The sequence below is a fragment of the Thiothrix nivea DSM 5205 genome (assembly GCF_000260135.1).
GTDB classification, from domain to species: Bacteria; Pseudomonadota; Gammaproteobacteria; order Thiotrichales; family Thiotrichaceae; genus Thiothrix; species Thiothrix nivea.
Genome location: NZ_JH651384.1, coordinates 2,515,596 through 2,573,266 on the forward strand (window position 1 = coordinate 2,515,596; position 57,671 = coordinate 2,573,266).

Below are 57,671 nucleotides of genomic sequence, written 5' to 3' on the forward strand. Positions count from 1 at the left end.
GTTTCTTTACGGATTACCAACCGCAGGCATCACTGCTGCACGGCGATTTGTGGGGCGGCAATATGGCGTATACGAGTGATGGCAAGCCGGTCATTTTCGACCCGGCAGTGTATTACGGTGACCGCGAGGCTGATCTGGCGATGACGGAATTGTTTGGCGGGTTTGGGGGGGATTTCTATTCCGCCTACCAAACAAGTTGGCTGTTGGACAAAGGTTATTCTGTGCGCAAGACGCTGTATAACCTTTATCACATACTCAACCACTTCAACTTGTTTGGTGGTGGGTATGGGATGCAAGCGGCTCGGATGACGGAAAAGTTACTGGCGGAGGTTTGCGGTGGGGTGTGAAGAAGGCGGATACAGAGGTTTGCCCCTACTTGCGCCAGAACGCAGGCGTCAGGATCACCAGCATGGTAAACAACTCCAGCCGCCCCATCAGCATGGTTAGACACAACCACCATTTGGAGAAATCATCCATAGTGGCGAAACTGGCGGCAACTTCCCCCAGCCCTGGCCCCAGGTTGTTGAGGGTAGCAGCAACGGCGGAAAAGGACGTGATCTGGTCATGCCCGCGCGCCATCAGTACCAGCATGAACATGACAAACACCGCAATATACACCGAGAAAAACCCCCACACGGCTTCCACCACGTTTTCCGGCAACGGGTGGCGGTTGATCTTGATGCTGATACGTGCATTGGGGTGGATCAGGCGGCTGACTTCGCGCATCCCCTGTTTCACCAAGAGCAGGAAACGGATCACCTTCATCCCGCCCGCCGTCGACCCCGCGCAGCCGCCAACAAAGCTGGCGAACAGCAACAATACCGGCAGGAATCCTGGCCACTGACTGTAACCGGTCGTGGTGAAACCTGTGGTAGTGCCGATCGACACCACATGGAACAGCGAATGCCGCAAAGCCTCCCCGATTTCGGGGTGGGTTTCGGTATGGAACAGGTACAGCGTGCTGACCACGGACAGTCCAAGCATCAGGCTGATGTAGGTGCGGAATTCGGAATCCCGCCAGTAACCCAAGATATTGATGCTGCGCCAAGCGATGAAATGCAGGGCGAAATTGATCCCTGACAATAACATGAACACGATGGCGACTGCCTCGATAGCGCTGCTGTCGAATGCCCCCAGGCTGGAATCGTGGGTGGAAAACCCGCCAATTGCCACTGTGGTAAAGCTGTGCGAAACGGCATCAAACCAGTCCATCCCCGCCAGCCGGTACGCCAGCGTGCACAACAGCGTCAGCGCCAGATAGATATACCACAGCAGCTTGGCCGTTTCGGTGATGCGCGGCGTCAGTTTGGCATCTTTCATCGGCCCCGGCGTTTCCGCCCGGTACAACTGCATTCCCCCCACCCCCAGCATCGGCAGGATCGCCACCGCCAGCACGATAATGCCCATGCCGCCCAGCCATTGCAGCTCCTGGCGGTAAAACAGGATGGAGCGTGGCAAGCTATCCAGCCCGATGATCACGGTTGCCCCGGTAGTGGTCAGCCCGGAAACGGACTCGAACACCGCATCCGTCACCGAAATTTCCACCGAATCCGACAGGATGAAAGGCACAGCACCGGAAATGCCCAGTACCGTCCAGAACAGCACCACGATCAGGAAGCCATCCCGCGAGCGCAACTCACCCCGTTCGCGCCGCACCGGCAGCCACATGAACAGGCCGCTGAGCAGCACCAGTGCAAAGCCTTCCCAGAAAGGTGCCAGAACCGGGTCGCCCATTACCCAGCCGACCAGGATCGGCGGCAGCATGGTCAGGCTGAACGTCATCAGTAGTAACCCGAGAATCCGTTGTATGACTTTGTACTGCATCCTCTCCCAACAATAATTCGCTAGCGCCGCCAGAATGCCGGGGTCAGCAACACCAGCACCGTAAACAGTTCCAGCCGCCCCATCAGCATGGCCAGTGACAGCCACCATTTGGAAAAATCATCCAGCCCGGCAAAGTTGGAAGCCACATCCCCCAACCCTACCCCCATGTTGTTCAGGGTGGCCGCCACTGCCGAAAATGCCGTCACCTGATCCTCGCCATCCGCAATCACGCCCAGCATAAAGACCGTGAATACCGCGATGTACATGGCGAAAAAACCCCACACGGATTTTACCACCTTTTCCGGCACCGGTTCGCCGTTGATTTTGACATGCATCTGCGCCGATGGATGTGACAGCAGGTTGACTTCACGGATGCCCTGTTTCATCAGCAACAACATCCGGATCACCTTGATGCCACCGCCGGTGGAACCCGCGCACCCCCCCACGAAACTGGTCAGGATCAGCAATACCGGCAGGAAATTCGGCCATACCGAATGGTCACTGATCAGCAAGCCAGTTGAGGTCATGACAGACGTCACATGGAACAGGGCGTACCGGAACGCATCTGCTGGGCTTTCCGTTGTATTAAATTCCGCCAGCAGGAACGTGGTCACCAGCGTCAGCAGGATAATGATCAGGGTATACGCGCGGAATTCAGAATCCTGCCAGTAAATTTTCACATCCATGCTGCGCCAGGCGATGAAGTGCAAGCTGAAATTCATCCCCGCCGCGAACATGAATATGATCGTGATGTAGTCAATGGCGCTATTGTCGAAGTAGGCGATACTGGCGTCATGGGTGGAAAACCCCCCGGTCGAGAGCGCTGAAAAGCTGTGGCAGACCGCATCAAACCAACTCATCCCCACCACCCGGTAAGCCAGCAGGCACAGCAGGGTCAGCGCCAGATACACATACCACAGCAACTTGGCGGTTTCGGTAATGCGCGGGGTCAGTTTGGCATCCTTGATCGGCCCTGGCGTTTCCGCCCGGTACAGCTGCATTCCCCCCACCCCCAGCATCGGCAGGATGGCGACTGCCAGCACGATGATGCCCATGCCGCCCAGCCAGTGCAGTTCCATGCGGTAGAAATTGATCGAGCGCGGTAACCCATCTATCCCGGTGATGACGGTCGCGCCGGTGGTGGTGAAGCCGGAAACGGTTTCAAAAAAGGCATCGGCGGCGGAAAAATGCAGCGAATCCGACAGCATGAACGGCACTGCCCCAGCAGCACTGAGGCCAAACCAGAACAGAACTGCCACCAGAAAGCCATCGCGCAAGCGCAATTCGCCATGCTGGTGACGTACTGGCAACCATAGCAATACGCCGCTGGTGAGAATCAGGAAAAAACCATCCCAGAAATTGGACAGCTCCGGGTCGCCCATCAGCCAACCGACCAGGATGGGGGGCAGCAGGGTCAGGCTGAATACCATCAGCAACAATCCCAGGATGCGCTGGATGATCTTGAGTTGCATGGGCAGGTTTTACCCTTAGAAGTAATGGATACCGACCTGGAACAGTTTTTCAACCGCAGGCACGTAACGTTTGTCAGTCACGAACATGATGATGTGGTCGTTGGCTTCCAGCACGATGTCGTCTGTGGCTATCAGCACGTCCTCCTTGCGCACCACCGCCCCGATGGTGGCACCTGGCGGCAGCTTGATTTCGTCCAGCCGCCTGCCCACAACCCGCGAGGTTTTGTAGTCGCCGTGGGCAATCACTTCCAGGGCTTCGGCGGAACCCCGGCGCAGCGCGTGCACTGCCACGATGTCACCACGGCGGATGTGGGTCAGCAGCGCACCGATGGTGACCTGTTGCGGGGAAATGGCGAGGTCGATGCTGCTTTCCACCAGATCCACGTAGCTGGGGCGGTTGATCAGGCACATCACCCGCTTCGCCCCCAGCCGTTTGGCCAGCATGGAAGAGAGGATATTGGCTTCGTCATCGTTGGTGATGGCAATGAACACATCGGTGTTTTCGATGTTTTCCTCAATCAGTAGGTTTTCGTCGGCGGCGTCACCTTCCAATACGATGGTTTTGTCAAGACGTTCGGCCAGCTTGGCGGCACGGTCGTTGTTTTTTTCGATGATCTTGACCTGATAGCGGGACTCTTCCAGCTGGCGTGCCAGCCGGTTGCCGATATTGCCGCCACCGGCCAGGATGATGCGCTTGTAAGGCTTGTCGAGCTTGCGTAACTCGCTGATGATGGCGCGGATATGTTTGGGGCTGGCGATCAGGAAAATTTCATCATTGGCTTCCACCACGGTGTCGCCGTTGGGGATGAGCGGCTTACCCTTGCGGAACAATGCAGCAACCCGCGCCTGCAAGCCGGGCATGTGCTCGTGCATGTCGCTGAGCGGATGCCCAACCAGCGGGCCGTCATGCAGTGCCTTGACCCCGACCATTTGCACCTTGCCACCGGCAAAATTCAGTACCTGCAACGCGCCGGGGTGGGAAATGAGGCGGAAAATGTGTTCCGTCACCAGTTGTTCCGGGCTGATCAGCACGTCGATGGGGACAGCGTCCGGGGCAAACAGTTCCCTGCGGTCGAGGTAGTGGGAAGAGCGGATGCGGGCAATTTTGGTGGGGGTGCGGTACAGGGTGTGCGCTACCTGGCAGGCGACCATGTTGATTTCGTCGCTGTTGGTGACGGCAACCAGCATGTCGGCGTCTTCGATTCCGGCGCGTTCCAGCACACGCGGGTAGGATGCCTGGCCGGTTTCGACCCGCACATCCAGTTTTTCGCGCAAATCCCGCAGGGCGGCGGCGTTGGTGTCGACAATGGTGACATCATTGTCTTCGTTTGCCAGCGCGGCAGCAACGGAATGGCCGACTTGCCCGGCCCCGAGGATCAGGATTTTCATGGCGAGCGTTTAGCGTCCGTATTTTTTCGGGTCAACGTTGAGGGAACGCATCTTGCGGTACAGATGGGTGCGTTCCATCTGCACTTGGTCGGCCAGTTTGCTGACATTGCCATCGACTTGCTTGAGCTGGTAGATGAGGTAATCGTGCTCAAACTGTTCGCGCGCTTGCCGCAGTGGCAGGTCGAACAGGCTTTCGGGGATGTGGCCGATTTCCTGCGAAAAGACCGGAATGCGTGTGCCCACGGCTTCTTCCGCCTCATCCAGCGACACTTCAGTGTCAGCACCCAGGATCAGCAAGCGTTGCACCAGATTGCGCAGTTCGCGGATGTTACCCGGCCAGCTATGGTTGCGCAGGAAGTTTTGCGCCGCCAGCGAAATGTGCCGGTAGGGCAGGCCATCCTGCGCGGTCAGCAGGTCAACGTAATGGTTGAGCAGTTCCGGCACGTCTTCCGGGTGTTCGCGCAGGGGCGGGATCATCAGCGGCACAACGTTCAGCAGGTAGTAGAGTTCCTCGTTGAACTTGCCGCCCTTGATGTCATCCTGCAAGTCGTGGGAAGAGGCGGCCATTAGGGTCATGTCGAGTTCCACCCATTCGCGCCCGCCCATGCGCATGAAACGGTTTTCCTTGAGCGCATTCAGCAGGCGGGTTTGGGTATGGTTATCCAGTTCGAAAATTTCCGCCAGGAACAGCACGCCGCCATTGGCTTCGTCCAGTAGGCCGTAATGGATTTTGCTGTCGTCTTCCCTGCCAAACAGCAGGTTGTCGAGCGCATGGGAAGCCGCACGGCTGGACGACAGGGCCGCACGCACGAAAGGCCGGTTTTTGCGGTTGCCGAGGGAATGGATATAGCGGGCGAACATTTCCTTGCCCGCGCCGGGCTCACCGTACAGCAACACGCGCGTGTCGTGTTGGGCGATACGGCGTGCCTGTTCGCGCAGGCGTTGCATGGCCTGGCTACCGCCGACGGGTTCCAGTGAACCGGACATTTGCTTGCGCAGGCCACGGTTTTCCTTTTCCAGCTGGTTGGAGCGCAGTGCGTTGCTGACCGTCAGCAGCATCTTTGCCATCGACAGCGGCTTTTCAATGAAATCGTAAGCGCCCAGCTTGGTGGCTTCGACTGCGGTTTCGATAGTGCCGTGCCCTGACATCATGATGACCGGGCAGCACAGGGTATCGTTTTCACGCCATTCCTTGAGTAGGGAAATGCCATCCTGTCCTGGCATCCAGATGTCGAGCAGGATCAGGTCAGGCTTGCGGCTGCGGTGCAGTTCGCGGGCTTTGGCGGCGTTTTCGGCGGTAACGACCTTGTAGCCTTCGTCTTCCAGGATTTCGCTGACGAGTTGGCGGATATCCGGCTCGTCGTCCACTACCATGATGTATTGTGCTGTCATACTCCCTGCTCCTGTTAACTCACTGGCAACTTCACGCTGATTATAGCGCCTCCTCCATCCAGATTGCGCGCTGTCAGATGGCCGCCGTGTTCTTCCACGATTTTTTTTACGATTGCCAGCCCCAGGCCGGTTCCCTTGTGTTTGCTGGTGACGTATGGCTCGAACAGGCGTGGCAACAGTTCGGGCGGGATGCCGGGGCCGTTGTCCTTTACGTTCAGGAGGGCTTGCCTGACATCCGGGTGGAATTGGGTGCTAAGGATGACGGTAGCGTTGCTGACATGGTTTTCTTCCAGGGCTTCCAGCGCGTTTTTGATCAGGTTGACCAGTAACTGGCGGATGCGGTGAATGTCCAGTTGCAAGGGGGGAAGCTGCCCGTCCAGTTGCACCTCCAGATGCATTTGGCCTTCGTTGACGCGGTAAAGGTCAGCCACTTCCTGCACCAATGCGTTCAGGTCAACCCGTTGCAGATGCAGGTTGGGGGCGCGGGCGTATTCGCTGAAAGCATTCACCATGCCCTTGAGGTTGTCGACCTGCTGGATAATGGTGTTGGTCATGCGTTTGAGGAAACTGGCTGATTCCTCGTTGAGTTCGCCCGACAGTTTGCGGGTCAGGCGTTCGGCGGAAAGCTGGATCGGCGTCAGCGGGTTCTTGATCTCGTGCGCCAAACGGCGGGCAACTTCCCCCCAAGCGGCATCGTGTTCAGCCTGGATCAGGTCGGTGACATCATCAAACACCAGCACGGAGCCTTGCCGGGAGGATGAGGCGGCAGGCAACGCCGCGCCCCGGCAAACCAGGATCAGCTTGCCCTCATCCGTGCTCAGGGTAATTTCGGATTGCCAGTCAGTTGAGCCAGTGGTGTCTTGCAACTGGCTCTGGGCAATGTCCAGAAACGGTTGCAGTTGCGGTACGGCGGCGCTCAGTTCCGGCAGGGTCTTGCCGGCATGTTCCAGCAGCGGCTGGCGCAGGATGTTGCTGGCGGCGGAATTGACCCGACGGATGACACCGTTTTCATCCAGTGTAATGACGCCGGAGGTCAGGTGTTCCAACACCACATGCAGGTAATCGTGTTCCTGCTGCAACTGGCGGCGTGCCTGTTCGCGTTCGGCGCGGGCGTCGGAGAGGCGTTTGGTCATGGTGTTGAAGGAGCGCGCCAGCAGGCTGAAGTCATCGCGTTCGGAAACCGGGATTTTCTTGTCCAGATCCCCGGCGGCTACTGCCAGTGTGCCTTCCACCAGGGTGCGCACCGGTCGGGTCAGGCGGCGCGAAAACACAAATGCCGCCCACAGTGAAAACAGCGCGGTCATGACCATAATGACCAGGATCGTCAACCGGAAGGCATTCTTGACCGCATCACGCTGGAATTCCAGGCTGCCGTATTCGCGCTGGGCGTTTTCCACACTTTCGGTCAGGCTCTTTTCCAGCTCGGCAACCGGGAATAAAGCGGTGAGGACGCCACTGTACTGATTCTGTTCACCGTAGTGGAGGCTGACCGCCACCCGCGATGACAGCTTTTCCGGCCCGTCTGTTTCCAGCTTGTAATAGTAACTGCGGGTTTGCAGCGCCCGTAACATGCTGCGGTCAGGCAGGCGCGGGATCAGGGTTTTGGTATCGGTCAGCGCCTGAGCGACCAGCCGCTGGGAGCTGTCGATCAGCAACACTTCGCTGGCGCCGGACGACAGGAAGTGTTCCAGCAGCAGGGCGATGTCGTAACTTTCCGCCCCCTGGATATTGCGTTTGAGCTGTTCCAGCGCAGCCAGGTGTTCCTGCCGACGGATGCTGAGCGCCAACTGGCTGAGGTGCAGGGCATCATCCAGCGCCTGGCCGACTTCCACCGCGAACCAGCGGTCGATGCGCGTGCCGATCAGGTTGATGGAAAACAGGGAGACGAACAATACCGGCAACAAGGTCAGGCCGAGAAAGCCGGTCATCAGCCGCAGGGTGAAACGCGAGCCAGCCTGACGGGTGCGCCACTGGTTGAAGATGCGGAACAGGTTAAACAGGATGATGACGCTCAGCAGTACCAGCAGCACGGCGCTGGGGTAGAGCGGCCAGTCGCCATAGCGGTCAGCCTTTTCCGGGCTGAGGGTGATAAGGTTGAGGAGCGACAGCGATACCAGCAGCAGGAAAAATACCACTACCACTGGCAGCCATTGCCAAAGGCGTTTTTTCAGGGTATCGGCCACAACACTCCATCACTGTGCAGTGAATAGCGGTCAGTAAACATTTCCTGCAACTTGAGGGGCAGTTTCAGGGATTTGGCGCTCAGTTTCGCAGTGACAAAAATGGACGCATCGTTATGGTAGGCCGTTTCCGGTAGTTTCGGCAAACGGTAATCCGTCAGGGTTCCCAGTTGTTCCAGCGCAGCGGGCAGATTAGGAAGGTTCCAGTTTTCGCCGGTATCCTTCCTCACCACCTGATACTGCTTGCTCAAGGGCTGGTATTGCAGCTCGCTGCGTACCGTCACCAGTTGCTTTTGGCTATTCCACCACCAGGTGTTGTGCCACTCAAGGGTGAAGCGGATTTCGTTTTCCAGCGTCAGGCCATTGAGCAGGCCCTCGCGCAGGTAATCGGTCAACTGGTAGTCCAGTTTGAGGTTGTTCACCAACGCTTTGGACGGGTTGAGGTTGCGGATGGAAAATTCACTGAAACGGATGCCATTATCCGCTGCCACCGCTTGCCCCAGCAGACAGACCAGCCCCACCAATAATGAAAAGGAATATGCCCGGAAAATTTTTGCTGTTATCACTGTTGGTTAGTCCTACACCACTTTGTGCAGTAATGCGTAATAGAAGCCGTCCATGCCTTGTTCACCGGGCAGGATTTGCCGCCCAATGGCCAGTGTATGCCCCCACCCGGCCTCAATCGGCAGGTGTCTGGCATCGGCTTGTTTGCCCAAAAAGGTTTCCACCTGACGGATATTTTCCTCCGGCAGGATCGAGCACGTTACATACAACAGTTTCCCCCCCGGGCGCAAGCTTGGCCATAAATTATTCAGCAAATGTGCCTGTTCCTGTTGCAAGGCTGCGATGTCGCTATCCCGCCGCAACACCTTGATGTCAGGGTGTCGGCGGATAACGCCGGTGGCTGAACAGGGGGCGTCCAGCAGGATTCGGTCAAATGGCTGGCCGTCCCACCATGCCGTGAGTTCACCGGCATCAGCGGCGACCACCCTGGCTTGCAAATGCAGGCGGGAAAGGTTTTCCGTCACCCGGCGCAGGCGTGTTTCGCTGCTGTCGATGGCGGTGAGGTGTAAATCCGTCGTGGTTTCCAGTAAATGGCTAGTTTTACCGCCGGGGGCGGCGCAGGCGTCGAGCACATGCATTCCTGGCTGGCAATCCAGCAAGCCTGCGGCCAGTTGCGCGGCGGCGTCCTGCACGGAAACTGTGCCTTCGTGGAAGCCGGGTAGTTGCTCGACGCCGACCGGGGTTTGCAGGTTCAGGGCACTGGCCACCGTCTCCACCGTCTCGGCGGCGATACCGGCGGCGCGTAGTATTTGCCAGTAGGTTGCGGTGCTTTGTTGGCGCTGGTTGACGCGCAGGGTCATGGGTGGGTGGGCATTGCTGGCGGCGAGGATGTTTTCCCACGCATCCGGCCATGCTTGGCGGATACGCGCCAGCAGCCAGTCGGGGAAGGCATGGCAAGCGACGGGTTGCGTATCCACCTGCGCCAGTATGCTTGCCTGACGGCGGATAAAGCCGCGCAGGACACCGTTGACCAGCCCGCCTGCCCAGGCTTTTTTTAGCTTTTTTGCGGCTGCAACGGTTTCATTGACAGCGGCGTGATCAGGGGTACGTTGGTAAAGCAGTTGGTAGAGGCCGATGCGTAACAGGCATTCCACATCCTTGTCGGCTTTTTTCAGCGGCTTGGTCAGCAGGATGGCGAGAATGGCGCTGAGACGTTCGTGCCAGCGCAATGCGCCGAAACACAGGTCGCGTAGCAGTGCCTGATCCTGGCTGCTGAGGCTGGTGGCGGTGTAGTTTTGCAATACCTCGGTGAGGGACTCGCCGTCGTAGATGACCCGTTGCAGGCAGCGGGCGGCAGTGGCGCGGGTGCTCAAGGGGCGTTACCCCCCGACCCTTCCCCTGCAAGGGGGGAGGGGAGAAAAGAGACGCCCAACAGGGAGCGGCCATTGAGGAATTGTTCGGCGCTGAGGCGTTTGCCGCCGGGCAGTTGCAGGCTGAGGATACGCACAACGCCATCGCCAGTGGCAATGTCGATGCCTTCCCGGCTTTCGGCAATCACCGTGCCGGGGGATGAAGAAACCCCTCCCGGTCTTTCCTTATCAAGGGAGGAGCCGGGCCGGACTCCGCCTTCTTGTCCCTCCCCTGAAAAGGGGAGGTTAGGAGGGGTTTCTTTTACGCACGAAGCAAACAACCGCAATGGCTTCCCATCGTACAGCGTGTAAGCCGTCGGCCAAGCGTCAAACGCGCGGATGGTGCGGTCAAGCACTGATGCCGGTTGTGTCCAGTCGATTTCAGCCTCCGCCTTGTTGAGCTTGTGGGCGTAATTGGCCAGCGCGTCATCCTGCGGCTCGGGTTGCAGCTTGCCAGCGCACAGCAAGTCCAGCGTGTGCAACAGCGCTTCCGCGCCCATCGCCGCCAGTTTGTCGTGGATGCTTTGCCCGCCATCCTGCGCGGTGATCGGGCACACGGCTTTGTAGAGCATGTCGCCGGTATCCAACCCCGCCGCCATCTGCATGATGGTCACACCGGTATCGCGGTCACCTGTCTGGATGGCGCGCTGGATTGGGGCAGCCCCACGCCAGCGCGGCAGCAGCGAGCCGTGGATGTTGAGGCAACCATAACGTGGGATGTCCAATACCGCCTGCGGCAGGATCAGGCCGTAAGCGGCGACAATCATCACGTCGGGGGCGTAAGCGCGTAGTTTGTCCTGTTCCTCGGCGGGTTTCAGCGATAAGGGTTGTTCGACGGGAATGCCCGCTTCCACCGCGACCTGCTTGACCGGGCCGAACGACAGCTTGCGCCCGCGCCCGGATGGCCGGTCAGGTTGGCAGTATACCGCCACCACCTGATGGTGGGAGGCCAGCAGGGCTTGCAGGGCAGGGACGGCAAAATCAGGCGTACCGGCATAAACAATTTTCAACGCTGGTGCGGGTTCTGCGCTGGAATTCATGCCGTTGCTGCCCGCGTGGCGCGTTTGGCATGTTCCTTTTCCCATTTCTGCACCACTTTGCGGGCGCGTTGCTGTTTGAGAGTGGAAAGGTAATCGACGAACAGCTTGCCTTCCAGGTGATCCATTTCATGCTGGATGCAAATGGCCAGCAACCCGTCGGCGTCGCGTTCGAACACGTTGCCGTCACGGTCAAGGGCGCGCACCCGGATGCGTTCGGCGCGGGTGACCTTTTCGTAGAAATCGGGTACGGAGAGGCAGCCTTCCTCATGCTCGATGCTGCCTTCCTTGCTGAGGATTTCCGGGTTAATCAGGCACAGTGGCTCGGTTTTGTCCTCGGAAACGTCAATGGTGATGATGCGCTGGTGGACATTAACCTGGGTAGCAGCCAAGCCGATGCCTTTGTTGGCGTACATGGTTGCAAACATGTCTTCCACAATCTGGCGGGTAGCGGTGTTGACTTCGCCTACCGGGGCGGCTTTTTTGCGTAAACGCGGGTCTGGGTGATGTAAAATCTCAAGCTGTGCCATTGTAAATACCGAAAATCTAAAAGTTCTGAATGCTTTGCAGGCTATCGTTTATTATACCCCGTACATCCAACACATAAGAATCACAAGGATACCATGATGCGGCATTCTTCCATTGTTTTCATGAAAACCCTATGCCTTGGCCTGGCGTCTGCGGTTGCCCTGAGTGCTTGTGGCACACCAGTAAAGCCCAACCCGCAGCCTGTCAGCAACCATTATGACAATTACTATGGGCAGCCTTCCACGCAATCAAGGGATGTCTTTGATTATGGTGGGGTGGTGGTCAACCCGTCGGCTCCGCGTACCTATGTGGTGAAAAAAGGCGATACCCTGTGGGGCATCGCCCGCAAATTCCTTAATACCCCGTGGTACTGGCCGGAGGTTTGGGACAAGAACCAAAGCATACGCAACCCGCACCGGATTTTCCCCGGCGATGTGCTGACGCTGGATTATGCGCAAGGGGGGGGCAACAAGCTGATGCCGCGCATCCGTATCGACCGGCGCGGAGAGGGCGACCCGATTGCTTCCCTGACGCCTTACCTGATCTGGCCACGGGTGCTGGATGAAGCCACCATCAAGAATTCGCCTTACATCCTGGCATCACAGGATGACCACGCGCTGATCACCGAAGGCGAAACCATTTACGTGAACAACCTGCGTAATTCACAGCCTGGAACGCGCTGCGCCATCTTCCACCCCAACAAACCACTGCATGACACCCGTACCGGGCAGTTGCTGGGCTACGAAGTCACCTATGGCGGTTATAGCCGGGTGGAACGCATCGGCAATCCGGCCACCGCCACGGTGCTGGACGCCAAGCGGGAAATCCGCAAGGGCGACCGCTTGCTGTTGCCAGTGGATGAAACCGCCAACCTGAGCGGCAAGGTGTTCCATGCGCCCAGCTTCAAGGTGCGCGGTGACATCATTTCGCTGTTTGATGCGGAATACATCAGCGGCAACCACATGATTGCCGCCATTAACAAAGGGCGGCGTGACCGCATTGAGGTCGGCCATACCCTCGGTGTCTACACGCAAGGCAAGTATGTGGTGGATACGGTGGAATCCTGCAACAGCAAGACTGGCGCGGTGTGCAGCCAGTTACCGCCGGAAAAGGTCGCCAATCTGGTGGTCTACAAGGTAACCGACCGGGTCAGCTATGGCCTGATCATGGATGCTACCCGTGAAGTGAAGGATGGGGATAAAATCGGTAATCCATAATTGCCCGTTTCCACACGCCATGACTATCAACCTATCTGACGAAGAACTGCGCGCCCGCCTGCATTTCTGGCGCGCCAAAGGCATCGGCCCCGGCAGTATGCGCCGTATCGTCGAGCATTTCGGTGGTGCTGCCGCCGCGTTGGCGGTATCTGACAATGCCTTGCTGGAAGCAGGGCTGAAGCGCGAAGGCATTGCCGCCTACCGGGAAACGCCCGCCAATGCCGCCGAGCCTGACTGGCGCTGGCTGGAGGCTGCCGATCAGCATTACATCCTGGTGCCGGAAGACAGCCGTTACCCCAACCTGCTCAAGCGTATCCGTACCGCGCCGCCGCTGCTGTTCGCCCTCGGCAACCCGGAGTTGCTCAACGACCCGCAAATCGCCATGGTCGGCAGCCGCAACCCTACCCAGGGCGGCAAGGAAAACGCGCGTGCTTTCGCCGCCCATTTCGCCGCCAACGGCCTGACCGTCACCAGCGGACTGGCGGTCGGGATCGATGCCCACAGCCATGAAGCCGCGTTGGAAGCGGGTGGCCAAACCATCGCCGTAGTTGGTAATGGCCTTGACATCATCTACCCATTACGTAACCGCAAGCTGGCGGAACGCATCGCCGCGCAGGGCTGTATCGTTTCCGAATTCCCCATCGGCATCCAGGCGCACCCGCAGCATTTCCCGCGCCGTAACCGCATCATCAGTGGCATGAGTTTCGGTGTGCTGATTGTGGAAGCCGCCCTGCAAAGCGGTACACTGGTCACCGCACGCCACGCGATGGAGCAAGGGCGGGAAGTGTTCGCCATCCCCGGTTCCATCCACAACCCGCTGGCGCGTGGCTGCCACCACCTGATCCGCCAGGGAGCCAAGCTGGTGGAAACCGCCAATGACGTGCTGGAAGAAATCGCCCCGCAACTGAATGTCTGGTTGCAGCAGGATAAAGCCGCCACATCCACCCAGGGGCAACTGGCGCTGACCGGCGTTAATGACGTGCAACCCATTGATACCTTTGATCCGGAATATGCGCAAGTGCTTGATGCGCTGGGCTACGAACCGCTACCGATAGACCGGATTATCCTGAATACAGGCTTGACCGCCGAGGAAGTTTCATCCATTCTGCTTATGCTGGAACTTCACGGCCTGGTGGCGGCGTGTGGTGGTGGGCACTACATGCGGCTGGGTTCAGGAAATGGAAACTGATGAAAGAAAACACCCTCGATGTCCTTTTTTACCTGTTCGACAATTACCCGGAAATGGGTGACAACCTGCCGGAGGATCGCGCCTCCATGCACGGTTATTTGCAGGAAGCCGGTTTCCTGAACAGTGAAATTAACCGCGCTTTCGACTGGCTGGAAAGCCTGGGGGATGAAGCCGAGCGGGTCGATGTCACCTACCGTTCTTCCACTATCCGCCTGTTTGCGCCGGAAGAACGCCGTTGGCTGGATGCGGAATCGCAGGGCTACCTGATTTTCCTGGAACAGGCGGGTGTCATCAGCCCGGAAGCCCGTGAGCAGATCCTCGACCGGGTGCTGGAATTGCAGGATAGCGACTTCAATCTCGACCGCCTCAAGTGGGTGGTGCTGATGGTGCTGCTCAACCGCCCTGAAGAAGGCAACAGCTTTTTCTGGGCGGAAGGCTTGAGTGTTGCCGGTGGCGCACCCGTGTTTCACTAAACGGACATTCTCCCCACGCCATGCTTGTGGCATGATAGCGGCCTTGTGTGATCAACCAAAGGCCGCCACCATGACCTCCAAACCCAACTGGTTTACTGAACTGTCTGATTCCGGAACAATTTTTGGTTTGGAACTGACGGATGCGGGCAAAATCCATGAGGAGCAGACCCCGTTCCAGACGCTGGAAATCTACGACACCACCACCTTCGGCAAGCTGATGACGCTGGATGGTTGCACCATGGTCACCACCCGCGACAATTTCGTCTACCATGAAATGATGGCGCACCCGGTGCTGTTCAGCCACCCCGCGCCCAAGCGTGTGTGCATCATCGGTGGGGGCGATTGCGGCACTTTGCGCGAAGTGTTGAAACACCCCGAAGTCGAGTCCGCCATCCAGATCGACATTGACGAGCGCGTTACCCGCGTCAGCGAAATGTTTTTCCCCGAACTGTGCGAATCTAACAACGACCCACGCGCCACCCTGGCGTTTGAAGACGGCATCGCCTGGATCAACCATGCGGAACCCGGTTCCCTCGACATCCTGATCGTTGACAGTACTGACCCGGTAGGGCCGGGGGCGGTGTTGTACAGCGAGGAATTTTTCCGTGGCTGCTGGAATGCGCTGGGTGAAAATGGTTTGCTGGTGCAGCAGAGCGAATCCCCACTGGTTCATGCTGAGAAGATCATCAAGCCGATGCACGACACCATGCGCAAGGCCGGTTTCAGTGACATCCGGTTGCACCAGTTCCAGCAGGTGTGCTACCCGACCGGTTGGTGGAGTTGCACCGTGGCGGCCAAAAGCGGCCAGGTCAACTTTGCGCGGGCGGCGGCAGCGGAACAGCTAGTGTTCCCGACCCGCTATTACAATGCCGAAATTCACAAGGGCAGCGCCGCGCTGCCACAATTCCTGAAAGAATTGCTGGACTGAGCATTCCGAACTTATCCATCGACAGTCGGTCTACTGGAATGCACATACCGGTTCATGCATGTATGACCGGTATGTCGCCTGACTCAATAAAATTCCAGGGGACACCATCATGAAACCATTATTGACCACTGTATTACTGGCTGCCAGCCTGGGCGGCTGCGCCCTGCCGCCCACTAGCGGCGAAATACCCACCCTGAAACTCGAAGATTCACAACTGGCTGCTTTGCGTACCCTGCTGGGCGTGACGGAAAGCAGCCCGTTCAGCATCAAGGTGCTAGACCAGGATCGCAACGCCAGCCTGAGCGCCGGTGACGTTGCTGTGCTGTCCGGCGGCATTACCAACGGGGAAATCAGCCGCCGCAAGCTCAGCGTCAGCGATGTCCAGACCCTCAACGCCAATCTCAAGCCCGATTACGGCAGCCTGGCACGGCAATTGCTGGCGGTTGAATCACAGTGGCGGGAAAAACGCCCCAGCCATTACACCTATACCCTGCAACGTTCCTGTTTCTGCCCAAAGGACTTCCTCAAGCCGCTGGAAATCCGTGTGTTCAAGAACAGCGTGCAGCAAGCCAGGATCATGCCGGAAGGCAAGCCCTTGCCCAAATCCCGTAAGGGTGAAGCGTTGGTCATCGAGGATCTGTTCGCCGTCATCCACCGCGCCATCAATAGTCAGGCAGCGGCCATTGATGTGACTTACGACCCGTTGTATGGCTTCCCTACTACCTTGTTTATCGATCAGGATAAGAATATGGCGGATGAAGAAATCAGTTACGCCGCCAGCAATTTCAAGCCAGCCAGCGGGCTGAAACCCAAACCCTAATAAGTGCTGATTCCATTTGGGATGGGTATGTGGTTGTGTGGGGCCTTCCGAGCCATCCTTGCCGCTGATGCAAACATGGAAGATGGGGTTTTCGTCCCATTTTCCAGTAAACGTATTACAATGCGCTACTTAAACAACAAAAACGCAGTATCCGCACCATGCCGCAAACCACCGAATTACTGACCACCCTGAAAAAGCTGCTCAAGCGCCACAACAAGACCTATGTCGACGTAGCCACCTGCCTGGAACTGTCGGAAGCCAGCGTCAAACGCCTATTTTCCGAACAAAACCTGTCACTACAACGGCTGGATGCCATCTGTGCCCTGCTGGGCATGGAAATTTCCGACCTCGTGCACGAAATGCATTCGGAACACGCCAAACCGATCAGCGAACTGAGCCATGCACAGGAAAAGGAAATTGCCGACGACCTGTTCCTGATGATGGTGACAGTGTGTGTACTCAACCGCTGGTCATTGCAGGACATTACCAGCCGCTACCACTTCAGCGAAACCCAGATAATCCGCTACCTTGCCCACCTTGATCGCCTGAACATCATCGAACTGCAAGCGGGCAACCGCATCAAGCTGCTGGTCGCACCCAACTTCAAATGGCGTGATGACGGCCCGATCATGCAACTGTTCCGCGCCAAGATTGAGACCGAATACTTCCGTACTACCTTCACCAAGGAGAGTGAGAAACTGATCGTCCTCAATGGAATGCTCAGCGATGCCAGCAATGCTTTATTCCAACGCAAAATGGCGCAACTGGCCAAGGATTTCGACACCCTGAGCAAGGATGACGCCAGCCTGCCGATTGGCGAACGCAAAGGTTCCACCCTGCTGGTCGCCATCCGCGACTGGGATTATGAACGCCTGTTTGGAGCGCAACGCAGAGTATGAACCCGCGCATCCATACCCAAGGTTGGGACGACTACGAACTCATCGACGCAGGCAATGGCCACAAGCTGGAACGTTGGGGAACGATCATCACCATCCGCCCCGAAGTGCAGGCTTATTTCAAACCCGGCATGTCTGCAAGTGAATGGCAAGCGCTGACCCATTGGCGCTTTACCGAAACCGGTAACCAAAGCGGGCAGTGGCAGGCACTCAAGCCGGAAGCTCCAGAAAAGTGGCAAATCCGCTACCGCACCCTGCGCTTCCAACTGGAACTGACCCGTTTCAAGCACCTCGGCCTGTTCCCGGAACAGCGCAGTAACTGGGATTTTATCGCGGAACACCTGTCTGCTGGCGGGCGCTTCCTCAACCTGTTTGCCTATACCGGCGCAGCTTCTTGCATGGCACGCAGCACCGGCGCGGAAACCCTGCACGTCGATTCCGTCAAACAACTCATTACTTGGGCGCATACCAACATGGAAGCAAGCGGCCTTGCTGACATCAAGTGGGTACGCGAAGACGCCCTGAAATTCGCCGAGCGCGAACTCAAGCGCGGCAGGCAATACGACGGTATCATCATGGACCCGCCTGCTTGGGGGCTGGGAGCGAAAGGCGAAAAGTGGAAGCTGGAAAACAAGCTGGAAGCACTGCTTGCCAGTGCGCAGGGCTTGCTGGCGAACAAGGGTTTCCTGATCCTTAATACCTATTCGCCAGCCGTTAGTTTGCCTGATATTACCCGGCTGGCGCACCGCCATTTCCGCCCGCAGGATTGCGAAATTGCTGAATTATGGATGCAAACCAGCAGCGGAAAAGCCTTGTACTACGGCAACCTGTTGCGGGTGCTGTCCCGGGCTGGCCGGTAACTGGCAATCCGGCTTGCCGGGTCAATGCCTGGATACCGGCCATTCTCTTATGCTGGAGGATGTAATGTTGTCACGAGCCGGTCAATTGCGTGGCGCAATGTGCGCGGATTGATGGGCTTGTAACTGACCCCGATGCCTGCTGCATGGATGGTTTCCAGTACCTCAGGGGAGGTATTGCCGGTAATCAGGATGGCGGGGATATCCCTGCCACTGAGTGTCCGCAATTGCTGGATCAGTTGCAGGCCAGTATAGCCATCCTGCAATTGGTAATCGCTGACGACCAAGTGGATGTCACGGTGCTGTTGCAGGATGGCGGCGGGGTTCAGGGTCGTGGCGGTGATGGCGGGGTAGTCCCACAGCCGGAACAGCATTTCCAGCGATTTGAGGACAGTCTGGTCATCTTCCACCAGCAGCGCCTTGCCTGGCAGTTGGGGGGCGCCGCCTTCGGTATCCATACCGGTAGCAATAACTGGCAACTTGCCGCCGGAGGTCAGCGGGACATTGATAAAAAACGTGCTGCCCCGGCCTTGCTCCGATTTCACCCCAACCTCATGTTCCAGCAGTACTGCCAGCCGCCGCACGATGGATAGCCCCAGGCCCAGCCCCTTCTGGCGGTTACGTTCCGGATTGTTCAACTGATAGAACTCGGTAAAAATCGCTTCCTGGGCATGGGTGGGAATGCCGATGCCATTGTCATGCACCTCGATCCGCAATGCCTTGCCCTGCCGCCGTCCGCCCAGCACAATCCGCCCCCCCGGTTTGCCGATGTGCTTGATGGCGTTGACCACAAAATTTTGGATGATGCGTTCCAGTTGTTTGGGGTCGGTATGCAGCCATACCCGCACCGGTACATATTCCAGTGTTATCCCGGCATTGACGGCCATCGACAGGTAACGTTGATAGACACGCTGGAGCAGGTCATGGGCCAGGGCTGGCTGTTTCTGGATGTCAATGCCACCGGTATCCAGCCGGGAAATGTCCAGCAGGGAGTTGAGCAGGTCGGTCAGGGCATCGGTAGCCTCCTGAAGTTTGGTGAAAACCTCCCGGTCATGTTTGCTTTTCAGGCTTTTATCCAGTGCATACTGGAAGAAATGGATGGCCTGTAACGGTTGGCGCAAATCATGGCTGGCGGCGGCAAAAAAACGGCTTTTTTCCTGGTTGGCGAGTTCCAGCCGTTTGGCCAGGCTGGCCTCACGCTCACGGCGCTCCAGCGCATCCATCAGGAACGCATTCACGTTGAGCGTGAGCCGCAACAGGATCAGGGTGTAAATGACGGCGGCAACGGCAGACCACACATGGAAATAATCAGGGGTCAGGAATGCGCCCCAGATCACTGGCACATTACAGGCAATGCCAAAAGACAACATGGCTGTGCGGCTAAACGCGGTGGCATTCAAACCGCCGCCAATCACACCCGCATACAGGATGATGTAAAGGAGGCTGTCGTCAGTGCGTTCCGCCCCTACGAACAGTATCCAGCCCAAACCCCAGGAAAAGCCCCGCAAGGAACTGGCCAGGGTTGAAACACGCGGCCACCAGTCACGGAATTTGTCTGGGTTGCGGTTGTAAAGGCCAAAAAAGATGAGCCAGCCCGCCCCCAACAGCAACTGGAAGGCAAACCACCAGGCACTGGCGGTGGAACGGGGCAGCAGGGCGTAGACGATGGCCGCCCCAACGGTGACGCTGACCGCGCCGGTCGTGATATGGTGGCGTTCCAGCCGGATGCGTTCGTCCAGCAGGGTCGAATCGGACAGATGTTGATGGGTAAGGCTATGCTGTTTCCACCACATTCAGGATACTAGCCCCAGCAACCGCGCCTTCTGGATGGCCTGGGTACGGTTGCTGGCTTCCAGCGCCTTGAGGATGGCGTGGAAATGCAGTTTCACCGTCCCCTCGGTGATGCCCAGCGTGTTGGCGATCTGTTTGTTGGAACTGCCGCTGGCTGCCAGCACCAGCACTTCCAGCAGGCGTGGCGACAGCAGTTTCTGCCCGCCATTGCCGTTAGGGTGCGGGGTTGCCCACAGTTTTTCCGGCACAAAAATACCGCCCGCCAGCATGTGGTGGATGGCTGCCGCCATTTCATCCGGCGAAAATGCCTTGGAAATGAAGCCGACTACGCCCAGGGCCAGCGCCTCGCGCACATGCTGGGGGGAGTCTGCCGCCGACAGGATGGCGATGCGCAACTCCGGCGCGATTGCCCACAGTTCCTGCAAATGCTGGAGGTTATCCACCCCCGGCATGGTGCGGTCGAGCAGCAACAGGTCAATGGCGGCATGGTTCTGGAGCTGGTTCTTGACCGCCTCCAGATGGCTGGCTTGATGGATCCGGCAACCGGGGAACTTGTCCCGCAACACCAGCACCAGCCCTTCCATGAACAACAGGTGGTCGTCGGCAATCAGCAAATTCAGCATGGCAGGTAAATCCCCTCAACGGTGGTATTGGCGCAATATACCGCGTCCTACGGTGGCCTGCGACCAACAGGTATCTCCCTTGGGTTTTAACGTTGATGATTTTATAATGCTTGGCACGGCTCTGGATAAATGCCGAGCACATCTTCCAATTGGTAGGCAACAGTGAAATCAACCTGCCCCGAACCGCCCGCACCCTCGCTTGATTGGTAATAGATGTACAAGGGCTTCTGCTTGTCACGTTCAAACTGGTAAAATGCCACGGTATTCAGCAGCGAATCGTCATCGCAAGACGTTTTGATTTTGGTTATGTTGCCTTCCCCAAAAGCCTTGATGTCCTGTTCACCATTGGCAATGGTTATTTCCACATCGGTGATAAACGTCCTGGCACCATTTACCGTTATTTCAGCATCGCCTGCCTTACCTAGCATTTGGTCATCATGTTTGCCAACTTCAGCATAGGGCCATTCCCATTCCACCCCTTGTATTTTCGCGGTGTCTTCCCAGCCATTATTGGTTTGGGGGTCACCGGCCTTGATTGCCATTGCGTCAATGATGGAATCAAAGGGTGCGGCTTCCGCAAATGGGGCTAAAAAAAACAGTGTCACGAATATTAACTTGAACTTCATTTATCACCATCCATCCATCCATCCATCCATTCATTGGTTTGCGTTTGGCAGATCCGGGTTATCAGGCCGCACATTGCTGCCTTCCCATGGCAAATAGGTTTCCGGCAAGCCGACAAACAGGTCATAGCTTGCATTGCCACGGGTAGCCGCCACGGTAATGCGGTATTGGTTTTTCTCTGATGGGGGCAATACGCCATACCAGGCATGGGCATCAGCACCTTCCTCGGCTCCTGGCAGTGCTTTCCAGTGGCCTTTTTTCTCGGCATATTCCACCGTGATGACCGCATTGTCTTCGGTGGAGGTAATGGCAACGCTCATATTTTTGCCCATGATGCCGCCGAGCGTATATTGCTTGGTTTCACCGCGTACAATCGAGCCAGAGACCGTTTTGGATATCTTGTTTTTGCCAAAAGCCAGCGTGTCGGCAAATGCGCCCAATGGCAGCGCCAGCATGACGCCGGTGCAGAGCAAGCTTGTCATCCAGTGTTTCATATAAAATTCTCCTTCCAATGTGATTCAAAATGTTTCAGTTTTTTCCGGCAGGCGAAGCCAGCGGTTTGGTTTCCACCTGCCGAGCCATGTCCCCGCTCGGGTCAAACGGCAGGGTGGCGGTGTAAAAATCCTGATCCTGGGGCAGCAGCATCCTGAAATCGTGGATTGGCTGGGTTGCCACTTCCACCTTGTCGGTAACGAAATCCAGCACATGCCCCCCGGCCTGTTTGTCCTTGCTGAGGAAATGCAGGTGATAGCCCGGTGCGTTCAGCCCTTTGGCGAAGGCGGGGCTACGGAACCCAACCAGCACTCCCTCGACATTTTCCAGATCAAAAACGGCCTGCTTTTTCACCACGTCCGGCAGGATCGGGTAAGGGCGGGATTGGCGCGGGACGCTACGCACCTTGATGGATTGGAAACGCCCCTCCAGCCGGAAGGCATAAAACAGGTTCTTGCTGGGCAACTGGCTGTCCAGCGTTTGTTGCAGGCGGGCGAAATCCAGGCCGGTAGCCGCTGGCCTGGTTTTCCCAGCCTGAAAAAAAGTGACCGCAGCAAACGGGGTTTGGGTGCTGTCGGGTGGCTCGTTGACCTTGCCGTCGGCGCGGGCCTGGTACACATGCCCGTCCACCACCACCATTTCCCCATCCAGCGTGTTGAATGTGCCTAGCCCGAGGTTGCCGTACTGCTTGAGTTGGGCAAGGGTGGTTTCCCCGTCATAAACACCGCCCATCAGCGCATCCAGTGTGGATACCTGGGTGAGGACGGCAGGGTGTGGCTTGGCATCCGCAGGCGAACCCACAATTGCAGGGTTGCTGCCGCAACCAACGGTCAGCACCGCCAGCAACAGCAGCCCGCCCCATTTGCCCAAGGCACGTCGTGTGTGCTGGGGGGAACCCGGCAGCATGGCATCAATACACGACATAAGACTCGCCATCACAAATATGCACCGAGTCATGCTCGACCTCATCGCCATCTTCAAACACCGCCTTGATGTCGTACAGGCAATCCTCGCGCCCGTCATCAACCGTAATGGTGATGGTTTCATTGGGTTGCAGCACTTCCACCGTGATCACGTTTTCTTCCCAGTCGTCTATCTGGGGAGGGCTCATATACAACTCATACAAAGGTGTGGCGGCGCCATTTTTCAGGCTGAAAACCACCGGGTCGCCCGCCATGGCGGCTTGTGACAACAGCAGGGAAGCCGTAACCAGCGCCAGCCGGTAATGGGTGGTGTTGAAAACTGATGAAATTGGCATGTCATACTCCTGATAAAGTTGCCGGGACTCAAATGCCCGGCAACGGGTTTGCAGCGGATCGCGGGTTTCTCAGCGGGACAATTTGTCCGTTGATGAGGCCGCTGGGACGCTCACCGTATAAAGCTTGCCTAGATCCACATTGCCGGAAAAATCCGCCGCCCCCATCATGACCGCATAGTTCCCTTGCGGCAGGTCATAACTGGAGAAGGTTTCATTGCCCGCCACCACAAAACTGCTTCCATAAGGCTCAAGGGTTTCACTGGCATCCAGGATGTTGACCACCTGGAACAGGGGCTGGATAACCGCACCCGCCTCAAGCGGTTCGGCACGCGGGGCTGATTCCCCCTCGGTATCCAGGAACAGGCCCTCAAACTTTGGTTCAGGCACGGCGCTCAAGCGGCTCAGGCTGACTTTCATGGTCGCCTTTTCGCCGTTGTAGGTAATGGGAATATCGTAATATTCGGTCTGGCTGACCGGCTCAATATCCTCCAGATAAGGCGCGACCGGATGCCCACCCAAGGCAACTGCGGTAGGCTCCAGCCCATAGGTGATGTTGTTGGCGTCACCCGTATTGTCGGGGCTATCCTGCATCCATACCCGCATCCGGTTATCCGCCAGCAATTCGCCAGTGATGACAAACACCCAGGCAAGGTCGCCATCGCTGACGGTGGCGGTAATGGTGTCGCCGTTGCGGGTTTCATTCTGGAACACTGGCGGGAGCGTATCCGTATAAGCGTCCTGTACGTAGCCTTGTAACAGCTTCAACCAACTGGCAGGGGCATTGGAGAGGGTGTAGTAAAACAGCCTGTCCTTGAGCGCTGTCTGTTTGCTGGCGTCGCTGCTGTTAATCTGCTTGTGCGGCATGTAGACCGTCAGGCCATTGGCGTTGCTTTGGTCGGGGGACGCAATCTTGTGGACTACGGCCTGCCCAAGCTGGCTGATAACATTGGCGGATTCCGTGGGGTAAGCGCCAGTAAGGTTCTGCATCAGGTGTTTCAGGTCAACCATGTCGGTATAGTTGTCCTGCGCGGCGTCCTTGCCATAGCTGGCGGACAGGTTCCTAGCCTTGGCCAGCGGCAGGCGGGTAGTCGTGGCGTCATTGGCCATGTTGGCCTGTGCCTTGCTGGCAAATGCGCCAAACGCATCCTGCAAGGCGGCCACCTTGCCAAGGTCGGTGACAGACAGGGTGATGCCGCTTTGGCCTTGCGTGCTGGCCAGGTAACTGTCAGCAATGGATTTGCCCACAGCGTCCCCCGTAATAGCGGGGTTTTGCTGGATGGATTTCAACCACTCGGAATAGTCCCAGCCCGTACCAGGTTCAATTTCCTCCGAAGCCACCAGGTATTTCGCATGGGATTTGGCCATGTTGGCGACTTCCAGGGTTGCCATCAGGCAAGCGTCAAAACCCAGCACTTCCAGTTGTTTGCCGGTGGCCGCAAGGCTGTTTTTCAGCGCCTGGTCAATTTCCGTCAGGGAAAGCCCGTCAGAATGCACCTCATCATTGCCAAATACGATGCCGTCACGGGTGGTTGCACCAGCGCCGTGATCCCACATCACCAGGGTGTACTTGTCCGCCGGGTAGGTTTGTATCCCCCAGGTGACGAAATCTTGCAGCGTCGATGTCAGGCCCATATTGAGGCTGCCCAAGTCGGCCAGGGTGTGCGGGCCATCCTGTTGCACCAGATGGCGTTGGACGGTGCGCCAGCCATCAGCGTCGGCCCCGCCGGTTTCCACCACAATTTTCAGGTTATCGGAAGAGCCTACCTGCGCCATTTCGGCAAGGTCTTTGGTGGCGTTTTCCCCATTGCTTTCCAGGTCAGAGCCGACCACGTATACCAGCACGGTATGCTTGGCTGCGGCGCTGGAACCTGTGTTGCTGCCGCCATTGTTGGTGGTTGGCGTCGTGGTGGGGTTGCCAGTTGTGGCGTCACTGCCTCCGCCGCCACAACCTGCCATGATCACCGCCAGACACAACGCCGTTAACCGCATCCCCATGTTTTGGAAAATGCCTGCATGTCGTTTCATTATGTGTACCCTCGTAATATTGAATTGGCCCTGCTTTTAATTAAGGTCTTCCCTGTTCAAGGTTATGGTGAATGTTTCTATCCTTTTTATGTCATTTTGTTCTTCACCACCCAAATAACCCACTTTGCAGGCCATCATGCCTTCAATCAGTGAATTGGCATCGCCATCAATATCGCCTTTTTGTTTGCAGGACATGATTTGGTGGTTCTCATTCATGCCGGCACTAAAGGTTTTGACAATATCTTCACACATGATTTTGCAGCTTTCTTCCAGTTTGGCATCATCATTAGCCAAAGCAGAAAATGAAAATGCCGCCAATACAAAAAAACCAACAGGCAACAGAATGGCTTTCATGAAAAGTCTCCCTTCACAAAAATATAATAAAAACAGGTTTTAACGAAAGAGCCAAAAAATATCCAACGCAACCATTATTCAGCTGAATATTTCGCATGTAAATATAACGATGGATATAACGGCATCTGTCTCCCCGGCATTATAACTATCGTTATATGTACAAAATGGAAGTGCTGAAATATGCTGGGCCCATTCCATTTGCGAGGGAAACTCATGCGAATAAGCATATTAATGAACGCGCTGGCAGGCAGCGTATTGATGGTTTTGGCGGGCTGTGGCCCTGAATATACGTATACCCCACCTGCGACTGCCGCAGGGCAGGCATGTGTTGCCCAGTGCCAGGCCACCCAAACCGATTGCGCCGACACCAAGCGGGAGCAAACTGCTTATAAACAGTCTGCTTGTGAAGAAAAGGCGGAGCGGGAGCATTATTACTGCCTGCAATTCGCCAAAACCGATGCTGACCGCAGTAAATGCCAGAAAAGTGCTTGTTATGAATACGCTGACACCAGCCAATGTGAAACCGATTTCCGTGCTTGTTACCAGCAATGTGGCGGCAAGGTCGGCATCCTGAAACAATGAAACAAACCTGCAACAGGGTTGGAGGTAATATGAAGGCAAAATGGCTTTTGCTGGCGTCAGTCACGGCGCTTTCCCCTATCAGTCAGGCGGATGAATACGTTTGCCCCCCGTCCATCGACATCACGGCGAAAATGTCGCCCACCCCGGCTGGGTGGGCTGGCCTATATGACAACGCCGGTAACATCACCTATGTGGGTGGCACTGAAACCCAAGACAAGCTGATGTTCTCGGGTGTCACCCTGTACGCAGGCGAACCCAAAAACCGGGGTTCCCTGGTGCCGGACAACGAAAGCCAGTTGCAGGCGAACGGCGCGGAACAAACCAGCATATGGTCTTTCGGTGACGTGCAAGAACAACAGGAATATCCGCCCTATCTGGTTTGCATCTACACAGGCTCCAGATTTGGCGTATTCCAGAAAATCGCCGCCCCGGTCAAGTCGTGCAGTTGGCATGAGAAAGCCGGGGAAACCAATCGTGCCCTCACCTGTGATCCCCTATAAAATCGCTTATAACATGCATTACCGGTGTGCCGGTGGCGTCCGGCAGGGAAAAATCTGCCTGGAATCCGGTAAAACCCTATCAAAAGGCATATACAGGCTCCTCCGACGTTTCGCTAGAATGTTGTCGGATTGCGCATTCACAATTCGTATGAGGAGAGTTTCTAATGTCCAAAAAGCACCCAGTTATTGCCGTCACCGGTTCCTCCGGCGCGGGTACCACCTTCGTTAAACGCGCGTTTGAACACATCTTTTACCGCGAACAAATTACTGCTGCCGTGATCGAAGGCGACAGTTTCCACAGTGTCACCCGCCCTGAATTCAAGCAGCGTTCTGCGGTTGAGCCGAACTTCAGCCACTTCGGCCCTGAAGCCAACGATTTCCACTCACTGGAAGCCCTGTTCAAAAGCTATGGCGAAACAGGTAGCGGTAAAAAGCGTTACTACCTGCACAATGACGAGGAAGCGAAGTTCCACCAGAAGCGCTTGGCGGAAGCTGGCGTGACCTGCACCGCAGGTTCCGGTGAATTCACGCCGTGGGAAGACACCCCGGCGGGCACTGACATCCTGTTCTACGAAGGTCTGCACGGTCTGGTGAAAGACATTTCTGCCGACAAGAAATACGGTGGTTATGATGCAGCGCAATATGTCGACCTGGGTGTGGGCGTAGTGCCAAGCATCAACCTGGAGTGGATCCAGAAAATCTCCCGTGACCATGCCGAGCGCGGCTATTCACCGGAAGCGACCGTGGACACCATCATGCGCCGGATGCCGGACTACATTAACCACATCACGCCGCAATTTTCGCGCACCCACATCAACTTCCAGCGCGTGCCGACCGTAGATACCTCCAACCCGTTCATTGCGCGCGACATCCCGACGCCGGATGAAAGTTTCGTCATTATCCGTTTCGCTGACCCGAAGCGTTTTAATGTTGACTTCCCGTACCTGCTGTCGATGATCCATGACTCCTTCATGTCGCGCCGCAACAGTATCGTGGTGCCAGGTGGCAAGATGGTGCTGGCGATGGAACTGATCCTTAACCCGATCATTCACGACATGATCGAGAGCCGTAACAAGGCGTAAGTACCCCTTACCCTAACCCCTCTCCCTCAAGGGGAGAGGGGCTATCCCTCCAGCTTTTTCTTCAGTTCCCGGCAGCGTGACGCCGCCTGTTCGGGGGTGTAAAGTGCCGGTGCAAACTTTCCCCACACTGGCGCAGGCCAAGCGGCATCCGTGCGGAAGCGGGCGACGTAGTGCAGGTGCAGTTGTGGAACCATATTCCCCAATGCCGCCAGATTGAGCTTGTCCGGCTGGAATAGCGCCATCAGGGCGCGACTAACCTGATCCGATTCTTCCCATAATTGCTGGCGGTCAGCAGCATCCAGCTCATGGATTTCACGAATATCCGCCCGCCGGGGAACCAGGATCAGCCACGGGTAACGGCTTTCATTCATCAGCAATACCCGGCACAGCGGCAAATCCGTCACGAAATGCGTGTCTTGCGCCAGTTGTGGGTGCAATTCAAAACCGGTTGCGCTCATGCCTTGTTTTCCTGCATCGCTTTGAGAGTATCAGGGCTGTATTCAAACGAATCGTAGAACAATTGCGCTTCCGGCAAGCCTTGCGCGAGGAAAGCGGCTTTGGCTGCCTGCACCATCGGCGGTGGGCCGCTGAGGTAGACATCATGGCCAACAAGGTCGGGGAAATCGGCAGCCACCGCTTCATGCACCCAGCCAGTACGCCCCTGCCAGTTGTCTTCCGCCTTGGGTTCCGACAGCACCGGCACGTAGGTCAGTTGCGGGTGGCGGGCAGCCCAACTGCGCACTACCGCATCCATGTACAAATCGGCCTTGGCACGCACGCCCCAGTAGAGGTGGACGGGCTTGTCCATACCCTGCGCCATCATTTGTTCCAGTATCCCTTTCAGTGGCGCAAACCCGGTTCCGCCGCCCATCAGGATCAGGGGTCGCTCGGATTCACGCAGGTAGAAACTGCCCAATGGCCCTTCAATCCGCAGCAACGCCTTTTCCTTCATCTCGCTGAACACAAAACCGGTGAACTGGCCACCCGGTACGTGGCGGATGTGCAGTTCCAGGAACTGGTCATCTATTGGCGCATTCGCCAGCGAGAAACCGCGCCGTTTGCCGTTTTTGAGCAGGATGTCGATGTATTGCCCGGCGAAAAAACGCAGTCGCTCGGAAGCGGGCAGTTTCAGGGTCAGTTCCATCACGTCATCGGCTAGCTTGCGCATCTTTTCGACCCGCACTGGCAACGCCTTGATTTCAATATCCGGCTCCAGCCCGACTTGTGGGGAATCAATTTCCAGGTCGCTCTGCGCGTAAGCCAGACACAGCAGCGCCTTGCCCCGTTCCAGCTCAACCGGTGACAGCCCCAGCGGTTGGCCATCCAGGTAATGTACCTGCCCTTTGAGCACGGTGGCTGCGCAGGAGCCGCATACCCCGCCCCGGCAACCGTAAGGCAGCGCCACGCCCTGCCGCAAACCGGCTTCCAGCACCGGCTCGTTTTCCTCTGCCCAGAATGTGTGTCCGGCAGGCTGCACTGTCACTTTGAAAGTCATGTTGTTTCCCGTTGAATATCGAATGGCCGGATTTTAACGCGCGTGCCAGGCTTGTGCTATTCTCCAGACTTTTCCCCACCTGTAGCCACGGAGAAGAACACCCATGCGCATTGGAACCCCGCTTTCCCCCTCAGCCACCCGCGTGATGCTGCTCGGCAGCGGTGAACTCGGCAAGGAAGTGATCATTGCCCTGCAACGCTTGGGGGTGGAAGTAATTGCGGTCGACCGTTACGAAAATGCGCCGGGGCATCAGGTGGCGCACCGTTTTCATGCCATCAACATGGCCGACCCGCAAGTCTTGCGTGCGTTGGTGGAACAGGAAAAACCGCACCTGATCGTGCCCGAAATCGAAGCCATCGCCACCGATGAACTAGGCCGCATTGAAGCTGATGGGCTGGCCGAGGTCATTCCCACCGCCCGCGCTACCCAACTGACCATGAACCGCGAAGGCATCCGCCGTCTGGCCGCCGAGGAACTGGGCTTGCCGACTTCCCGCTACCATTTTGCCTCCAGTCTGGAGGAAATGCAGGCCGCTGCCGATGATGTAGGCTACCCCTGTTTCGTCAAGCCGGTCATGTCCTCCTCCGGCAAGGGCCAGTCCAAGGTCGACAGCGCTGATGACGTGCAGGCCGCATGGGAATACGCCCTTTCCGCCGGGCGCGTCAACCACGGGCGCGTGATCGTGGAAGAATGTATCCATTTCGACTACGAAATCACCCTGCTAACCGTGCGCTCACACGGTGCGGATGGCAATATCGAAACGCATTTCTGCGCCCCCATCGGCCACCGCCAGGTCAAAGGCGATTACGTCGAAAGCTGGCAATCACAAGCGATGAGTGATGCAGCACTGGCGAAAGCGCAGGACATCGCCGCCAAAGTCACCGCCAACCTCGGCGGGCGCGGCCTGTTCGGGGTGGAACTGTTCGTGCGCGGCGACGAAGTGTATTTCTCCGAAGTCAGCCCGCGCCCGCACGATACCGGCATGGTCACGATGGCCACTCAGTTCCAGAACGAATTCGAGTTGCACGCCCGCGCCATCCTCGGCTTGCCGGTTGATACCGCCATGCACTCTACTGGAGCCAGTGCGGTCATTTACGGCGGCATGGAAGCGGAAGGCATCGCGTTTGACGGCGTGGAAAATGCTCTGCAAGTACCGGAAACCGACATTCGCCTGTTCGGCAAACCGGTTTCTTTCGAGCGCCGCCGCATGGGCGTGGCGCTAGCGCGTGGTGTGGATACAGCCGAAGCCCGCGCCCGCGCCGCCAAAGCCGCCAGCCGGGTCAATCCGGTAGCGAGTTAAGTTTTACTGCGGCAATAGCGGGCAAGAAAGCGGTCAAGCTGGTTGGCGAACGCCTGCCGGTCGCTTTGGCTCATGGTTGCCGGCCCACCTGTCATTACCCCACTGCTGCGCAGTTCCTCCATGAAATTGCGCATCCGCAGCCGCTGGCGGATGTTTTCCGGTGTATAGAAATCGCCACGTGGGTTGAGTGCGTGACCCTTATGTTCGATCACCTCCGCAGCCAGCGGAATATCGGCAGTAATCACCAGGTCGCCCGCTTCCAGCGATTGCGCGATGTGGTTATCGGCCACGTCGAACCCGGCAGGCACCTGGCAAGTTCTGATATAAGGCGAGGGCGGAACCCGCAGTGGCTGGTTTGCCACCAGCGTCACCGGCACTTTCACCCGGTCGGCGGCACGGAACAGGATGTCCTTGATCACGTTGGGGCAGGCGTCGGCATCGACCCAGATTTGCATGGTAGTCCCTCCAATAGTGGCCATGGCAAGCTACTTTAACCCTTAAGGTGGTTCCGGCTCCAGCCGGATAGCGCTGCCATCCGCCGCCGTCATCTGCTAAAGTTCTTCCATAACCAAAAAGATAAGGGAACACCATGAACTTCACCGACGTACTTGCGCTGCTGATCTCGCTGGCGGCGCTGTTCAGCTACCTCAATGCCAAGCTGATCAAATTGCCTACCACTATTGGTTTGTTGCTGATTTCACTGCTGATGTCGGTGGCAATCATCGCTAGCGGCAAGCTTGGCTTGGGGTTAGAAGATTCCGCCCGCCATTTGCTGGCCAGCATCGACTTCAACCAGACCCTGATGCACGGCATGTTGAGCGCGCTGCTGTTTGCGGGGGCGCTGCATGTGCATCTGGATGAGTTGGCTAAACAGAAATGGGTGGTCGCTATCCTGGCCAGTCTCGGTGTGATTACGTCCACCTTCATGGTTGGGTTTGCGGCTTACTACCTGTTTGCCCTGCTGGGTTTGCAGATTCCGCTGATCTACTGCCTGTTGTTTGGCGCGCTGATTTCCCCCACTGACCCGATTGCGGTGATTGGCATCCTCAAGACCGTCGGCGCGCCCAAGGCACTGGAAACCAAGATTGCCGGTGAATCGCTGTTCAATGATGGCGTGGCGGTGGTGGTGTTCCTGGTGCTGCTGGGGTTCGCCGGTCATGGCCATGGCGAAGGCGATGTGAGCGTTAGCGCCGTGTTGACTCTGTTTGCGCAGGAAGCCATCGGCGGTGCGGTCTTCGGGTTGGTGGTTGGCTACATCGTTTACAAGATGCTGGAAAGCATCGATAACTATCAGGTGGAGCTATTGCTGACCCTTGCGTTGGTATTGGGCGGTTATGCGCTGGCGATGAAACTGCACATTTCCGGCCCTATCGCCATCGTGGTCGCCGGGCTGCTGATCGGCAATAGTGGGCGTCGTTTCGCCATGTCCGACAAGACCCGTCAGAACCTCGACACTTTCTGGGAACTGGTGGATGAAGTGCTCAATGCCATCCTGTTCGTGCTGATTGGGCTGGAAATGCTGGTGCTGGCCTATAACCCGGAATACCTGTGGGCGGGGCTGATCATGGTTCCGGTGACGCTGCTGGCACGTTTCATCTCGGTTGGTGTGCCGATTTCCCTGATGAAAAAACGTCGTGCCTTCACGCCGCGCACGATTCGGATTCTTACTTGGGGTGGGTTGCGTGGCGGGATTTCGATTGCGCTGGCTCTGTCCTTGCCTGCCGGGGTTGAACGTGAGGCCATCCTAGTGATTACCTATATCGTGGTGGTGTTCTCAATCCTGGTGCAAGGGTTGACCGTTGGCAAGCTGGTGGTGCGATAAGGCAGCTGAAGTGGCTTGATTCATGCGTGAACGTTGGCTGATTTTGCATGAAAACTGTCTGATCTGTGCTATCGCCTGATGGCGTAAAAGCCAGAAAATTTGCTTCAGAAATGACACCCCTAACCACCAAAACGGAGGGAATTCTGATGACGACAGCAGCAATGCTTAAAACTGACCCCAGCGAAGCACGCTTAAAAGAAATAGCAGCCATCGCAGAGGATGCCTATATCTACGGCCTTCCCATCGTCGTGAATTACGCCACGATGTTTACCTTTACCGATCCTGGCGACCCGCAATACTGTGCGCCATTCAACACCCTGATCAACGACCATCAGGTATTCACTCCCGACAACAAGGTCGTGGTCACGCCCAACAGCGATACCCCGTATTCAAAGGTGTGGCTGGATCTGCGCGCCCAACCGATGGTGATATCCGTGCCCGATGTGGAGGAGGTGCAAGCGGGTTATAAAGTCCAGCCCTTATCCGCATTTCTGGGTCAGCCCGCACCAGCACCAGCGCCTAGCATTGATTTCTTGCCCGCCAGCACTGAAAACCTTGGCAATCCGGAGACTTTTTATCAGTGCCTGGATGCCGCGTTGGCATTCGTACCTGTCGATGATTACTGCAAAGACATTCGCAAGGCAATGGTCAGCATCGGGATTGGCTCAGGCAGCTTTGACTTTGACAGTCTGCCCAGGGATGAACAAACCGCTTTTATGGATGGCATGAGCCAGGGCAATGAAGAAGTCGATAATTATCCGGATCGGGCGGGGATCGTGCCGGTGAATGGCTGGTCAATTGGCTCCGCGTTTGGAGATGGGGCATTTTTTAACGGTGACTGGTTGAAACGCGCCTACGGAACCAAAGCTGGCATTTACGGCAATGATACGGCGGAAGCCGTCTATCCCTCGATGCGCACGTGTGGAGATGAAGTGCTGGATGGTAGTAAGCACAACTATGTGATGACCTTCGAGATGGATCAATTACCTCCGGTGAACGCATTCTGGTCAGTCACCATGTACGATGGCAACACCCAATTTCTGGTCGATAATCCCATTGACCGGTATTTGATTAATTCGTCGATGGTTGAAGGCATGAAGACCAATGGCAATTCATTGCCGATCTATATCCAATACAGTCATCCGGGTCTGGACAAAGAAACGAACTGGTTGCCTGCGCCAGATGGCCCGATCTATCTGGTGATGCGGCTCTACTGGCCAAAAGATGGAACAGAAGCATCCTCCATTCTTCCTGTAGGCGATGGGAGCTGGAATCCACCACCAGTAATGCAAGTATCCTGATTGCTCCGGAAATCACATGAGCTAATTTCGAAAAGAGGGAACTTATGAAATATCTAATCAATATTCTGGCTATTGGTCTTATCTCCCTTTCCAGTCTGTCCTGTTCAGCCAATATTGGCGCAAGCCATGCTGACCAAAACCCACCAAAGGAGGAACAAGCCATGAAAACAGGAACCGCCCAAACGGAACTCAATATATCCGACAATTCCTTTAGGGGAATTACCGTTGGTGACAAGATTTCATCGTATGCAAAGAGCGATTACGTCCAACAGGAGACGCTGAAAACCGGCGAAGGGGACTTTACTGTCTATGCGATCAAGGACTTCAATAATAACCCGGCAGGTTATTTTATGTCTGACCCCAATGATGAAAGCCGGGTGGGAGACATCATCGTACAAACCCGGATGGCGCAAACTGCGGAAGGCATCCACGTTGACAGCACCCTGGGTGATTTGAGGATGCGTTTCCCTGATATTGAGGTTCACGGTTCTGAAATCGAGGGCAGGACTTATGCCCATCATAACACCCTGTCCTATCGTCTGGACGTAGTCTCTTTTAGCTACGAAGTTGATGCGGCCAAAATTCCGGCGGACACAAAAGTCACCGAGATTATTATCAACCGACAGTGAACACGGCATTTTCAGCACTGATCAGGCTGACTGGTTAGCCTGAGGCAATTAGGTTAACCAGGGTTTTGCTCCCTGAACTGGGTAGGCGTTACCGAATAATGTGCTTTGAAACTACGGGTGAAATGCGAAGCATCAGCAAACCCGGCGTGGTAGCTGACCTCGGTAATGGATTCATCGGTATGGGTCAGCAGTTTTGCGGCATATTCCAGCCGGATCACCAACAGCATTTTTTTCGGGGTGTCCCCGGTCAGCGCTTTGAGCTTGCGCGTCAGGTTGCGTTCGCTCATATACACGGTTGCTGCCAGATCCGTCACCTTGATGTCGGCATTGCCAATGTTGTCTTCCACATATTGCCGCAGTGTATCGAGAAACGAGGTTTCACGTTTGGGTAGCTCAGGATTACAGATGACTTTCTGCAAACCATGACTCTGGTAAAACGCCTGGATTGTGCGCCGTGACGCAATGAGATTATTCATCCGCAGCGTCAGTTCCCTGACATCAAAGGGTTTGCTTAGGTAGTCATCCGCACCCAGTTCCAGACCCTCCAGCTTTTCGCTCTGGCTGGATTTGGCGGTCAGCAGCAATACCGGGATGTGGCTGGTTTGCGGGTTGCTTTTCAGCGCATGGCACAAGTCGTAACCGTTCATTTTCGGTATCATCACATCCGACAGCACCAGGTCGGGCATGGATTCCTGCGCCAGTGCCAGCCCCTCTTCGCCGTCAGCGGCTTCGATCAGGCGAAAATGGATGGCCAGGTGTTTGCGGATATAGGCACGCATCTCGGCATTATCTTCAACCAGCAGCACCACCTTTTCGGAAATCTCGTTGCGTTTGCTATGTGCCAAAACGGCAGCATTATCAATCAGGGCATTTTCATGAACGACATCAAACGCGAGCAAATCGTGATGCTTGTCGGCTGCAAACGCGGTATCTGCCTGATGCTGCACCACCAGTTCCGCAGGGAAATGCGCATAGCCCTTGCGGAAGGTGATGGTGAAGGTCGTCCCTTGCCCTTTAGTACTCTCCACCTGGATGTCTGCACCGTGCCGTTTTAACAGTTCCTTGACCAGCGACAAGCCTACCCCGGTTCCCTGTGGCCACGCAGGGTTGCTGTGTTCGTGGGAGTAGAACATCTCAAACACTTTTTCCAAGGAAGCGGCGGGGATGCCACAGCCGTTATCCTGGACACTGAGTTGCAGGCATTCATCATCCACGGAATCCAGTTGAATGGTGACATCACCGCCATTCGGCATACTTTTCAGGGCATTGGATATGAGGTTCAGCATGACTTTATCGAAAGCATCCGCATCGAAATACAGCGCAGCCTGTTGCGCTGTCTGAGGGCTGAATTGCAACCGTATGCGGCAATGTTGTCGGCTGGCCTGGGATTCGAAATTAGCAATCAGCGGCGGCAGATAGCGCTCCAGATGCAGCAAGGTGGGTTTGATTTGCAAGGAACCTGCTTCCAGCCGGGACAATTCCAGCAACTGGTTAACCAGAGCCAATAAACGCTGATTATTGCTTTTAACCCGTGACAACGTTGCTTTCAGCTCATTGGGTTTAACATGGTCAGCGTCTGCCAATAGGTCATCCAGATTACCCAGGATCAAGGTCAGGGGCGTGCGGAATTCGTGTGAGATACCGGCAAAGAATTCCGACTTCTGACGGTCGAAACGTTGCAATTGCAGCTCGGTATTCTTGCGTTCGGTGACATCATGCAATGATACCGTCACCCCCAAATGCCGTTTTGACTTGGGGTGGAGAATAGGCTGTAAAACCGCATCAATATAGCGTTTGCTTGCGTCTTGAGGATTATCCTCAATGATCAGCTGTGCTTCCTGCTTTGTCAGGTTTGAAAAATCAAAGTATTGCCTGAGCCGTGCGGGAATGTCCTGTTCACGCCGCTTGAGCACTTCTGGGGATAAATGGAGATTGAGGAGTTTGCTGGCGTAGCCGTTCACAAACAGCAACTTGGCCTGAGCGTTACTCACCAGAATGCCAGAATCGACTTTATCGATAATCCCCCGCAAGGCCAGCGGCATGACATCCAGCAAACGATACTGGCGGCTGACCCAGAATAGATAGAGCGTGAAAAAAACCACCGACAGGCGATACTGAATCAGCCCGTATTTATGCAGGGCGAAGAAGACAAACGGCAATGGCGTCAAAGCGACCACTTTGACCATTTCCCAGATCGTGTGTTGTTGTTTTTTGATCATGATATAAGGGGTAAGCGTAATCAGCAAAAACAGCATACTCCACGCATAGATATGCTGAATCTTGCTATAGTCGCCGAGCCGTTGGTCAATATCTATCAAGTCAACGCTTGATGACGAGCTTAAGAAACCATGGGAATAGATATCAAAAACTACAAATAGAAATTGTATTATGGGATGAATGATAAAGATCATAACCCTGAAATCAGTAACCGGAATCTTCTTTTCCTGCTGATATTCAAGCAGCATCCAGATCCAGGTAGGGTAAACCAGAGGTGCTAAAAGGGAATCAAAATCCTCTAAAGCCTGCCCAACCCATTGGCCCATATCCCATTCAAACAGTTCGAGCGTGCGCAAACCGGCAAAGATCACCATGAAATACGCCAGTGCCGTAAAAGGGCGGGCAATCGGTAAATGACGGTTTTTGAAGCCATCCCACCCCAGGGATGCTGCGATGATGCCGGTGAGGGAATAAAGTAAAAAAGCCGCTTCATTCATGATTAATGTTTCCTTCAACCCGTGCTGGCGATAAGTGGCACTGATTCTGGAAAGCATAGCATCATAAGGCGGGGTGGCAACAAGCCCTGCCGTCACCCCGCGACCTGTGGTTGAGTTTACTGCTGGTTGGTCATATAGACTGCATTAACCGGTTGCACCTGACCCTGTTGTGGCGCAGATGCCTGCTGGACGTTGGCCTGCGCCTGCTGCACTTTGGCGTCGGTATGGACGCCCATGGCTCCGACAGCCGCAGCAATCAGGAATCCCAGTGTGTACGGGTCAATAAAGCCGCGCATTGTTTTCATGCTCATGATAATACCCTCTCAGTCGAACGCGAATGTGTTCATTCATGGTGGTTTCCGATAAATCCACCTGTCCCGTCTGCTGCGTGATGGTGTTCAAGTATCTAACGCTGCTGACTTGAGGTTCATGATGCTGGAAATGGCTGGGAATAAATTGGATGAATCTGCCGAAATCCGTGCAAAAACAGCCAATACGGTTTGGGATAAATTGACTGAATCAGCCAAAACCTATGCAAAAACCGCCATAAAACCTTGTTTGGCTCCACATCGGGATGACTGCGGCTATCAGTGATTAACCAGGGTTGGTGTGCAAGGCGGCAATAACTCCCATCTATAGTTGCGTTGCTCAGGGCAGGGGGATATTCTGGCGGCAATAACTTAAAAACAACCTCTAAGGAGCAGGGTCATGAAAACACCACGCAGGGCATGGGTTGCGGGTAGCGTTTTGTGTTGCGTCAGCTCGCCGCTATACGCTGCCGGTTTCGGCTTGATTGAAAATTCTGCCTCAGGGATGGGCAATGCGTTTGCCGGAGCTGCCGCCACAGCGGAAGACGCATCGACAGTCTGGTTCAACCCTGCCGCCATGGCTGAGCTGGACGATAACAAACACGTTTCCGTCGCTACCCACATCATCGTACCGCAAGCCGATTTCAGCAATGTCGCTTCACGGGTGAATCCGGCGCTGACTGGTGGCAATATCACCGCTGCCGAAGCCGCCCTGAGTGGTACTAACGCCAGCACTGATAAAGTGGCGGTTGTGCCCAACACCTACGCTGTTATGCCCCTCAACGAGCGTGCCAAGGTGGGTGTGGGCGTGAATGCGCCATTTGGGTTGGAAACCCGTTACGACGACGACTGGTATGGGCGTTACCACGCGCTCAAGTCCGATATGAAAACCATCAACATCAACCCGGCGGTTTCCTACGAGGTCAATGACAAGCTGGCGGTAGGCGGCGGCGTCAGCGCCCAGTACATCGAGGTGGAACTGAGCAGCGCCATTGATTCGGCAGCAGCCTGCCGCAGCATTGCCAGCGCGGCCAACAGTGGCGCGTTGCTATCCCAGTGCCTGACTGCTTTCCCGGAAGTCGGCGAATCAACTACCGACAGCAAGGCGACCATCAAGGGGGATGACTGGTCGTTCAATTACAATGCTGGGCTGCTTTACAAGCCGACGGACAAGACCAAAGTCGGCGTGAGCTACCGTTCCAAAACCAAGCACAATCTGGAAGGTACGGCGAATTACACCATCAACCCGACCCTACAACCGATCCTGACCGCGACCGGCGTCACCCGTTTCAACGCTGCACCTGCCACGGCGGATGCGGAACTGCCAGCTTCCCTTTCCGTATCGGTTGCCCACCAGCTGAATGACAAGGTGGAACTACTGGGCGACATTACCCGCACCCAGTGGAGTAGTTTCGAGCGTTTGACCGTGAAAAATGCCGACACCGGCGCGGTGATTTCCGATGTGGATGAAAGCTGGCAGGATGTTAACCGTTATGCCGTAGGCATAAACTACCAGCATAACGACCGCCTGAAACTGCGCGGGGGGGTGGCGTTTGACGAGGAGCCAATCCCGGATGCCCTGCACCGCACCGCGCGCATCCCCGGCAATGACCGTACCTGGGTTTCCGCCGGGGCCAATTACAAACTGAAAAAGAACCTGAGCGTCGACGTGGGTTACAGCCACCTGTTCATTGACGAAACCCCGATCGACAATATTGATGATGCGACCGGTTATGCCCTGCGCGGCTTGTACGACAGTGATGTGGATGTTGCCAGCGCCCAGCTTAACTGGTCATTCTAGGAGGAGTCTTGTATGAAACTGCATCATTTGTCGCGGGCTATCCTGCTCGCACTGTCCTTGTTGGGGTTGGGCGCTTGTAGCGATTCCAGCGATTACGATTTCAACGCTTCGGCGAACAGCAGCGCAACCGGCAGTGGCTCGGCGGTGGCACGGTTTGACCCGCGTTCCGGGGTGATTCCGCAGACCAATGACCTGCTACTGGCGGGGTCGCAGGATGGTACGCTGAACATTCCCACGGCCAGCATCACCAGCAGCGGCCAACTGGCGTTGGTCAATGCGCTCAACACGCTGGATGGTTTCGGATTGACCGCGCCAATCACGGCGGCCTTTGGCAATGCGCTGGATGTGGCTTCGGTGAAAATCGGCTCCAGCGTGCGGGTGTTTGAAGTGAGCAAGGATGCCTCCACGCAGGCCATTACCGGCGTGGTGAGGGAACTGGGCGCAACCGAAATGCTGGCGACGGCGACCGGTAGCAACGGCGACACCCTGGCGCTGGTTCCACTGCGCCCGCTGAAGGAAAGCGCCAGTTATCTGGTGGTGCTGACCAATGCCCTCAAGGGGGCGGATGGCAAGGCGGCGGCCAGCGATTCCGCCTACCTGCTGGCCAAGGGTTCCACCCCGCTGAGCGGTGAATATGCTGCGCTGGAGCCATTGCGCCAACTGATCAATAACCAGGAAACCGTGGCTGCCAGCCAGGGCGTCAACGCCGCCAGCATCGTGCTGAGCTGGAGTTTCACCACCCTGTCGGTCACGCCGGTGCTGGATGCGGTGAAAGCGCAAGCACAGGCGGAGCCTATGCAGGTTTCCCCGGCGGTCGGGACGACCAATACCTTCCTGTCAGACCTGTCGGGTAAGGCCGATGTGCATATCGGTACGCTGCAAGTGCCGTATTACCTGACAGCACCCAGCGCGGCTAATCCGACTGCACCGTTGACCACGTTTTGGAAAGGGGCAGCGGGTTCCTTCCTGAGCCGTTATAACCCGACGCCGGTGGCGACTTCCGCCCAAACCATCCCGGTGCTGATGACTGTGCCCAACGCCAGCTCGGTAGCCGGGGCAACACCGCCTGCGGCTGGCTGGCCGGTGGTGATTTATCAGCATGGCGTTACCCGTAGCCGTGAAGACCTGTTGGTGCTGGCGGATACGCTGGCGGATGCGGGTTATGTGGGCGTTGCCATTGACCTGCCGCTGCATGGCGTGACCAGTGCAACCGACCCGCTGCGTGCGGATCAAAATGCCGCGTTTGCCAATGACGTTGAGCGTACTTTCAACCTGGATGTGATGAATGAATCCACCGGTGCGGCAGGCCCCGACGGGGTGGTCGACAGTTCTGGCCGTCATTTCATCAACCTCACCAGCCTGCTGACCTCGCGCGACAATATCCGTCAGGGGATTTCTGACCTGCTGGTGTTGCGCAAGAGTCTGGGCAATATCAGCGCCGTGTCGCTGGATACCAGCAAGGTGGGTTTCGTCGGGCATTCCCTGGGTGGCATTGTCGGCACGGGTTATCTGGCGGCGGAAACCACGCCGACGCCCGCATCGCTGGTGACCGTCGGTGGTGGGATTGCGCGCCTGCTGGATGGTTCGGCTTCCTTTGGCCCGGAAATCCGCAGTGGTCTGGCCAGCGCAGGCGTGGCCGCAGGTTCCGCCGATTACGCCGCCTTCATGGCCGTGGCGCAGACGGCGCTGGATGCCGCTGACCCGGTGGTGCTGGGGGCGAAAGCCGCCGCTAACCAGCCGCTACACATGATTGAGGTGCTGAACGATCAGGTCATTCCCAACCGGGTAACGGGCGCGCCATTGTCCGGCACTGAGCCATTGATCAGCGTCATGAACCTGGCCAGCATCACCGCCACCACACCGGGGGAGGATGGCGTTGTCCGCCTCAATAGCGGCACGCATTCATCGATCCTCGACCCGGCCCCCAGCCCGGCGGCAACTGTGGAAATACAGACCGAACTGGCTGCTTTCCAGATCGCCAGGGGCGCGGCCATCACGGTGCAGAACAGCTCCATCGTTTCTGCCCCATGACCCCACTGGGGCAGGCATGGGAGCCTGCCCCTACGATTTATGGGATATTGACAGCACCTGCCCTTTTATCATTTCATTGTAATACCTGATTAAATTACTAGGCATTTTGAGGAGATTAGTCATGAGTATTGAACTGCCCGCACGCGATGGTGATGGCTACCTGTTGAGCATGGATGACTGGACGCCGGAAATTGGCAAGGCGATGGCCGATGTTGATGGCGTGGAGCTGACCGATGAAAAGTGGGATCAGATCCTGAAAGCGCGTGAATACTACGAAGATCAGGCGGTTGTGCCACCGATCCGCAAGTTTTCCAAGTACATCAACATGGACCAGAAAGTGCTGTTCTCCCAGTGGAAGACTGGCCCGATGAAGCCGATCACCAAATACGGCGGGCTGCCCAAGCCAACCGGCTGCGTGTAACCACGCCACTGCTTTTGCTCCACGAAATCCCCCGTCATGGGGGATTTTGCTGTCTGGGCTTCAGGGGCATTTGAACGTGGCCAGTTTGTCTTCACAGGCGCTGACCCGGTTATCGGGCAAGGGCGCTGCATCCGCCAGCATATCGCAGGCCATTTGCCAAGCTCCCGTTATCTGATGTTCTGTTTCCAGCCGGTAGAGCTTGTTGATGGTTTTGCTGGTGTTACAGTCGCGTTTGCGGTCTACGCTCATGGCCGTCTGGTAGCTATTGTAGGCTTGTAGGTATTGTTCCAGGGTGAAATAACGGTCAGCAATGGCGATGTAGAATTGCTTGTCCAGCAGCACCTTGTTGGCGGGGTTGATGGCGCGTGCCGCCAGACAGGCAGCATCACCCAGCAGGGTTTCCATTTGCTCCGGGTCAGCGGCGTAAGCGCGGGCGATACACAGGCTGTTTTGTATCCAGTCGATGCGGTTGTTGATGCTGACGGCCTGTTCCAACGCCAGTTGTGCCTCGCTGATGCTTTGCAGTGCCCCTTCCGCCATCAGCAGCACACCCATGTTAGCCCAGGCGAAGGCGTTGTTACAGTTCTGGGTAATGGCCTGGGCGTATTTTTCCAGCGCCTGTACTTCCAGATTGTTGTTGAACAGCAGGGTGGCGTCGCCTTCGGTCTGGTTGGAGGCCAGCACATCCTGCGGGCTGGCCTGCGGTTGGGCGACGCAACGGGTTTGCAGTTCCGGTACGGATGGTAATTCGATCAGGGTGGCGGTTGCAGTGCTGGTAACGCTGGCGGCAGCTGCTGGGGCAGCCATGCTGACCATGCTGCGGGTGCTGAAAGCCTCCGCCTGGAAAGCACTGGCATCCGGCAGGTTTGGGTAAAGTTTGGCAGGGGCATCCGGCGGGCGCGGCGGCGGTTGCGGGATGCGGATGGCGATACGTGGCTGGAAAGTAGCTTCTGGCGTCTTGCAGACCTTGGTTTTGGGGTAGTTGGGGCAGATCAGGCGGGTTTTGTCCAGCGCGTTGCCGATGGTCTGGTTGAGGATGTGTTTCAGGGTGTCGTTGTCATCGGCGGCACGGCGCAATTCGGGTGAACGCAGGGAATGCAGCAGTGTGTCGAGGTTTTCGGGGGTGATCTGGCTGCTTTTCAGTTGGGTGCAATAGTCAAACCATTGGCTGAGTTCGCCCTCCGGGTACTCGATGGCGTCGGCTTCGCCGGTGCAGTAGTAATACAGGTTGTGGCTTTCCGAGGCCACGCTCAGCAGTTCGGTGCGGCTTTCACGCAGCATGTCGGCGATCAGGTCGAGGTTGAGTGCCTTGGGGTCGCGCCCGTTCAGGTCGCGCTGGTAAACGAAGGTGCGGCCTTCCAGTTCCACCTGCAAGAACAGTTTGTCCTGGTCGTAGTAGACCGAGCCGGTGATGTTACGCCGCCCAAAAATGCTGGCGATGAATTCCACCACATCGTTGATGGAAATGCCGGTTTCCGGCAGCTTGATGCTGGCCCCGAGCAGGTAGTCTTCGGTGTTGCCGGTGACGGCTTCGATGTTGACCTTGCCATTGCCGTTGCTGCCGCGCTTGATGGTGGTGTAGATGGAGTTTTCGGCACCCAACAGTTCCTGCTTGAGGGTGTTGGCGATGACACGGCCTGCGTCGGCGTGGCTGCCGGACATGCTCTGCGGGACGGCGAACGGTTTGACCAGCACCAGCCGCGCGCTTTGCACCGCCTGGTAGACGACGAAGCCGACAATCAGCAGTAAGCCTACGGTGGCGAACAGGCGCAGCAGCCCCATCAGCTTTTCCGTCAGGGCGCGGATGCCAAAATGCTGAACCAGTAAGTTACGCCAACGTTGCAGCAGGGCAATGGCGCGCGCTAGCCGGGTAGCGGGGGGCGTGGGGGTTGGGGGCGACTGCTCTTCGTTCACGTTGCGGTGGTTCCTTTGCAAGCCTCCTGCTGATTATAGGTCAAATAAGCACGACTAACGGTATTACGCAATTGGCTGCTTTCAGGCGGCTTGTTCTGTGGCAGAATGAAACCCATACAACCTAGGGAGTAGTAGCATGAATATCAAACTTGATGTCGAGATGACGCCGGAAGAAATACGCCGCCTGATGGGGCTACCGGATGTACAGGAGTTCAACCGCGAAGTCATGGCACAAATGCTGAAAAAAATGCAGGAAGGGGTGGAAGGCTTCGACCCGATGGCGTTTTTCAAGCCCAGTGTCATGGGTAATATGGATGTGTTCAAGCAGTGGATGGATGCGTTTGGGACGTTTGGTGGGAAGGGTGGTGGTAGCTAAGCCCAGCCCTCCATCCGCAGGAATCCTGACCCGGTCGACGGAATAGGCTTACGTGTAAGTTATACTGTTACGGGCTGTTGCTTGGGCATTGAGCAACCGAAGCTAGGCCAGAGCAATCAAATCAATACTGCGAAAGGGTGAAATATATCTATGGCCAATAATTGGTCAGAATTTGAAGTCGAGGCAGTTGTTGAGGATTACTTCAACATGTTGCGTCTAGAGTTGTCTGGCCATAAATATAACAAGACCAAGCACAGGCAAGCCCTGATGGAGCTTCTCGACCAGCGTTCAAATAGCTCCATTGAACTGGCTCTATGTGGAATACCGTGGGTAACTGAACTCCAGTTTGCCGCACAGGAAGTAAACCATGTTGATGAGGTTGTGGGTATTGCGGAACCCCCGCGCCCGCCGTTTGGCCAACTGTATTTTGTGGTTGATGCCTTCGAGGATGCCGTTGGAGATGTGTGATTCAACGAACCGGATGATCCCCGACCAGTGCGCCCGGACGGTGTTGGCAAACGTCTGGAAGGCCGGGATGCCAGCAGAATCCACCTCATCACACCATTGTTGCAGGAAGGCTTCCGCCGTTTTCCTGTCGGGCATTGTCCACAGGTCGTTGAACAGCACCTTGAGACGGTGGGCAGTACCCAGCGTGGGGTAGAGGGTGATGAACGCTGCCAGTGACTGCTCCTGCTGTTCTGACAGGTTATCGTAGTTTTTCAGGAAGGTGTACTTGTGGCCTTTGAGGTCGGCATGTTCCTTGCGCTCCAGCTTGCGCACCTTGTCCATGGCCTTGTTCAGCAACTGGGTGACGTGGAAATGGTCAAAGGTGATGGCGGCATCCGGGAAGGCTTCCCTACTCCGGCAATGAATGCAGGCGACAGGTCAATGCTGACATCGGTGATTTGTGACGGTTTCACCTCATGGCTGGCTAGGTGTTTCTGGATCTGGGACAGCGTTTCCTTGCCCTTGCCTTCGGTGGCATGGGCGACGCGGCGGGCATCCAGGTCAACCCCCACGGTGATGTAGTTGTGCCCTTTGCGGGTGGAGGTCTCGTCCACCCCCAGCCGGGTGATGCCGGACGGGTCATCCTGCTGGCGGCCTTCACAAACCCAGTGGTTGAACACCGTCCAGATGCGTTGCGGGTTGACCCGCATCAGTTCCGCCACCCGGTTGACCGGCATCTCCCGTTCGATCAGTGCCATGGCCAGCGCCTCAAACAGCAGCGTGAAGCCACTTCCGGGACGCGCCCAGGGGACGGCAACCGTCTCAACCTGACCCGATCCGGTGCGGATGCGCGGGACACGGCAATGCAGGTAACAGGTATGCTCAAGAAGTTCAGGTGCTGCCAACGCCGCTCCACCGTGTCATGCACCGGGCAAGGTTCCCCGCTTTGGTCGGCAAAACGGCTGCCACGCGCGAAGCTGATACGGATGTGCAATTCCTGGCGTCCTTCCGTCCCGCTGAAGTCGATGCTGTCCACCTGCCAAGGTGAGGTCAGCCCCAAGGCCATTCCAAATAGTGTGTCGCTGTTCATACCCTTAGGATAATCTACCCACTACGATTCACATAGAGCCATTGAACTCAAGCATCAGAATATTAGTGCTGTATTACTTGAAATGGGCATCCCGTACATCGACGGTTATAAGCCACGCTCAAATTATCAACGCTCTTTATTGCCCACTGTTGTCTCAAATTACTTGACGCATCATCTTGACCTTCAGGTATTGTTTAAAAACGACGCCGAAGCACTATCAGCGACACCTTCCATCGACGACTTATTGGCTGCTATGACATCCCCTCCAAAACCAGAAGAAAGCAAAGACTCCATCGCCTCAGCCACACCGGGAATATGTAACCCCGCAGGGATTAACTACATTGAAAGGGAAGCCCAGAACCAATCACTTGGCGAGGCAGGTGAGGCGTTCGCACTCAATTTTGAGCGAGCCAGACTAATCCATGCCGGAAAAGAATCTCTCGCTGACCGCATTGAAAAAGTATCAGAAACTATTGGCCCATCAGCTGGGTATGACATCCGATCCTTTGAAGAGAACGGTACTGACCGCTTCATTGAGGTAAAGACAACAAAATACGGGAAGAATACACCCTTCTACGTCACCCCCAACGAATTGAGATTTTCCCGAGAGCACATCTCCCGATATTTCCTATACCGCATATTCAAGTTCCGGACAGAACCACAGTTGTTCTGGCTACAAGGGTATTTACAGGACAGATGTATACTTGAACCATCACAGTTCATGGCAAGGCTAACCCGTTGACAGGTAAGCCACTAGTTTGTGCCGGTCAGACTATCTCCGGACATGTAATCACTTGTTCAATAAAACTTTTTACTTGGTTTTACCAGACATTTTCAAAGTCCAAATTTGAAATTACTCGGTTTGGATAGCAACAGCCTCAAGCTGGCCGTTGCAACCCTCCACGTAAACGCTGAAGGATGAAATCCGCCACCGTTTGTGGCTGGTTAAGGTCTAGCCGAGGCAGATACGGCGGACTTTCCAGCGCTGCATCATCCGTCGCAATGGCAATAATATTGCCGTCATCAGGGAACATCAGCGGCTTGCCCAGGCTGGGGCGGTGTAGCTCGATCTTGGGGTAAGGCTCATGCTTGAAACCCTCCACCAGGATCAGGTCGGTGTTTTCCGGCAGGATACCGCTGATGGCGTCGGCGAGCGAGGCTTCGCGCTGGCGGGCATGGCCAACTTCACGCATGGAGATAATGCGCTGGTGGGAAGCCAGCACCACCTGTTGCGCCCCGGCTTCGCGCATCCGGTAGCTATCCTTGCCCGGTTGGTCGAGGTCGATGACGTGGTGGGTATGCTTGACCACGGCGATGCGCAAACCGGCGGCTTTCAGTAGGGGGATAACCTGGGTCAGTAGCGTGGTTTTGCCGGTTCCGCTATAGGCGCAGAAACCCAGCAGCGGCACACGCCCTTCCAGCATTAGCCGGTCAGCGGGGGTATTCATGTTGCGGAATGCGGCGGCATTGGCGGAAAAATCCACTGTCGCCATGCGGTGGCGGGCAAACCATTCGCGCGGGCTGCGCCCACCCTGTTGCAGGTATGTCTCCAGATCATCCAGCAGGCACAGCGGCAGCAGGGCGTACATCGGTTGCAGGCGGAAACCGTCATGTGCAACCGCCAGTTCCGCGCCTTCGTCTTGCATGGCTACGAGCAAGCGTTCTGCCAATTGCGGCGGCACGTTTGGCGCATCGCACGGCACGGTCAGCACATACGGCGTGGCCGCAACCCGTAGGGCAGCGGCGAAACCGGCCAGCGGCCCCTGAAAGTTTTCCAGCGTATCGGCAATCACCATGCCGTAACGCCGGTAGGCGTCCGCGTGGCGGTTGGCGCTGATCAGCACCTTGCCAACCTGTGGCCGCAAACCATCCAGAATGTGCTCAATCAGCGGGCGGCCATGGAAGGGAACCAGCCCCTTGTCCTGCCCGCCCATGCGCCTGCCTTGCCCGCCTGCCAGTACCACTGAGGTAATACTTCCTTTATTCCACTCCCCATGCTCCATAATACTTATTGCGGCTCCCCGAATGAGTTGGTACAACAACTGGATGATAGCAACTAACCCCGACAAAAACCTGCTGGTCGACCGTTTCGGACGCCAGATCACCTATGTGCGCCTGTCAGTCACTGACCGCTGCGACCTGCGCTGCGTGTATTGCATGTGCGAGGACATGACTTTCCTGCCGCGCGAACAGCTGCTGACGCTGGAGGAAATGGCGCGGTTAGGTAAGGCGTTCGTCGAGCTTGGGGTGCACAAAATCCGCATTACCGGGGGCGAGCCGCTGGTCAGGCGCAACATCCTCAAACTGTTCCGCGACCTGGGGCAACTGGAAGGCTTGCGCGACCTGACCCTGACCACCAATGGCACGCAACTGGCTCGGTATGCGCAGGAGCTGAAGGATGCAGGCGTGACCCGCGTCAATATCAGCCTGGATACGCTGGATGCCGACCGTTTCCATCGCCTGACCCGGCTGGGCGACATCAGCAAGGTGCTGGCGGGGATTGATGCCGTGCTGGCTGCCGGTTTCCAGCGCGTTAAGCTGAATGCCGTGATCCTGAAAGGCCGCAACCACGATGAAATCCTGGATTTGGTGGAATTTGCCCACGGGCGCGGGATGGATATTACCTTTATCGAGGAAATGCCGCTGGGCGTGATTGGGGACCATGACCGCGCGGAAGCCTATTATTCCAGCGATGAGATTTTGCGCGACCTGCGCCGGGAAATGGAGTTGTATGCGGTTGAGGATAATACCGGTGGGCCGGCGCGTTATTTCCGGCGCACAGGCAATGATTGCCGGGTGGGCTTCATTTCGCCGCACAGCCACAATTTCTGTGATACCTGCAATCGGGTGCGGGTGACGGCGGAAGGGCGCTTGCTGCTGTGCTTGGGGCAGGAGCATTCGATGGATTTGCGGCGGGTGCTGCGGGCGCACCCTGACGATGACGGCAAGGTGCGTGAGGCGCTGTTGGCGTCGATGGCGATCAAGCCGCAGGGGCATGAGTTCGACTTGCAAGCAAAGCCGGTGATTTTCCGACATATGAGTGCGACGGGCGGGTGAGTAGTTGCCAGTTTCACAATATCGAGAAAGATAATGATATGTGTTGGAAGTTTACTGTTATAAAGTTTATTATCCTGCTACTTGTGTGCAGCACTGGCTATCTATAATGGCGCTGTTTGACGTGACTTGACATCTAACTCTACCCGGGTGGTGTCTGAATATCTATATTGGTTTCTGATATTCCATCCAATACTAAATAACATTATTTTATAGCAGTGTTTGATCTGATGAAAAATACAAAACAACTACATCTATTACATCCAGAGTACCGCTCCGATATAGATGGGTTAAGGGCGGTCGCAATTTTGTCTGTCCTTGCTTATCACGCATTTCCCCTTTGGTTTCCGGGTGGGTTTATCGGTGTAGATATTTTCTTTGTTATCTCCGGTTTTTTAATATCCACAATAATTTTTAAAAATTTAGAACAAGGCAGATTTAGTTTTATAGAGTTTTATGCTCGCCGTGTTCGACGGATTTTTCCTGCCTTGATCGTAGTGCTGGTTTTTGTTTATTCCTTGGGTTGGATTTCTCTATTTGCTGATGAGTACAAGCAATTGGGGAAACATATTGCCGCTGGTGCTGGTTTCGTCTCTAATTTCATATTATGGGATGAAGTTGGATATTTTGATAATTCAGCCGAAACAAAACCATTGCTCCACTTGTGGAGTCTGGGTATAGAAGAGCAGTTTTATTTGGTATGGCCTTTGTTAATATGGTTTGCGTGGAAAAATAAACTTAATCTTTTTTCCTTGACAGTTTTTGTTATCATAATTTCATTTTTGTTTAATTTAAACTTGATCCAGAAAAGTCCAACAAGTACCTTTTATTTTCCTCAAACACGATTTTGGGAATTGCTATGTGGCAGCTTATTGGCTTGGTTGACTTTATATAAAAACAACATTGGCTTAATAGTTCGAAAAAAAATAGATCGGTTACTGGGGGTTGTTATTTATCAGCATCCACCAGATTCAAATGGCAGAATATTTGCTAATGTCCTTTCATTTTCAGGAGCGATTTTGCTTGGTTATGGTTTTTACAAAATCCATAAGGATTTTTATTTTCCAGGCGCATGGGCTGTTATCCCTGTATTAGGTGCGGTCTTGTTGGTTGCATCCGGTCCGAGTGCTTGGTTTAATAAAAATATATTATCCAATCGTGTTATGGTCTGGTTTGGCCTTATCAGCTTTCCGTTATATTTATGGCATTGGCCATTGCTTTCGTTTGCGAGAATTTTAGAAAGTGAATTGCCGGGGCTGGATATTCGCTTAATCATCGTTTTAGTTTCAGTAATCCTGGCATGGCTTACCTATAAACTGATAGAGCAACCAATACGCTCAGGGCAAAGTAATACAGTTAAGTTATTAACGCTCGTTTTTGCCATGATGCTGGTCGGATTCATTGGATATAACACATATCATCGGAATGGGCTGATTTTTCGAGAAGCGGAAAAAATCAAATCTATTAACAGCTTTGATTCGGTCTATAGAGAAACATGCGAAAGTTTGACTCAAGACTTCTATGTTGATGACTGGTGTAATAAAGGTACAAGTTCTGAACATTCAATAAATACAGTCATGATTGGTGATTCTTTTTCAAATGCCTATACACCAATGCTGACAGCTTACTCAAAAAATACACAATATGATTTATCTTATATTCAATTTGCAAGGGGGCAATGTCCGTCTATTCTGGATTATGGGCCGGGCTATTGTAAGGAAATGGCAAATAAAACACTTGAATATATTAAAAATAACCCAAATATAAAAACAGTCATAATTTCTAGCTCTTGGTCTGAATATTACAATGGTAAAATTGGTTTTTCTTCCATGGTGACCCATGAAGAAACAGGACAGTCATTCAAGGAATCTTTCGAGAGAACACTACATGCTTATCAATCTCTCGGTAAAAAAATAGTAGTATTACTTTCACCTCCGATGGGCTCGAATCCTAGGTCTTGTGTCACGCGAAAAATAAGAATCACTGACACAGACAAATGTAACCTACCCATTGAGGTAGCACGCGCTTATGATGGTACTTATCGGGATTATATGATCCCCCTGTTAAATAGTCTAAATATTCAATTCTTCGACCCATTTAAATATTTTTGTAATGAAACTGAGTGTAAAATAACCGATGACGGACAAATTTTCAGTATAGATGGGCGACACTTATCTGTTTTTGGCGGTGAATATCTGGAAAAAAAGGCAAGAATTGATTTGTATTCCCTTCTAAATAAATGAGGTCATGCTTTAGATGAGTTGAATCCCCACTTGCAGTAAAGATGAGCATTTTTTCCTGTGAGGTTCTGATGGCAAGCATTCAGGTCAAATGTCGATCCTGTCAAAGTGAGTTGGTCTACCGGCATGGCAAAGCGCGAAGCGGCCTCTAGCGCTACCGCTGCTGTGATTGTCGCCATTGCTTTCAACTGGAATACCTGTACGAAGCCAACAAACCGGGCGTGACCGACAAAATCAGCGATATGGCCATGAACGGTTCTGGTGTACGGGATACCGGACGTGTGCTGGGTATCAGCATCATCACCGTCATTGCCCACTTAAAAAACTTGCCCCACCAACCGTCTCACCCCTGCCGTTCAACGAAGCCAGCGACACAGCCGGTATAGAACTGGGCTGCGAAATGGATGAACAATGGCCGTATGTTGGTAAGAAATTGCAACAACGCTGGTTATGGTAAAGCACTTCAACTTCCGTCTCCACTGCACCGATGACTGGGGTGCTTATGACCGCCTGTTACCGGGAGACAAGCGCCTGATCACCAAGAAGTTCACGCAAAGCATTGAACGCCAGAACCTCAACTTCCGTGCCCACATCAAACACCTGCAACGCAAGACCATCTGTTTCCCAAAGTCTATCGAAATGTACGACAAGGTCATCGGCGAGTTTATCAACAGGGAATTCTTTCAACTCATCTAAATCACGACCGTTTTGTCGTACAAACGGCAGAATCAAGTGTAGACTTAATTGGCCGTCTAAGCGTAAAACGCGGCATCATTGCCCTAGAATGCAAGCTGGTTCAACGCCAAATCGAAGAAAACAGGGGCATTTACCGCTTCAATAATAGTTATAGCATCCCTCAGAAAATGGTACAGTAGCGCCCTCTTTGTTTTTGCCCCCAGTTTCGCCCAAGGATTGACCCATGCTAGTCGCAGCCAACATCACCATGCAATTCGGCGCTAAGCCGCTGTTCGACAACGTTTCCGTCAAGTTCGGCGACGGCAACCGCTACGGCCTGATCGGGGCGAACGGGGCGGGCAAGTCGACCTTCATGAAAATCCTCTGCGGCCTTCAGGAGCCTACCCACGGCAACGTGTCCAAGGATTCCACCGAGCGCATGGCCTACTTGCGCCAGGATCAGTTTGCCTACGAAGAGGTGCGGGTGCTCGATGTGGTGATGATGGGGCATGAGGAAATGTGGAAGGTGATGGCCGAAAAAGACGCCATCTACATGAACCCCGAGGCGAGCGAAGACGATTACATGCGTGCAGCGGAACTGGAAGGGCAGTTTGCGGAACTGGATGGTTACACCGCCGAATCCCGTGCCGGTGAACTGCTGTTGGCGGTTGGCATCCCCACCGAACAGCACACCGGCCCGATGAGCCAGGTTGCGCCCGGCTGGAAACTGCGCGTGCTGTTGTGCCAGGCGCTGTTCGCCAACCCCGACATCCTGCTGCTCGATGAGCCGACCAACAACCTCGACATCAACACCATCCGCTGGCTGGAAGAAACGCTCAACAACCGCGACTCCACCATGATCATCATCTCGCATGACCGCCACTTCCTGAACCAGGTTTGCACCCATACCGCTGACCTCGACTTCGGCAAGATTCAGGTGTACCCCGGCAACTACGACGACTTCATGGAAGCCGCCACCCAAGCGCGTGAACGCCAGGCCAATGCCAACGCCAAGGCCAAGGAACGCATCGCCGAGTTACAGGATTTCGTGCGCCGTTTCTCCGCCAACAAATCCAAGGCCAAGCAGGCCACCAGCCGCCGCAAGCTGATCGAAAAACTCAAACCGGAAGACGTGAAACCGTCCAGCCGCCAATACCCATGGATTCGCTTTGAATACGACGAAAAAGAGCGCCTGCATCGTTTCGCAGTGGAAGTGGAGGACCTCACCTTCGCCTACGAAAACATGGAACACATCCTGATCCGCCATTTCAGCTTTACGGTGGAAGCAGGAGAGAAAATCGCCATCATCGGTGAAAACGGCGTCGGTAAAACCACCCTGCTCAAGCTGCTGGAAGGCAAACTCGAGCCGCAGAAGGGCAGCATCAAATGGGCGGAAAAAGCCCGTTTCTGTACCTACGAGCAGGATCACGAAGACGAATTCAAAAGCGACAAGCCGCTGACCGACTGGATCGCGGACTACGTGCGCAAGGAAGGCTATGAAGGCGAAGACGCCGAAACCCAGATTCGCGGTACATTAGGGCGGCTGCTGTTCGGTGGTGACACCGTGAAAAAGCCGGTGAAAGTACTCTCCGGTGGTGAAAAAGGCCGCATGATCTTCGGTAAGATGATGCTGTCCCGCACCAACGTGATGCTGATGGACGAACCCACTAACCATCTGGATATGGAATCCATCGAATCCCTCAACGGCGCACTTGACCGTTATGACGGTACCTTGCTGTTCGTGTCGCATGACCGTGAGTTCGTCAGCTCACTGGCCACGCGCATTTTCGACGTGAAAGGCAATGGCACGATCATCGATTACCGTGGCACTTACGACGAATACCTGAGCAGTCAGGGTCTGGAATAACAGCACACACAGAAAAGGGAGCCGTAGCTCCCTTTTCAATATTGGCGAAAATCCGCGCCCCGATTAAGAGACTTTCGGATCCAGCTCGCCGCTGGCGTAACGCTTGAACATGACTTCCAGTGAAACCGGGGTGATCTTGCTCGCCTGACCGGCAGAACCGAACGCTTCGTAACGCGCTTTGCAGATTTCCATCATGCCCTTGGTGGACTCTTTCAGGAACTTGCGCGGGTCGAAGTTGGACTTGTTCTGTTCCAGATGACGGCGGATGGAACCGGTAGACGCCATGCGTAGGTCGGTGTCGATGTTGACCTTGCGCACGCCATTCTTGATGCCTTCAACAATTTCGGAAACCGGTACGCCGTAGGTTTGGCCCATGTCGCCGCCGAAGTTGTTGATGATTTCCAGCCACTCTTCCGGTACGGAAGAAGAACCGTGCATAACCAGGTGGACGCTAGGGATGCGGGCGTGGATTTCTTTCACGCGGTCAATACGCAGTACCTGGCCGGTAGGCTTCTGGGTAAACTTGTAAGCACCATGGGAAGTGCCGATGGCGATGGCCAGCGCGTCAACGCCGGTTTTCTTGACGAAATCAGCCGCTTCTTCCGGGTCGGTCAGCAGCTGGGAATGATCCAGCGCACCTTCCGCGCCGTGGCCGTCTTCTTCACCCATCATGCCGGTTTCCAGGGAACCCAGGCAACCCAGCTCGCCTTCGACGGATACGCCGCAAGCATGCGCCAGTTCCACCACCTTGCGGGTAGTGTCGACGTTGTATTCGTAGCTGGAAGGGGTTTTGCCATCAGCCATCAGGGAGCCGTCCATCATGACGGAGGAGAAGCCGGACTGGATGGAACGGAAGCATACCGCTGGTTCCGCGCCGTGATCCTGGTGCATACAAACCGGGATATGCGGGTACATTTCGATCGCCGCCAGGATCAGGTGGCGCAGGAACGGTTCGCCTGCGTAGCCACGCGCACCGGCAGAGCCTTGCATGATGACCGGGGAATTGGTTGCGTCCGCCGCCTGCATGATGGCGTGAACCTGCTCCATGTTGTTGACGTTGAATGCTGGCATCCCGTAGCCGTGTTCAGCGGCATGATCCAGCAGCTGACGCATTGAAATCAGAGCCATGATGTTCTCCTCGAATGTTGGTTAAACTTTTACGCTATACGTTTTGGCCTTAGCCATTCTGGTGTTCGCCGACACGCAATATCTTCAGCTGGTTGGTGCCGCCCTTGATGCCCATCAGGTCGCCTTTGGTGATGATGACCAGATCGCCTTCCTCGACGATGCCTTCATCCATCATCAGCTCGACCGCCTGACGATTGGCTATTTTGGGGTCTTTGAGCGGCTCGTGCAATTTCACCGGGTAAACGCCCCGGTACATGCTGACCCGCCGCGCCGCCGCATCAGTGGAAGTCAACGCATAAATCGGGATGCCCGAACTGATACGCGACATCCACAGCGGGGTGGAACCGGATTCCGTCAACGTGGCAATCGCGCGTACCCCCATGTGGTTGGCGGTGTACATGGTGGCCATGGCGATGGCCTCATCCATGCGTTCGAACCGGTCTTCCATGCGATGCCCGGATTTGCGGGTTTCGATGGAGGTTTCCGCTTCCTTGCAGATGTTGGCCATGGTTTGTACGACCAGTGCTGGGTGTTTGCCGGTGGCGGTTTCGCCGGACAACATGACCGCATCCGTGCCGTCGATGACTGCGTTTGCCACGTCGAACACCTCCGCCCGGGTAGGGATGGGGTTATCGGTCATGGTTTCCATCATTTGCGTGGCGGTAATGACGGCGCGGTTGAGGGTGCGGGCGCGGCTGATCAGGCATTTCTGTGCCCGTGGCAGCTTGGCGTCACCGATTTCCACGCCCAAATCGCCGCGCGCAATCATGATCACGTCGGAAGCCAGGATGATCTCGTCGCGGGTGGCGTCTTCCATGGTTTCAGCGCGTTCCATTTTGGCGACGATAGCGGCTTTGCTGCCCGCTTCCACAGCCAAACGGCGGGCTTCGTGGATGTCGTCAGCGCTGCGCGGGAACGATACCGCAAGGAAATCCACCCCGATGCTGGAAGCGGCAGCAATGTCTTCCTTGTCCTTGTCGGTCAGAGCGGCGGCGCTCAGGCCACCACCACGGCGGTTCAAACCCTTGTTGTTGGACAGGACGCCGCCATTGACCGCGCGGGTATGGATTTCACTGCCTTGCACAGCGGTGATTTCCAGAACGATGCGCCCGTCATCCAGCCAGAGTTCATCCCCAGCCTTAACGTCATGGATCAGTTCTTTGTAACCCAGGCCAACCCGCTCTTGGGTTCCGGCGTCATTGGCCAGTTCCGCATCCAGAATAAACGGGTCACCCGGTTGCAGGGTGATTTTGCCATCCTTGAAGCGGGCAATGCGCAATTTTGGGCCTTGCAGGTCGCCCAGGATGCCGACCACGCGCCCGGCCTTTTTGGCCAGTTCGCGCACCAGTTCCGCACGCGCTGCGTGTTCTTCATGCGTGCCGTGGGAAAAATTCAGGCGCACGACATCCACACCTGCCCGGATAACGGCCTCAATGGCTTCCGGTGTGTTTGTAGCTGGCCCCAAGGTCGCTACAATTTTAGTCCTTCTCAATGTTATACCTGTAACTGTGTGCTGAAATGGCTAGTTTATGCTTGTTCTGTGACGTTTGTTATAGGGGAATGGCCGCAGGGGCGAAAAATCTTTCTCCCCTGCGGATGGCTTGTTAGCCTTTGGCGCGCTCTTCCAGCATGGCAACTGCCGGGAGGGTTTTGCCTTCCAGATATTCGAGGAAAGCACCACCTGCGGTAGAAATGTAGGACACTTTGTCGTAAATGCCGTACTTCTGGATCGCCGCAATGGTGTCGCCACCACCTGCCAGTGAGAAACCTTTCGCATTGGCGATAGCCATGGAAACAGTCTTAGTGCCTTCGCCAAACTGGTCGAATTCAAATACGCCGACCGGGCCGTTCCAGACGATAGTGCCTGCTTTGGCGATGATGTCAGCCAGTTCCTGTGCGGATTTAGGGCCGATGTCGAAGATCATGTCGTCATCTTCCACTTCATCGGCATTTTTCAGGGTGGCAACCGCTGTTTCGCTGAATTCCTTGCCGCAAACCACGTCAACCGCGATTGGAATGTTCGCGCCGCGTGCTTTCATCTTTTCGATCAGCGCCTTGGCGGTGTCAACCAGATCGTCTTCGCACAGGGATTTGCCGACATTGTGACCCATGGCTTTGAGGAAGGTGTTGGCGATACCACCACCGACAACCAGCTGTTCGCACTTTTCAGACAGTGCTTCCAGAACAGTCAGCTTGGTGGAAACTTTGGAACCGCCAACGATAGCCACCATTGGGCGTGCCGGGTTGGCCAGCGCCTTGTCCAGTGCGATCAGTTCTTCGGTCAGCAGGATACCGGCAGCAGCGACTGGCGCGAACTTGCCCGCGCCGTGGGTAGAAGCTTGCGCACGGTGGGCAGTGCCGAAAGCGTCCATCACGAATACATCGCACAGGGCAGCGTATTTCTTGGCCAAATTTTCATTGTCTTTCTTTTCGCCAGCATTGAAACGGACGTTTTCCAGCAAAACAACTTCGCCTTCCGCCACGTCGAAACCACCGTCGAGGTAATCCTTGACCAAGCGCACTTCTTTACCCAGTTTCGCGCTCATGTCGTCAGCAATCGGCTGCATGGAATTGGCTTCATCCACTTCACCCTCGGTAGGGCGACCACGGTGGGACATGACCATGACTTTCGCGCCCGCTTGCATGGCGTGCTCAATCGTCGGCATGGAAGCAGTAATTCGGGCGTCGGACGTTACCTTGCCGTCTTTGACAGGCACGTTCAGGTCGGCACGGATCAGGACACGTTTGCCAGCCAGATCCAGATCGGTCATTTTGATGAAAGCCATGTGATGCAGCTCCTTTGGAATTTCAAATCAGTCAAATAAAGCGTGAGGTGATTTATTTGACGGGTCTGAAGATAGCCCCTCCCCGACCCTCCCCTGATAAGGGGAAGGGGCGAAGAGAGGCTCCACCTCTTGTTCCTCCCCTTATCAGGAGAGGTTAGGAGGGGTTTCTTAATTAGCTGCTACGTGCTCAACAAAGCGCAGCATATTGGCCGTGTAGCCGTACTCGTTGTCATACCAGGAAACCACTTTCACGAAAGTGCCATCCAGCGCGATACCGGCTTCTGCGTCAAAGATGGAAGAGTAGCCAACGCCACGGAAGTCGGTGGAAACCACTTTCTCATCGGTATAGCCCAAGGTCTTGCTCATGTCGCCGCTTTCGGAAGCTGCTTTCATGGCCGCGCAGATGTCAGCGTAAGACGCTTCGCTGTTCAGCTCAACGGTCAGGTCAACCACGGAAACGTCAGAAGTCGGTACGCGGAAAGCCATACCAGTCAGTTTGCCATTCAGTTCAGGCAGCACCACGCCAACCGCTTTGGCTGCACCGGTGGAAGACGGGATGATGTTTTCCAGGATACCACGGCCACCGCGCCAGTCTTTCTTGGAAGGGCCGTCAACAGTTTTCTGGGTAGCCGTTGCAGCGTGAACGGTAGTCATCAGGCCACGTTTGATGCCCCACTTGTCGTTCAGGACTTTCGCTACCGGAGCCAGGCAGTTGGTGGTGCAGGAAGCCGCAGAAACGATCGCCTGACCCGCGTAAGTCGCGTGGTTTACGCCGTAAACGAACATCGGGGTTTTGTCTTTGGAAGGCGCGGACATGACCACTTTC

Annotated in this window: 52 protein-coding genes and 2 pseudogenes (2 of these 54 cut by a window edge); 25 read left to right on the top strand and 29 right to left on the bottom strand. The window is 55.6% G+C overall.

Annotated elements, in window-relative coordinates; all coding sequences use genetic code 11:
- Positions 1–347, top strand: the 3' portion of a protein-coding gene (locus THINI_RS12670; protein WP_002708963.1) for a fructosamine kinase family protein. Its footprint begins 559 nt before the window's first position; 347 of the gene's 906 nt are visible here — the last part of the coding sequence; its start codon lies beyond the left edge, outside the window; the stop codon is at positions 345–347.
- A 25-nt stretch (positions 348–372) separates the two neighbouring features.
- Here the strand turns inward: THINI_RS12670 and THINI_RS12675 are convergent, their stop codons facing one another.
- The 9 genes from THINI_RS12675 to def are packed head-to-tail and all read right to left on the bottom strand — an operon-like array spanning position 373 to position 11,737.
- Positions 373–1,824 (bottom strand): TrkH family potassium uptake protein, encoded by a 1,452-nt coding sequence (locus THINI_RS12675; protein WP_002708964.1) that lies wholly within the window; start codon positions 1,822–1,824, stop codon positions 373–375.
- A gap of 20 nt (positions 1,825–1,844) precedes the next feature.
- Complete coding sequence (locus tag THINI_RS12680; protein ID WP_002708965.1) at positions 1,845–3,296, bottom strand: TrkH family potassium uptake protein; 1,452 nt, start codon at positions 3,294–3,296, stop codon at positions 1,845–1,847.
- A 15-nt stretch (positions 3,297–3,311) separates the two neighbouring features.
- Positions 3,312–4,685 (bottom strand): Trk system potassium transporter TrkA, encoded by a 1,374-nt coding sequence (trkA, locus tag THINI_RS12685; protein WP_002708966.1) that lies wholly within the window; start codon positions 4,683–4,685, stop codon positions 3,312–3,314.
- Positions 4,686–4,694: 9 nt separating this feature from the next.
- Positions 4,695–6,077, bottom strand: coding sequence for a sigma-54-dependent transcriptional regulator (locus THINI_RS12690; protein WP_002708967.1), 1,383 nt, complete (start codon positions 6,075–6,077; stop codon positions 4,695–4,697).
- Positions 6,078–6,091: 14 nt separating this feature from the next.
- Entirely contained in the window at positions 6,092–8,260 is a 2,169-nt protein-coding gene (locus THINI_RS12695; RefSeq protein ID WP_002708968.1) for a sensor histidine kinase, read from the bottom strand.
- Entirely contained in the window at positions 8,245–8,823 is a 579-nt protein-coding gene (locus THINI_RS12700) for a DUF4390 domain-containing protein (RefSeq protein WP_002708969.1), read from the bottom strand. Before THINI_RS12700 ends, THINI_RS12695 begins: the two co-directional genes overlap by 16 nt.
- 12 nt (positions 8,824–8,835) lie before the next feature.
- The gene (gene rsmB / locus THINI_RS12705) at positions 8,836–10,134 is read right to left on the bottom strand and encodes a 16S rRNA (cytosine(967)-C(5))-methyltransferase RsmB (protein WP_002708970.1); all 1,299 of its coding nucleotides are present in this window, start codon (positions 10,132–10,134) and stop codon (positions 8,836–8,838) included.
- Positions 10,131–11,210, bottom strand: a complete 1,080-nt coding sequence (gene fmt / locus THINI_RS12710) for a methionyl-tRNA formyltransferase (RefSeq protein WP_002708971.1) — start codon at positions 11,208–11,210, stop codon at positions 10,131–10,133. The genes rsmB and fmt overlap by 4 nt, the downstream gene beginning before the upstream one ends.
- Complete coding sequence (gene def / locus THINI_RS12715) at positions 11,207–11,737, bottom strand: peptide deformylase (RefSeq protein WP_002708972.1); 531 nt, start codon at positions 11,735–11,737, stop codon at positions 11,207–11,209. Before def ends, fmt begins: the two co-directional genes overlap by 4 nt.
- A 93-nt stretch (positions 11,738–11,830) precedes the next feature.
- Between def and THINI_RS12720 the strand changes: the two genes are divergently transcribed.
- The 7 genes from THINI_RS12720 (at position 11,831) to THINI_RS12750 (ending at position 18,118) form a co-directional block, all read left to right on the top strand.
- Positions 11,831–12,952, top strand: a complete 1,122-nt coding sequence (locus tag THINI_RS12720; RefSeq protein ID WP_081485844.1) for a LysM peptidoglycan-binding domain-containing protein — start codon at positions 11,831–11,833, stop codon at positions 12,950–12,952.
- Positions 12,953–12,971: 19 nt separating this feature from the next.
- Positions 12,972–14,141, top strand: a complete 1,170-nt coding sequence (gene dprA, locus THINI_RS12725; RefSeq protein ID WP_002708974.1) for a DNA-processing protein DprA — start codon at positions 12,972–12,974, stop codon at positions 14,139–14,141.
- Positions 14,141–14,614, top strand: coding sequence for a Smg family protein (locus tag THINI_RS12730; RefSeq protein ID WP_002708975.1), 474 nt, complete (start codon positions 14,141–14,143; stop codon positions 14,612–14,614). The genes dprA and THINI_RS12730 overlap by 1 nt, the downstream gene beginning before the upstream one ends.
- Positions 14,615–14,657: 43 nt before the next feature.
- Complete coding sequence (gene speE / locus THINI_RS12735) at positions 14,658–15,542, top strand: polyamine aminopropyltransferase (RefSeq protein ID WP_245536623.1); 885 nt, start codon at positions 14,658–14,660, stop codon at positions 15,540–15,542.
- Positions 15,543–15,651: 109 nt separating this feature from the next.
- On the top strand, positions 15,652–16,362 hold the full coding sequence (locus tag THINI_RS12740; protein WP_002708977.1) for a DUF6174 domain-containing protein: 711 nt from the start codon (positions 15,652–15,654) through the stop codon (positions 16,360–16,362).
- A 158-nt stretch (positions 16,363–16,520) separates the two neighbouring features.
- On the top strand, positions 16,521–17,261 hold the full coding sequence (locus tag THINI_RS12745; RefSeq protein ID WP_002708978.1) for a helix-turn-helix domain-containing protein: 741 nt from the start codon (positions 16,521–16,523) through the stop codon (positions 17,259–17,261).
- Positions 17,258–18,118 (top strand): class I SAM-dependent methyltransferase, encoded by an 861-nt coding sequence (locus THINI_RS12750; RefSeq protein WP_002708979.1) that lies wholly within the window; start codon positions 17,258–17,260, stop codon positions 18,116–18,118. Before THINI_RS12745 ends, THINI_RS12750 begins: the two co-directional genes overlap by 4 nt.
- 47 nt (positions 18,119–18,165) lie before the next feature.
- Here THINI_RS12750 and THINI_RS23470 read toward each other — a convergent pair whose 3' ends face one another.
- The 8 genes from THINI_RS23470 to THINI_RS12790 form a co-directional block, all read right to left on the bottom strand.
- Positions 18,166–19,908: an ATP-binding response regulator gene (locus THINI_RS23470; RefSeq protein ID WP_002708980.1), complete on the bottom strand. Its 1,743-nt coding sequence runs from the start codon at positions 19,906–19,908 to the stop codon at positions 18,166–18,168.
- A complete protein-coding gene (locus THINI_RS12760; protein ID WP_002708981.1) occupies positions 19,909–20,529 on the bottom strand; it encodes a response regulator transcription factor in 621 nt (206 codons plus the stop codon). It lies immediately after the preceding gene.
- Positions 20,530–20,630: 101 nt separating this feature from the next.
- Positions 20,631–21,155, bottom strand: a complete 525-nt coding sequence (locus THINI_RS12765; protein ID WP_002708982.1) for a hypothetical protein — start codon at positions 21,153–21,155, stop codon at positions 20,631–20,633.
- 30 nt (positions 21,156–21,185) lie between these two features.
- A complete protein-coding gene (locus THINI_RS12770; protein ID WP_002708983.1) occupies positions 21,186–21,647 on the bottom strand; it encodes a hypothetical protein in 462 nt (153 codons plus the stop codon).
- A gap of 34 nt (positions 21,648–21,681) precedes the next feature.
- Entirely contained in the window at positions 21,682–22,569 is an 888-nt protein-coding gene (budA, locus tag THINI_RS12775) for an acetolactate decarboxylase (protein ID WP_211206983.1), read from the bottom strand.
- Positions 22,556–22,903, bottom strand: a complete 348-nt coding sequence (locus tag THINI_RS12780; RefSeq protein WP_002708985.1) for a hypothetical protein — start codon at positions 22,901–22,903, stop codon at positions 22,556–22,558. The genes budA and THINI_RS12780 overlap by 14 nt, the downstream gene beginning before the upstream one ends.
- 69 nt (positions 22,904–22,972) lie before the next feature.
- On the bottom strand, positions 22,973–24,928 hold the full coding sequence (locus tag THINI_RS23475) for a clostripain-related cysteine peptidase (protein WP_002708986.1): 1,956 nt from the start codon (positions 24,926–24,928) through the stop codon (positions 22,973–22,975).
- A gap of 36 nt (positions 24,929–24,964) precedes the next feature.
- A complete protein-coding gene (locus tag THINI_RS12790) occupies positions 24,965–25,282 on the bottom strand; it encodes a hypothetical protein (protein WP_002708987.1) in 318 nt (105 codons plus the stop codon).
- A 213-nt stretch (positions 25,283–25,495) separates the two neighbouring features.
- On the opposite strand from THINI_RS12790, the gene THINI_RS12795 reads away from it, so the two are divergent.
- From THINI_RS12795 to THINI_RS12805, 3 genes are all read left to right on the top strand, one after another.
- Entirely contained in the window at positions 25,496–25,864 is a 369-nt protein-coding gene (locus THINI_RS12795; RefSeq protein ID WP_002708988.1) for a hypothetical protein, read from the top strand.
- A gap of 29 nt (positions 25,865–25,893) precedes the next feature.
- On the top strand, positions 25,894–26,364 hold the full coding sequence (locus THINI_RS12800; RefSeq protein ID WP_002708989.1) for an STY0301 family protein: 471 nt from the start codon (positions 25,894–25,896) through the stop codon (positions 26,362–26,364).
- 164 nt (positions 26,365–26,528) lie between these two features.
- Positions 26,529–27,446 (top strand): phosphoribulokinase, encoded by a 918-nt coding sequence (locus THINI_RS12805; protein ID WP_002708990.1) that lies wholly within the window; start codon positions 26,529–26,531, stop codon positions 27,444–27,446.
- A gap of 41 nt (positions 27,447–27,487) precedes the next feature.
- Here THINI_RS12805 and THINI_RS12810 read toward each other — a convergent pair whose 3' ends face one another.
- Positions 27,488–27,904: an HIT family protein gene (locus tag THINI_RS12810; RefSeq protein ID WP_002708991.1), complete on the bottom strand. Its 417-nt coding sequence runs from the start codon at positions 27,902–27,904 to the stop codon at positions 27,488–27,490.
- A complete protein-coding gene (locus tag THINI_RS12815) occupies positions 27,901–28,941 on the bottom strand; it encodes a CDP-6-deoxy-delta-3,4-glucoseen reductase (RefSeq protein ID WP_002708992.1) in 1,041 nt (346 codons plus the stop codon). The genes THINI_RS12810 and THINI_RS12815 overlap by 4 nt, the downstream gene beginning before the upstream one ends.
- A 103-nt stretch (positions 28,942–29,044) precedes the next feature.
- On the opposite strand from THINI_RS12815, the gene purT reads away from it, so the two are divergent.
- On the top strand, positions 29,045–30,241 hold the full coding sequence (purT, locus tag THINI_RS12820) for a formate-dependent phosphoribosylglycinamide formyltransferase (RefSeq protein ID WP_002708993.1): 1,197 nt from the start codon (positions 29,045–29,047) through the stop codon (positions 30,239–30,241).
- On the opposite strand, the gene THINI_RS12825 is transcribed toward purT, so the two are convergent.
- Positions 30,238–30,696 (bottom strand): YaiI/YqxD family protein, encoded by a 459-nt coding sequence (locus tag THINI_RS12825; RefSeq protein WP_002708994.1) that lies wholly within the window; start codon positions 30,694–30,696, stop codon positions 30,238–30,240. The genes purT and THINI_RS12825 overlap by 4 nt on opposite strands.
- A 134-nt stretch (positions 30,697–30,830) precedes the next feature.
- On the opposite strand from THINI_RS12825, the gene THINI_RS12830 reads away from it, so the two are divergent.
- The 3 genes from THINI_RS12830 (at position 30,831) to THINI_RS12840 (ending at position 33,993) form a co-directional block, all read left to right on the top strand.
- Positions 30,831–32,063 carry a cation:proton antiporter gene (locus THINI_RS12830; protein ID WP_002708995.1) on the top strand — a complete coding sequence of 411 codons (1,233 nt, stop codon included), beginning with the start codon at positions 30,831–30,833 and terminating at the stop codon, positions 32,061–32,063.
- 146 nt (positions 32,064–32,209) lie between these two features.
- Positions 32,210–33,364 carry a DUF1254 domain-containing protein gene (locus tag THINI_RS12835; protein WP_002708996.1) on the top strand — a complete coding sequence of 385 codons (1,155 nt, stop codon included), beginning with the start codon at positions 32,210–32,212 and terminating at the stop codon, positions 33,362–33,364.
- A 44-nt stretch (positions 33,365–33,408) separates the two neighbouring features.
- The gene (locus THINI_RS12840) at positions 33,409–33,993 is read left to right on the top strand and encodes a hypothetical protein (RefSeq protein ID WP_040839438.1); all 585 of its coding nucleotides are present in this window, start codon (positions 33,409–33,411) and stop codon (positions 33,991–33,993) included.
- 53 nt (positions 33,994–34,046) lie between these two features.
- Here THINI_RS12840 and THINI_RS12845 read toward each other — a convergent pair whose 3' ends face one another.
- Together THINI_RS12845 and THINI_RS12850 are read right to left on the bottom strand one after the other, a co-directional pair.
- A complete protein-coding gene (locus THINI_RS12845; protein ID WP_002708998.1) occupies positions 34,047–36,707 on the bottom strand; it encodes an ATP-binding protein in 2,661 nt (886 codons plus the stop codon).
- A 116-nt stretch (positions 36,708–36,823) separates the two neighbouring features.
- On the bottom strand, positions 36,824–37,018 hold the full coding sequence (locus THINI_RS12850) for a hypothetical protein (protein ID WP_002708999.1): 195 nt from the start codon (positions 37,016–37,018) through the stop codon (positions 36,824–36,826).
- Between the two features lie 118 nt (positions 37,019–37,136).
- Between THINI_RS12850 and THINI_RS25255 the strand changes: the two genes are divergently transcribed.
- From THINI_RS25255 to THINI_RS12865, 4 genes are all read left to right on the top strand, one after another.
- Complete coding sequence (locus THINI_RS25255; RefSeq protein WP_154724413.1) at positions 37,137–37,301, top strand: hypothetical protein; 165 nt, start codon at positions 37,137–37,139, stop codon at positions 37,299–37,301.
- 114 nt (positions 37,302–37,415) lie between these two features.
- Positions 37,416–38,816, top strand: coding sequence for an OmpP1/FadL family transporter (locus tag THINI_RS12855; RefSeq protein WP_002709001.1), 1,401 nt, complete (start codon positions 37,416–37,418; stop codon positions 38,814–38,816).
- 12 nt (positions 38,817–38,828) lie between these two features.
- Positions 38,829–40,847: a lipase gene (locus THINI_RS12860; protein WP_002709002.1), complete on the top strand. Its 2,019-nt coding sequence runs from the start codon at positions 38,829–38,831 to the stop codon at positions 40,845–40,847.
- A gap of 121 nt (positions 40,848–40,968) precedes the next feature.
- Complete coding sequence (locus THINI_RS12865; RefSeq protein WP_002709003.1) at positions 40,969–41,268, top strand: TusE/DsrC/DsvC family sulfur relay protein; 300 nt, start codon at positions 40,969–40,971, stop codon at positions 41,266–41,268.
- Positions 41,269–41,328: 60 nt separating this feature from the next.
- Here the strand turns inward: THINI_RS12865 and THINI_RS12870 are convergent, their stop codons facing one another.
- On the bottom strand, positions 41,329–43,182 hold the full coding sequence (locus THINI_RS12870) for a tetratricopeptide repeat protein (protein ID WP_040839439.1): 1,854 nt from the start codon (positions 43,180–43,182) through the stop codon (positions 41,329–41,331).
- Between the two features lie 136 nt (positions 43,183–43,318).
- Here THINI_RS12870 and THINI_RS12875 point away from each other — a divergent pair, with 136 nt between their 5' ends.
- Entirely contained in the window at positions 43,319–43,558 is a 240-nt protein-coding gene (locus tag THINI_RS12875) for a DUF6489 family protein (protein ID WP_002709005.1), read from the top strand.
- Positions 43,559–43,870: 312 nt separating this feature from the next.
- Here the strand turns inward: THINI_RS12875 and THINI_RS12880 are convergent.
- Positions 43,871–45,095, bottom strand: a pseudogene (locus tag THINI_RS12880) (ISL3 family transposase).
- 82 nt (positions 45,096–45,177) lie between these two features.
- Here THINI_RS12880 and THINI_RS12885 point away from each other — a divergent pair.
- A complete protein-coding gene (locus tag THINI_RS12885) occupies positions 45,178–45,837 on the top strand; it encodes a protein NO VEIN domain-containing protein (protein WP_050988049.1) in 660 nt (219 codons plus the stop codon).
- A gap of 136 nt (positions 45,838–45,973) precedes the next feature.
- Here the strand turns inward: THINI_RS12885 and mobA are convergent, their stop codons facing one another.
- The gene (mobA, locus tag THINI_RS12890) at positions 45,974–47,059 is read right to left on the bottom strand and encodes a molybdenum cofactor guanylyltransferase MobA (RefSeq protein ID WP_002709006.1); all 1,086 of its coding nucleotides are present in this window, start codon (positions 47,057–47,059) and stop codon (positions 45,974–45,976) included.
- 61 nt (positions 47,060–47,120) lie between these two features.
- Between mobA and moaA the strand changes: the two genes are divergently transcribed.
- From moaA to THINI_RS12915, 4 genes and pseudogenes are all read left to right on the top strand, one after another.
- A complete protein-coding gene (moaA, locus tag THINI_RS12895) occupies positions 47,121–48,152 on the top strand; it encodes a GTP 3',8-cyclase MoaA (RefSeq protein WP_002709007.1) in 1,032 nt (343 codons plus the stop codon).
- A 227-nt stretch (positions 48,153–48,379) separates the two neighbouring features.
- Entirely contained in the window at positions 48,380–50,392 is a 2,013-nt protein-coding gene (locus THINI_RS12900; RefSeq protein ID WP_002709008.1) for an acyltransferase family protein, read from the top strand.
- 68 nt (positions 50,393–50,460) lie between these two features.
- A pseudogene (locus THINI_RS24360) lies at positions 50,461–51,085 on the top strand (IS1 family transposase).
- Positions 51,086–51,308: 223 nt separating this feature from the next.
- Positions 51,309–52,931: an ABC-F family ATPase gene (locus tag THINI_RS12915; protein WP_002709009.1), complete on the top strand. Its 1,623-nt coding sequence runs from the start codon at positions 51,309–51,311 to the stop codon at positions 52,929–52,931.
- A gap of 63 nt (positions 52,932–52,994) precedes the next feature.
- Here the strand turns inward: THINI_RS12915 and fba are convergent, their stop codons facing one another.
- The 4 genes from fba to gap form a co-directional block, all read right to left on the bottom strand.
- Entirely contained in the window at positions 52,995–54,059 is a 1,065-nt protein-coding gene (fba, locus tag THINI_RS12920; protein WP_002709010.1) for a class II fructose-bisphosphate aldolase, read from the bottom strand.
- A 49-nt stretch (positions 54,060–54,108) separates the two neighbouring features.
- The gene (gene pyk, locus THINI_RS12925) at positions 54,109–55,551 is read right to left on the bottom strand and encodes a pyruvate kinase (RefSeq protein ID WP_002709011.1); all 1,443 of its coding nucleotides are present in this window, start codon (positions 55,549–55,551) and stop codon (positions 54,109–54,111) included.
- Between the two features lie 112 nt (positions 55,552–55,663).
- The gene (locus THINI_RS12930) at positions 55,664–56,845 is read right to left on the bottom strand and encodes a phosphoglycerate kinase (protein WP_002709012.1); all 1,182 of its coding nucleotides are present in this window, start codon (positions 56,843–56,845) and stop codon (positions 55,664–55,666) included.
- Between the two features lie 168 nt (positions 56,846–57,013).
- Positions 57,014–57,671: the 3' portion of a type I glyceraldehyde-3-phosphate dehydrogenase gene (gene gap, locus THINI_RS12935; RefSeq protein ID WP_002709013.1), read on the bottom strand. Its footprint extends 347 nt past the window's final position; the window shows 658 of its 1,005 coding nt (coding positions 348–1,005); its start codon lies beyond the right edge, outside the window; its stop codon occupies positions 57,014–57,016.

Excerpts from the sequence above, each read along its gene's own strand:
- THINI_RS12675 (WP_002708964.1), bottom strand. The coding sequence starts at position 1,824 with ATGCAGTACAAAGTCATACAACGGATTCTCGGGTTACTACTGATGACG.
- THINI_RS12680 (WP_002708965.1), bottom strand. The coding sequence starts at position 3,296 with ATGCAACTCAAGATCATCCAGCGCATCCTGGGATTGTTGCTGATGGTA.
- trkA (WP_002708966.1), bottom strand. The coding sequence starts at position 4,685 with ATGAAAATCCTGATCCTCGGGGCCGGGCAAGTCGGCCATTCCGTTGCT.
- THINI_RS12690 (WP_002708967.1), bottom strand. The coding sequence starts at position 6,077 with ATGACAGCACAATACATCATGGTAGTGGACGACGAGCCGGATATCCGC.
- fmt (WP_002708971.1), bottom strand. The coding sequence starts at position 11,210 with ATGAATTCCAGCGCAGAACCCGCACCAGCGTTGAAAATTGTTTATGCC.
- def (WP_002708972.1), bottom strand. The coding sequence starts at position 11,737 with ATGGCACAGCTTGAGATTTTACATCACCCAGACCCGCGTTTACGCAAA.
- THINI_RS12720 (WP_081485844.1), top strand. The coding sequence starts at position 11,831 with ATGATGCGGCATTCTTCCATTGTTTTCATGAAAACCCTATGCCTTGGC.
- dprA (WP_002708974.1), top strand. The coding sequence starts at position 12,972 with ATGACTATCAACCTATCTGACGAAGAACTGCGCGCCCGCCTGCATTTC.
- THINI_RS12730 (WP_002708975.1), top strand. The coding sequence starts at position 14,141 with ATGAAAGAAAACACCCTCGATGTCCTTTTTTACCTGTTCGACAATTAC.
- THINI_RS12740 (WP_002708977.1), top strand. The coding sequence starts at position 15,652 with ATGAAACCATTATTGACCACTGTATTACTGGCTGCCAGCCTGGGCGGC.
- THINI_RS12745 (WP_002708978.1), top strand. The coding sequence starts at position 16,521 with ATGCCGCAAACCACCGAATTACTGACCACCCTGAAAAAGCTGCTCAAG.
- THINI_RS12750 (WP_002708979.1), top strand. The coding sequence starts at position 17,258 with ATGAACCCGCGCATCCATACCCAAGGTTGGGACGACTACGAACTCATC.
- THINI_RS23470 (WP_002708980.1), bottom strand. The coding sequence starts at position 19,908 with ATGTGGTGGAAACAGCATAGCCTTACCCATCAACATCTGTCCGATTCG.
- THINI_RS12760 (WP_002708981.1), bottom strand. The coding sequence starts at position 20,529 with ATGCTGAATTTGCTGATTGCCGACGACCACCTGTTGTTCATGGAAGGG.
- THINI_RS12765 (WP_002708982.1), bottom strand. The coding sequence starts at position 21,155 with ATGAAGTTCAAGTTAATATTCGTGACACTGTTTTTTTTAGCCCCATTT.
- THINI_RS12770 (WP_002708983.1), bottom strand. The coding sequence starts at position 21,647 with ATGAAACACTGGATGACAAGCTTGCTCTGCACCGGCGTCATGCTGGCG.
- budA (WP_211206983.1), bottom strand. The coding sequence starts at position 22,569 with ATGTCGTGTATTGATGCCATGCTGCCGGGTTCCCCCCAGCACACACGA.
- THINI_RS12780 (WP_002708985.1), bottom strand. The coding sequence starts at position 22,903 with ATGCCAATTTCATCAGTTTTCAACACCACCCATTACCGGCTGGCGCTG.
- THINI_RS23475 (WP_002708986.1), bottom strand. The coding sequence starts at position 24,928 with ATGAAACGACATGCAGGCATTTTCCAAAACATGGGGATGCGGTTAACG.
- THINI_RS12790 (WP_002708987.1), bottom strand. The coding sequence starts at position 25,282 with ATGAAAGCCATTCTGTTGCCTGTTGGTTTTTTTGTATTGGCGGCATTT.
- THINI_RS12795 (WP_002708988.1), top strand. The coding sequence starts at position 25,496 with ATGCGAATAAGCATATTAATGAACGCGCTGGCAGGCAGCGTATTGATG.
- THINI_RS12800 (WP_002708989.1), top strand. The coding sequence starts at position 25,894 with ATGAAGGCAAAATGGCTTTTGCTGGCGTCAGTCACGGCGCTTTCCCCT.
- THINI_RS12805 (WP_002708990.1), top strand. The coding sequence starts at position 26,529 with ATGTCCAAAAAGCACCCAGTTATTGCCGTCACCGGTTCCTCCGGCGCG.
- THINI_RS12810 (WP_002708991.1), bottom strand. The coding sequence starts at position 27,904 with ATGAGCGCAACCGGTTTTGAATTGCACCCACAACTGGCGCAAGACACG.
- THINI_RS12815 (WP_002708992.1), bottom strand. The coding sequence starts at position 28,941 with ATGACTTTCAAAGTGACAGTGCAGCCTGCCGGACACACATTCTGGGCA.
- purT (WP_002708993.1), top strand. The coding sequence starts at position 29,045 with ATGCGCATTGGAACCCCGCTTTCCCCCTCAGCCACCCGCGTGATGCTG.
- THINI_RS12825 (WP_002708994.1), bottom strand. The coding sequence starts at position 30,696 with ATGCAAATCTGGGTCGATGCCGACGCCTGCCCCAACGTGATCAAGGAC.
- THINI_RS12830 (WP_002708995.1), top strand. The coding sequence starts at position 30,831 with ATGAACTTCACCGACGTACTTGCGCTGCTGATCTCGCTGGCGGCGCTG.
- THINI_RS12835 (WP_002708996.1), top strand. The coding sequence starts at position 32,210 with ATGACGACAGCAGCAATGCTTAAAACTGACCCCAGCGAAGCACGCTTA.
- THINI_RS12840 (WP_040839438.1), top strand. The coding sequence starts at position 33,409 with ATGAAATATCTAATCAATATTCTGGCTATTGGTCTTATCTCCCTTTCC.
- THINI_RS12845 (WP_002708998.1), bottom strand. The coding sequence starts at position 36,707 with ATGAATGAAGCGGCTTTTTTACTTTATTCCCTCACCGGCATCATCGCA.
- THINI_RS12850 (WP_002708999.1), bottom strand. The coding sequence starts at position 37,018 with ATGAGCATGAAAACAATGCGCGGCTTTATTGACCCGTACACACTGGGA.
- THINI_RS25255 (WP_154724413.1), top strand. The coding sequence starts at position 37,137 with ATGATGCTGGAAATGGCTGGGAATAAATTGGATGAATCTGCCGAAATC.
- THINI_RS12855 (WP_002709001.1), top strand. The coding sequence starts at position 37,416 with ATGAAAACACCACGCAGGGCATGGGTTGCGGGTAGCGTTTTGTGTTGC.
- THINI_RS12860 (WP_002709002.1), top strand. The coding sequence starts at position 38,829 with ATGAAACTGCATCATTTGTCGCGGGCTATCCTGCTCGCACTGTCCTTG.
- THINI_RS12865 (WP_002709003.1), top strand. The coding sequence starts at position 40,969 with ATGAGTATTGAACTGCCCGCACGCGATGGTGATGGCTACCTGTTGAGC.
- THINI_RS12875 (WP_002709005.1), top strand. The coding sequence starts at position 43,319 with ATGAATATCAAACTTGATGTCGAGATGACGCCGGAAGAAATACGCCGC.
- THINI_RS12885 (WP_050988049.1), top strand. The coding sequence starts at position 45,178 with ATGGGCATCCCGTACATCGACGGTTATAAGCCACGCTCAAATTATCAA.
- moaA (WP_002709007.1), top strand. The coding sequence starts at position 47,121 with ATGAGTTGGTACAACAACTGGATGATAGCAACTAACCCCGACAAAAAC.
- THINI_RS12900 (WP_002709008.1), top strand. The coding sequence starts at position 48,380 with ATGAAAAATACAAAACAACTACATCTATTACATCCAGAGTACCGCTCC.
- THINI_RS12915 (WP_002709009.1), top strand. The coding sequence starts at position 51,309 with ATGCTAGTCGCAGCCAACATCACCATGCAATTCGGCGCTAAGCCGCTG.
- fba (WP_002709010.1), bottom strand. The coding sequence starts at position 54,059 with ATGGCTCTGATTTCAATGCGTCAGCTGCTGGATCATGCCGCTGAACAC.
- THINI_RS12930 (WP_002709012.1), bottom strand. The coding sequence starts at position 56,845 with ATGGCTTTCATCAAAATGACCGATCTGGATCTGGCTGGCAAACGTGTC.